This is a genomic window from Pseudooctadecabacter sp. (genome assembly GCF_020627745.1).
In the GTDB taxonomy this organism is placed as follows: domain Bacteria; phylum Pseudomonadota; class Alphaproteobacteria; order Rhodobacterales; family Rhodobacteraceae; genus Octadecabacter.
Genome location: NZ_JAHDGE010000004.1, coordinates 1 through 40,927 on the forward strand (window position 1 = coordinate 1; position 40,927 = coordinate 40,927).

Sequence of the window (40,927 nt, forward strand, 5' to 3'; positions counted from 1 at the left end):
TCGCCTCGACCTGATCGTGGGTCACGTAGATCATGGTGCTGTCGGGCATGGATTCCTTAAGTTGGGCAATCTCGATCCGGGTGGCGACGCGCAGGGCGGCATCCAGGTTGGACAGCGGTTCGTCAAACAAATAAACCTTTGGGTCCCGCACGATGGACCGGCCGATGGCGACCCGCTGGCGTTGACCGCCTGACAGCGCCTTGGGCAGACGATCCAGATATTCCTCAAGCTGCAGGATCTTGGCCGCTTTCTCGATCGCGGCGTCAATCTCGGCCTTTGGTTTCTTGGCGAGCTTCATGGCAAACGACATGTTATCGCGCACGGTCATATGCGGATAAAGCGCGTAGGACTGGAACACCATGGCAATGCCGCGTTGTGCGGGTGGGACGTTGTTGACCACCTGCCCGTCGATCTGCAGCTCACCGCCGGTGATGCTTTCCAGACCGGCAATCATCCGCAGCAACGTGGATTTGCCACAGCCCGAGGGGCCAACAAAAACGATCAATTCGCCCTGTTTGATGTCCAGATTGATGTCTTTGAGCACTTCAACCGTGCCACCATATGTCTTTGCGACATCTGTAAGTTTTAGATCAGCCATCGTTCGCTCCCTGTATTCTTTGTCCTAGACCGCCGCCGCAAAAAACGGCTGCCATGGTCCAAGGTGCAGTTTTCCGTCGCCCGAAACGTCGGCCGATCCCAGTTCTTGCCCGATCACGCGCCAGTCGCCTTTGGGCGCGTCAAAGGTTGAGGGTGTCTCACTCATGTTGAAGGCGCAAAAGATCGTCTCGCCGTCGTGCATGCGCGTGAAATAGACAACATCGCCGTCGTGCTTCACCCCGTCATGATCACCCTTGGCCAAGGCTTTGTGGGCCTGACGGAAGGCAATCGCGCGGCGGTAGTGGTGGATCAGCGCGCCGGGGTCGTCTTCCTGTTCGGCCACGGCCATGTGCACATGTTCGTGGCTGACCGGCAGCCAGGTGCGCGGGGCCTCAGAAAAGCCGCCGTTCAGGTTGTCACGTTCCCAGACCATCGGCGTGCGGCACCCATCGCGGCCTTTGAACTTGGGCCAGAACTGAATGCCATACGGGTCCTGCAGGTCCTCAAAGGCGACGTCAGCTTCGGGCAGGCCCAGTTCTTCGCCCTGATAAATACAGGCCGATCCGCGCAGGCACATCATCAAGGATACAAAGGCGCGCAGGGCCGCTGGCGTCAGATCCCAACGGGTCGCATGGCGCACCACGTCGTGATTGGAATAGGCCCAGCAGGCCCAGCCATCGGCGGCGTTGTCGTCCACCCGTTTCATGACATCTGCGATAGATTTCGCCGTCGGCTGCGCGCCGGACAGAAATTCAAACGCATAACACATCTGCATCAGATCATCGCCGGCGGTGTATTCGCCCATGATCTCAAGCCCGCGTTGCGCGTCCCCCACCTCCCCCACGGCGGCGGCGTTGAAGGGCTCCATCACCGCGCGCAGCTTGCGCAGGAACTCCAGGTTTTCCGGCTGGTTCTTGGAATAAAGGTGTTCTTGGTGGTTATAGGGGTTCACCGACGGCGCGATGGTGCTGTTGCGCTTTTCCGGCGGCAGGGCCGGATTGTCGCGCAATTCGCGGTCGTGCATGTAGAAATTGATCGTATCCAGACGGAAACCGTCAACGCCCCGGTGCAACCAGAACCGCGCCACGTCCAGCAACGCTTCTTGCACCGCAGGTTCCCAGAAGTTCAGATCGGGCTGGGAGATCAGGAAGTTGTGCAGGTAGTATTGTTCGCGTTCGCCGTGCCACTGCCATGCCGATCCACCAAAGATCGACAGCCAGTTGTTGGGCGGCGTGCCGTCGGGCTTTGCGTCCGCCCAGACATACCAATCGGCCTTGTCGTTGGTTTTGTCGGCCTTGCTGGCCTGAAACCACGGGTGCTGATCAGATGTGTGCGACAACACCAGATCAATCATCACCTTCACACCCAAGGCATGTGCGGTTGAGATCACGGCGTCGAAATCCGACAGGGTGCCGAACATCGGGTCCACGTCGCAGTAGTCGCTGACGTCGTATCCGAAATCCTTCATCGGTGACGTGAAGAATGGCGAAATCCAGATCGCATCCACGCCAAGCGATGCGATATAGGGCAGCCGCTGGACGATGCCGCCCAGATCGCCGATCCCGTCGCCGTTGCTGTCTTGGTAGCTGCGCGGATAGATCTGATAGATCACCGCCCCGCGCCACCAATCCTTGTCCTTTTCGAAGGCCTCGGATGTGGCCATTGTCTCCATCTTGGTCATATCCAAGAGACCTTTCTACTTCACAGAGCCGGCCAACAGGCCGCGCACCAGATATCGTTGCATCATAAAGAAAACGGCCAGCGGCACCGCGATCGACACAAAGGCCGAAGTCGCGAGGATTTCCCAGTCGCCGCCCCGTGTGCCCAGCAGTTCAACAATCTGCTTGGTCATCACGGTGGTGTTGCCCGAACTGTCAATCAGGAACACCAGCGCCACCAGAAGGTCATTCCATGTCCACAAGAACTGGAAAATCGCAAAGGACGCCAGCGCCGGAAAGGACAGCGGCAGGATGATCTTGGTGAAAATCTGGAATTCCGTCGCGCCATCGACGCGGGCGTTTTCAATGATGTCGCGCGGCAATCCGACCATGTAATTTCGCAAAAGGTATATGGCCAACGGCAATCCAAAGCCGGTATGCGCCAGCCACACCCCCAGGTAGCCCTTGCCGATACCCACAGCATTGTGCAGTGACAACAGCGGGATCAGCGCAAGTTGCAAAGGCACAACCAAAAGGCCCACGACCGTCGCAATCAGCAAGGCGCGCCCCGGAAAATCCATCCATGCCAAGGCGTAGGCCGCAAAGGCCGCGATCAGAATCGGGATGACAGTCGCGGGGATGACCACCGTCAGCGTGTTGAAGAACGCCTTGGCCATGCCTTCGGAATTGTCTTCGTCAAACAGCACGAAACCGTAGTTATTCGTGGTAAACTCCGGCGGCACGGTGGCTGTCAGGAATATCCGTTGCCCGCGACCGGACATCTGGTCTTCGTCACCCTGCCAGACATAGGCGCCGCCTTCGGACAAAGTCAGCGTTTCACCGTCACCCAGATCGGCCGTTTCGCCCACCTGATAGGCATCCAGCGCGCGGGACGATGTGCCCCAGCTGTCAATGCCAAGGACATCACCGCCCTCAAACACGTTGCCTTCGACCACGAACACCCCGGCGGAGGTTTCAATCCGGTTGTCATCAGGGTCGGCGGCGCGGAATTGCAACGTTTGCTCTGCGGGGAACATGGACGACCACCAGCCCGATGCGGTGATCTGATCACCCGTGCGGAAGGACGACACAAACAGCCCCAACGTGGGGAAAATCCACAGCAGAACCAGCAGAACGACTGAGATGTTCAGCGCCCAAACGACGAGAGGCTTTTGACCGGGCGTTTCCATTATTTCATCTCCTGACGGGCGTTGTAGACGTTCCAGACAAGGATCGGCGTCACGAGCAACATGATGATCATGGCCGCAGCCGACCCCATGCCCCAGTCATTGGCGCGGAACAATTTGTCGTACATGTAATTGGCCAGCACCTGCGTTTCCCATTGGCCGTTGGTCATGGCAAAGACGATGTCGAAGACCTTCAGCGTGGCGATGGTGATTGTCGTCCAGACCACCACGATCGTGCCCATGATCTGCGGGATTTTGATCTTGAAGAAAATCTGGAACGGGTTGGCCCCGTCCACGATCGCGGCCTCAATGGTTTCTTCGGGAATGCCACGCAGGGCCGCCGACAGGATCACCATGGCGAAACCGGTTTGAATCCAGATCAGCACGATCATCAGGAAAAAGTTGTTCCAGAACGGAATGGTCAGCCATTGCTGAGGCTCATCCCCGCCAAACAGCAAGAACAGATGGTTCAGAATGCCGATCTGCGCCACGTCTTCGGGACGGGCTTCATAGACCAGTTTGAAGATCACGGCGGCCCCGACGAATGAAATTGCCATGGGCATGAAGATGATCGACTTGGCAATGCTGCCCCATTTCAAACGGTCCGTCAGCTGGGCCACCAGCAGGCCAAGCGCTGTTGATGCCGCAGGCACCACGACCAGCCACAACACGTTGTTGCGCATGGCCTCACCGAATTTGGGTTCTGCGAACATTTTGGTGTAGTTTTCAAACCCGACAAACGTGCGCACTCCGCCCGCGCCGCGTTCCTGAAACGACAGGATAAGGGTCGCGACCACCGGATAGGCCAGATAGAGACCAAGCGCCAACAGCGCGGGCATCAGGAACAGCCATGGACGGATGATATTGGCGCGGTTGATGTTGCGGCCTGCGTTCGGGCCTTTGGCCGGGAACAGAACCTTGTCGAGAAACAGGTTCGATCCGTAAAAGTAGCCGACGCAGCCGCCGACACCCACGATAATGGTAATGACCCCTAACAGTGCAGGATGCATTGGTCCCCTCCCCCTATGCGGCCCCTCCTCCCAGAGACGCCATGGCTGATGCGGTCAATTCCGCCGGTCGTCTGTCGTAAAATCTGACTAAAAGTCTGTCCGGGCGTCCCGTCCCGGTGAAGATGTGGATGGCGCAACCTGCGCTGCGCCATCCGTTAGGTCTTGGGCGAAAATTGCCTTACTTGATCGCGTCCCAGCTGTCCTGGATTGCGTTGGCAGTGTCTTCGGCAGACGCGCCGCCGACGTAATCGACCATGCCGGTCCAGAACGTGCCTGCACCGATGGCGCCTGGCATCAGGTCGGACCCGTCAAAGCGGAAGGTCGTTGCATTCTGCAGGATTTCGCCCTGACCGCGCAGCGTTGCGTCCTTGTAGGCGTCCAGGTTCACGCCGGTGTGCGGTGTGAGGAAGCCGGACTGCGCCATCATCATCTCATGGGAAATCGGCTGCTGCAGATATTCCATGAATGCGAATGTCGCGTCCGAGGCATCGGTGACGGCCATCAATGTACCACCGCCCAGAACAGGATTGCCGAGGTCTTTTTCAGCGAAGGACGGGAAGTAGAAGAAGTCTGCATCTTCACCGATCACCACATCCTCGGGCATGAAGGCCGGGATGAAGGATGCCTGCTTGTGCATGAAGCACTGTGCGGGCGACGTGAACAGACCTGCTGGGCTGTCACGGAAGTCGGTCGAGCCAACGGCACCTGCACCGCCTGCAACCATGTCATCGTTCTTGGCGAACATGCCGAAGGTTTCGATGGCTTCGATCACTTTGGGATCGTTGAAGGGCAGTTCGTTGGACACCCAAGCATCGTAGTCGGCTGCGGTCTGTGTGCGCAGCATGATGTCCTCGACCCAGTCGGTCGCAGGCCAGCCTGTCGCAGGACCGGACCCCAGACCAATACACCAAGGTGTGTCACCGTTCGCGATCATCTCTTCGGACAATGCGATCAGGTCTTCCATGGTTTCCGGCACTTCGTAACCGGCATCCTCGAAGTTTTCCGGCACATACCAGACGAGGGATTTGACGTTCACGTTATAAAAGAAGCCGTAGAACTGGTCTGCGCCATCGGCATCCGCATATGTGCCCAGATCAACCCAGGACGAACCGGCGGCATAGTTGGCGTCGACCCAGGATGCGGCCTCGTCACCCAGCGGTGTCAGCAGGCCTTGCGATGCCAACGTCGCGGCCAGACCGGGCTGTGGGAACACGGCGATGTTCGGGGGCGAGCCTGCTTCGGCGTCAATCACGATCTGCTGCTCGAAGCCGTCAGACCCGGTGTAGGTCACATCCGCGCCGGTGGCGTCTTCGAAATAGGCGATCATGTTGCCAAGGTATTCGTCCTCGGGGCTCAGCCATGGGCCGAAGATTGTGACGGTCTCACCGCTCAGATCAGGCGCGCTTTCGGCCCAGGCGTTGTATTCGTCCCAGCTGAACGGGCCTTCGCCAGCCGGAAACATCAGATGTCCGTCGGCCTGCGCCATGCCAGCCGTCAGGGCAATCGCCGCCACGCCTGCATACAAAGATTTAGTCATAAGTTCCTCCCAGTCGGGGCATAGCACCCCATCAATCTGTCGTTTATTTTCCCCGCGCCACTTTTCCAAAGCGCTTTGGGTAACGCAACAGTGATGCAAAGTCCGACCCGTGTCAATCGCATACTCTCGACAGGGAAAATGCTGCAGCTGCACAATAAAATAACGTTATTTGGTTGCAATTTGTCGCACCCGAGGACAGTAATCATACGACCATTGGATTTTCAAAGCGGTTTGAAGACGGGAAATGAACCTTAAGGAACTCTCCAAGATTCTGGGCTTGTCCCAGACCACCGTCAGCCGCGCGCTGAACGGCTATCCGGAGGTTAAGGAAGCCACCCGCAAGACCGTTCTGGCCGCCGCCGCGGCCCACAACTACAGCCCCAACACACGTGCCAAAAGCCTGGCCACAGGTCGTTCAAACGCCATCGGACACGTGATTCCCATGGCCAACAGCCATGAAATGGTGAACCCGATCTTTGGCGATTTCATCGCCGGCGCGGGGGAAGTGTATTCGCGTAACAACTACGAAATGGTGCTGTCTATTGTTGAGGACGGGCGCGAGGAAGACATCTACCGTGCGCTCAAGACGCGCGGCACCGTGGACGGTGTCATCCTGCACGGACCCAAGATGAACGATGCGCGAATCGCTCTGCTGCATGAAATTGGCCTGCCGTTTGTTGTTCATGGTCGCGCCTCCGGTATCGACATGCCCTACAGCTGGCTTGATGTGAACAACCGCAGCGCCTTTCGCCGCGCCACCGATTTCCTGATGGACCTCGGTCATCGCCGCATTGCGCTTTTGAACGGGCTCGAGACGATGGATTTCGCACACCGGCGCAGGCGCGGTTACGAAGATGCGCTTGGCGCGCGCGGTCTGTCCGCCGATCCCGAAATCATGCGGTCCGAAGAAATGACCGAGACCTTCGGCTATAGCGCCACCTGCGACATGCTCGCCCTGCCCTGTCCGCCCACGGCCTTTCTGGTGTCGTCCATCATTTCCGCATTGGGCGTGCGACGTGCGATTGAGGATCAGGGGCTGCGCATGGGCCGCGACGTGTCGATTGTGACCCATGACGACAGCCTGTCCTACCTCACCAATGGTGCGGACGTCCCTATTTTCACAGCCACCCGGTCGTCCGTGCGCGATGCCGGTCGCGCCCTGTCCAGAATGCTGATCGACCAGATCAGCGATCCTGCCCTCGCGCCGCAACACCAGCTGCTTGAGGTGGAACTGACCGTGGGGCGGTCCACCGGACCGGCCCCGACCACAAACCCAGTCGCGGCACAGACCGCCTGACCAAAGGACCATCATGGATTTCAATCGCTCCGATTTTCCCGAAGGATTTACCTTCGGCGCTGCAACCTCCGCCTATCAGATCGAAGGCCACGGGACGGGCGGCGCAGGCTCGACCCACTGGGATACCTTCGCGGCCACGCCCGGCAATGTCGTCCGGCAGGAACATGGCCAACTGGCTTGCGACCACTACAACCGCTACGAAGAAGACTTCGATTTGATGCAGGCGGCAGGCTTTGACGCCTACCGGTTTTCCACGTCGTGGGCGCGGGTGATGCCGGACGGGCGCACGCCCAATCCCGAGGGTCTGGATTTCTATGACCGTCTGGTGGACGCCATGCTGGAACGGGGGCTGGCGCCCTATGCCACACTGTACCACTGGGAATTGCCGTCCCCCTTGGCCGATGAGGGCGGCTGGCGCAGCCCGGACATGCACAACTGGTTCGGCGATTACACCGCCTGCATCATGGGCCGCATCGGGGACAGGATGGCCGCTGTCGCCCCGATAAACGAGCCTTGGTGCGTGGGCTGGCTGTCGCATTTTCTGGGCCACCACGCGCCCGGCCTGCGCGACATTCGTGCCACCGCGCGCGCCATGCACCATGTCCTCAAGGCCCATGGCACCGCGATCCAGACCATGCGCGGTCTGGGGCTGAAAAACCTCGGTGGTGTGTTCAATTTTGAATGGGCCGAACCGGTTGACGACAGCGACGCCGCGCGTCGTGCCGCGGATCTTTATGACGGCTATTACAATCGTTTCTTTTTGGATGGCATCTACAAGGGACGTTACCCCGATGCGGTGATGGAAGGCTTCGCGCCACATCTGCCGGACGGCTGGCAGGACGACTTTGCCATCATCCAGCAACCCCTCGACTGGGTCGGCCTGAATTACTACACCCGCAAGATCATCGCGCCGAACGCGGACGCCTGGCCCGGCCACGAAGAGGCCCCCGGCCCCCTGCCCAAAACCCAGATGGGCTGGGAAATCTATCCAGACGGTCTGTATAAATTTCTCACCCGCACGGCACAGGAATATACCGGCGACACGCCGCTGTTCATCACCGAAAACGGCATGGCCAATGCGGATGTCATCCGCAATGGCATCGTCGATGATCCCGAACGCGCGGCCTACGTGGGCGCGCATCTGGCAGCGGTTCAACGGGCAATTGGCGATGGCGCGCCGGTGGCGGGTTATTTCTTGTGGTCGCTTCTGGACAATTACGAATGGGCCTTGGGCTATGAAAAACGGTTCGGCCTGATCCATGTGGATTTCGACACCTTGAAACGCACACCCAAAGCCTCTTATCACGCGTTGACCGCTGCCCTCGCACGCTAAAACCGGAGCCTTCATGACCCATCCCGCAAATACCCTCACCCTTGTGGCAGATATCGGCGGCACCAACACGCGCTGCGCTTTGGCAAACGGGCGGGAGGTTCTGCCGGAAACCGTGCGACGCTATTCCAATGCCGACTACTCCGGCCTGGAAATTGTCTTGCGCCAGTATCTGTCGGACGAAGGCGACGTCGATCCGATCGCCGCCTGTGTGGCCGTGGCAGGCCCCGTGCGTGACGGGGCCGCGACGATGACCAATCTGGACTGGCAGATCGACCGCGAAACGCTGGCGCGCGCAACCAGGGCCGAAACGGTGGCGATCCTGAATGACCTGCAAGCGCAGGGGCACGCCATCGGCGATCTGAAGGACGGGTCGATCCGTCAGATTATCGCGGGCCCTGAAACGCCACCCAGCCCGCAGGCCGTGCGTCTGGTGGTTGGCGTGGGGACTGGCTTTAACGCAGCCCCCGTCTTCGAAACCGATGGCGGGCGATTTGTGCCGCCGTCGGAAAGCGGACATGCCAACCTGCCCATTCGCAACGATCAGGAATTGCGGCTGTGTCAGTTTGTGTCCACCGCCCACGGGTTTCCTGCGGTCGAGGATGTCTTGTCCGGGCGCGGTCTGGAACGGGTTTATGCGTTTCTGGGGCAGGAAGCGGGCGATCCGAAATCCATGCCCAGCAAGTCCATTATGGACGCCTGTACCCAAGGCAGTGACGCCCGCGCGGTCGAGGCCGCATCGTTGTTTGCCCGCATTCTGGGCACGGTCTGCGGCAACCTGTCTTTGATCCAGCTGCCCTTTGGCGGTGTCTATCTGGTGGGCGGGGTCAGTCAGGCGTTTGGCCCCCACCTGTTAAGTTTCGGCTTCGCCGAAGCCTTCCGCGACAAGGGCCGTTTTGCAGGGTTCATGTCCAACTTCGCGGTGTCGGTCATCGAGGATGATTATGCGGCCCTGATCGGATCGGCCGCCCATATCGACACATTGATGAAACGGTAACCCGCCCGCGTCCCTAATGCAGCTGGCTGTGGACGGTTGACGTCAGTTCGTTGAGGGAGAACGGTTTGGGCAAAAAGACCGAATTCGGGATGCTCTTTTGCTCCTCTCCGAAGGCTTCTTCGGCGTAGCCCGACACAAAGACAACTTTGGTTTCGGGACGTTGAACCAATGCTTCGCGCACCCAAGTGGGGCCGTCCTTGCCCGGCATGATGACGTCCGTCAAAAAAAGATCAACGTCGAGATCAGGGTCGTTGAGCATATCCAACGCAGCCTCGGCGCAATCCGCCTCCAGCACGGTGAACCCGCGCAGGCGTAATGCCCGCGATGCAAAGGCGCGCACCGGCGCTTCGTCCTCGACCAGAAGGACAACGCCGTCCCCCTTGGTCGGGACAACCGGATCGGCCACGACAGCAGGTTCTTCGATGGTGAGCGGTGCATCATGCGCCGGGATCAGAATGGTAAAGGACGTCCCCACACCGATGGTCGAGTCCACAAAAATATACCCGCCGGTCTGCTTGATGATGCCATATGCCGTGGACAGGCCCAGACCGGTTCCGTCACCTGTCTTCTTGGTGGTCCAGAACGGTTCGAACACCTTGGACCGTTTGTCTTCGGGAATACCGGTGCCGGTGTCATGGACCCGCAGCGCAACATAGGCGCCGGGTGGCACGGTGACACGGTCGCGGGACAATCCGTCGGACAATGTCACATTTTCGGTTTCGATACGGATATTGCCGCCCTCGGTCATCGCGTCGCGCGCGTTGACCACCAGATTCATCAGCACCTGTTCCAATTGCCGTTTGTCAGCTCGGATCGGGCTCAGGCCGGGATCATGGTCCAGTGTCAGCGTGATCCTTTCGCCCACCAGACGGTTCAGCAAATGGGTGCTGTCGGACAAGGTGTTGCGCAGATCCAGAACTTCGGGCTGCAGGTTCTGTTTGCGTGAATAGGCCAGCAACTGCCCGACCAGAGCAGCGGCACGGTTCGCGTTCTGGTGGATCTGCACCAGATCGGCGTAGTCCCCGTCACCCTGATCGTGGCGCAACAGCAAAAGATCGCAGTGGCCCGAAATCGCCGTTAGAAGATTGTTGAAATCATGGGCCACACCGCCCGCAAGCTGGCCAATCGCCTGCATTTTCTGGCTTTGTACAAACTGCATTTGCAGGTTCTTGAATTCGGTCACATCGTTCAGCACGGCGATGATATGCGGGTTTTCCGCCTCGCCGGCCGGGTTCAGGGACACCTGCACGTGGATTTCACGGGTGTCATGGACCGCTTCCAGAAACTGCGACGTCGTGGCCCCCTTGCCTTCCACCGCTTCCCCCAGCCAGTCCACCAGCGGACGACCCAGCCCTGTCAGCACATCAGACAGCCGGCTGCCCGGTTTCAACCGGTTGTCGAGAAGCGCGCGCGCCTCGTGGTTGGAGGCAATAACCTCCCCCTCGGGGGCGATTTTCAACAGCGGCACCGGCAGTTCTTCAATGGTGTCCCAATCGGTGCTGCTGATCGTCCCCTCGGTCATGCTGTCGCCGGGAAGCAAATAAATCTCGCGACGTCCGCCATGGCTGGGCACCTCGGCCACCAGACTGTCTATCGGCCCGGTCTCAGTCAGGACCTGATGAACCTGACCGGATACGATCGGCAGTTGTGAAAACACGCCCGACAGATTTTTAGCACGTCCGCCCAACAGCCGCCGGAACGCCTCGTTCATATAAAGGACAGTGCCGGTCGGCCCCGCAGTCAGCATCGGCAGGCTGAGCGCATCAGCCGCCCGTGCGCCGCCGCCGCGGTCCGACAGATCCTCAAGTCGCCACAAGAACGTCTCTTCATCCACCGCGTTCACCGACAGACGCACGTGGCCCTTGCGGGTGACGATATCCTCACGGGCGCTGCCGAGCGCCTGCGCCTTGCTTTGCAGCCGGTACAGAACGGCCCCCGGATTGGCGAACAGATCGGTAAAGGCCTGTCCTAGCGTGGCCGTTGTCTTTTCGCGAAACTTGTCGGAGGCTGCATCATTCTTGAATGTAATGTCCCCGTCAAAATTTGTGAGAAAACAAGGGGATGCATCGTTATCGACCATTGAAATTAACGCGTCGGTCGCCACCCCGCGCCGCCGCAGCTTTGCCAACCGCACAAGGGTCGCCACGGTCGCGAAGATCACCGCGACCGAGCCAAATCCCAACAGCGCCAAAGACACTTCGGCCATGGGCACCACGAACGATCCTGCCAACGCTGCCGCCCCGATCACCCCGACCCCAAAGGGCAGCACATGGGCACCTGCGCGCGATGATGCAGGCCGGGGTGTCACCCGATCCGGCCGTAATTGCGATTGGTCCATCTGTTCCGTCACGCGCTTAATCCCCAATGATTCCTAAGCGTCAAAGAACCCCAAAAAGGTTTATCACCGCTTAAGCATGGTCAGATACTAGGACTTATCCGAAAAAATTCAACCATTGGTTGTTGTTAGCGCTTGCGCAGATGTGCCCAGAAGAACCCGTCGCCGTCAGAATGCGGCGCAATCTGACACATATCGGTCTGATCGAAACCGCCCTGTTCGGTCAAAAAAGCCGCGACCCGGTCCTCGTTCTCGGCGCGAAAAACAGAACAGGTGGCATAGATCATCATGCCCCCCGGTTTCACCTGCGCCGCACCGGCGCGCAAAACCTCGTCCTGCGTCCGGGTCAGGGTTTCCAGACGATCCGGCGTCAAGGCCCACTTGGCCTCGGGCGTGCGGCGCCAGGTGCCGCTTCCCGAACAGGGCGCATCACAAAAAACACCGTCGAAGGGTGCCGCGCCCCTCAATGCCACCCCATCTGTCTGGGCAATCGTGACCCCTGCGCGGGCAGCCCTGCTGGGCAAATCGCGCATCCTGAGCGGGTCAATATCGTGTGCCGTGACATCTGCCCCATGATCCGCCAGCGCCAGCGCCTTGCCACCGCCGCCAGCACAATAATCCAGCCAGCGCGAACCCGCGCCGATGTCTGCCGCAGCAATCGCTGCTTGTGACGAGGCGTCCTGAACCTCGACCCATCCTTGAGCAAGGGCCCCGCTTTGCGCCACACGCCTTTCATTGTTCAAAACCCGAAGGGCCGTCGCAACCCCGTCCACCGCCGTCGCATCAATATCATCATGGGCCAGAGAGGCGAGGGCCTCCGGCACGGAGCAGCGGCGGGTGTTCACCCGCAAGAACACCCCCGCACGCGATTGTAATGTGGTCAGGACGTCATCAGCCTGTGTTCCGAAACGATCCTCAAACAACGGCAGCATCCAGTCGGGGCAATCGAGCCGTGTGGCCCTGTCTGCCTGCGCCAGCGGGCGCATGGCCTCGTCGTCGGTCACGGGTGGCGGGGCGTGTCCCTCACCGGTGAAAACCGCATTTGCCAGACCGGCTGAACGCATGGCCCCCAGCATGATGCCGCGCCCTGTGTCCGCCCCGCCCAACCACGCATAGGACGCCCGACATCGCAGCGCCTGAAACACATGATCGCGGATCGCCGCGCGGTCCTTGGACCCCGCAAAACGGTGTGCACGCCCCCAACCGGTCAGCGCCTTTTCGGCGGTCTGGCCAGAAAGGATATCGTCCAACACCTCGATCGCGGCGGCGACGCGCGCGGCGGGGGTCATCACATAATCCGGTAGTTGGGGCTTTCGCGCGTGATCTGCACGTCATGGACGTGGCTTTCCTTCAGCCCCGCGCCGGTGATCTTGACGAATTTGCAGTTGGACCGCATTTCGGCCACCGTGGCGTTGCCGGTGTATCCCATGGCCGCGCGCAGACCGCCCACCAACTGGTGCACAACCGCGCCGGCAGACCCTTTGTAGGGCACCTGCCCCTCAATCCCTTCGGGCACCAGTTTGTCCGACGCCGCATCTTTCTGGAAATACCGGTCCGCAGACCCGCGTGCCATGGCGCCAAGGCTGCCCATCCCACGGTAGGATTTGAACGACCGGCCCTGATAGAGGATCACCTCACCGGGGCTTTCGTCCGTCCCCGCGATCATTGAACCCACCATGGCACAGGACGCCCCTGCCGCGATCGCCTTGGCGAAATCGCCGGAAAACTTGATGCCGCCGTCCGCGATCACTGGCACGTCGCCTGCGGCCGCCGCGCAATCGGAAATCGCGGTCAGCTGGGGCACGCCCACGCCTGCCACCATACGTGTGGTGCAGATGGACCCCGGCCCGATGCCGACCTTTACGGCATCAGCGCCTGCATCAATCAAGGCGCGTGTGGCCTCACCGGTGGCCACGTTGCCTGCGATGATCTGCACCTCGTTGGACAGGTTTTTGGCGCGGCGCACGGCCTCCATCACGCCCTCGGAATGACCGTGAGCGGTGTCGATCACGACGATATCCACGCCCGCGTCCACCAGTGCCTCGGTTCTTTCAAACCCTGCATCGCCCACGGATGTGGCCGCAGCAACCCGCAACCGGCCAAGTCCGTCTTTGCAGGCCGTAGGGTTCAACACGGCCTGTTCGGTGTCCTTCAACGTCAGCAAACCGGTCAGTTTGCCGTCCGCGTCCGTCACCAGCAGCTTTTCGATCCGGCGCGATTTCATCAGCGAAATCGCCTCCTGACGGTCGGCAGGTTCGCGCAGGATGGCCAGATCGTTGCTGGTCATCATGGTGCTGACCGGCTGGTCATCCGATGTCGCAAACCGCATGTCGCGGTTGGTGACAATGCCCACCACGCGGCCCGACCCGTCGACCACGGGGAAACCGGTAAAGTTGTAGCGCTCAATCAGCGCCTTGGCATCGGCCAGCGTCTGGTCGGCGGTCAGGGTGACAGGGTTATAGACGATCCCGCTTTCGAACCGTTTGACGCGGCGCACTTCGCGGGCCTGCTCATCGACGCTCAGGTTCTTGTGAATGACCCCCATGCCACCGGCCTGCGCCATGGCAATGGCCATCCGCCCTTCGGTGACAGTGTCCATGGCCGACGACAACAACGGGATATTCAGATCAATGGCGCGCGTGACTTTCGTGCGCGTGTCCGCCGTGCTTGGCAGGACGCTCGATGCTCCCGGAACCAGCAATACGTCATCAAATGTGAGGGCCTCGCGAATCTCCATCGGTCTCTCCTGAGCATGGCGTCGTTAGGCATGGTCCTTTCGCACGGATGCCGCTTTGGGGAAAGGGCTTTCTGGCCCTGCGGCCTGCCTGTCCGCCTCCCAAACGCGCCTCATGACGTTCCTGAACAAAAAGACGGCGCAAGGTGGCTGCCTTCGGCGGGCACAAGGGCTAACCTGATGGCACGCGCAGAAGGAAATTCCATGTCCAACGATCCCCTTGTCGTCTTTACGCCCTCCGGCAAACGGGGGCATTTTCCGGTGGGCACGCCGGTGCTGACCGCCGCGCGGCAGTTGGGGGTGGATCTGGATTCCGTTTGTGGCGGGCGCGGCATTTGTTCCAAATGCCAGATCACGCCCAGCTATGGTGAATTCCCGAAACACGGGGTCACGGCCCGCGACGGCGCGCTGTCCGACTGGAACAGTGTCGAACAACGCTACGACGACAAACGCGGTCTTGCCAAAGGCCGGCGTCTGGGCTGTCAGGCAACGGTGCAGGGCGACATCGTCATCGACGTGCCCCCCGAAAGCCAGGTGCACCGTCAGGTGGTGCGCAAGGCCGCCAGCACCCGGCCCATGGTCATGGACCCCGCTGTGCGCCCTTATTATGTCGAGGTGGCGGAACCGGACATGCACACGCCGACCGGCGATCTGGAACGTCTGGCCGAGGCGCTTCGCGATCAATGGGGGATTGAAAAGATAACGGCCGGCATATCGGTTTTGCGCCGGTTGCAGCACATGCTGCGCAAGGGCAAATGGACCTGCACCGTGGTGCTGCACCGCAACCACGACGAAGACACGCACCGCATTCTTGGTATCGCACCGGGCTATTACGAGCGTCCGATCTACGGCGTGGCGATCGACCTTGGGTCCACCACCATCGCCGCCCACCTGACCGATCTGCGCACCGGCGAAGTGGCGGCGTCGTCCGGCATCATGAACCCCCAGATCCGGTTCGGTGAGGATCTGATGTCGCGCGTCAGCTATTCCATGATGAACCCCGGCGGCGCGGTCGAGATGACAGACGCCGTCCGCACAGCCATCAACGCGCTGATCGGCACCCTGACCGCCGAAGCCGGCATTGTCCCGCAGCAGATCATGGAAGCCGTGTTTGTCTGCAATCCGGTGATGCACCATTTGTTGCTGGGAATTGATCCGGTGGAATTGGGTCAGGCGCCCTTTGCACTGGCCACCTCGAAATCAATCTCGTTGCACGTGGCCGACCTCGACATCAATTCCATGAATGACGCAGGCCGCGTGTTCATCCTGCCATGCATTGCAGGTCATGTGGGCGCGGATGCCGCCGCCGTCGCCCTGTCCGAGGCTCCGGGCGAACAGGAGGAGCTGACATTGGTCGTCGACGTGGGCACCAATGCGGAAATCCTTCTGGGCAACCGCGAAAAGGTGCTGGCCTGTTCCTCACCCACCGGTCCTGCGTTTGAGGGCGCGCAAATCTCAAGCGGGCAGCGCGCCGCACCCGGTGCGATCGAACGCATCACCATTGACCCTGTCACCAAAGAGCCGCGTTTTCAGGTCATCGGCTGCGGGCTGTGGTCCGATGAAGACGGGTTCGAGGCCGCGATTGCCACCACCGGCGTCACCGGCATCTGCGGGTCGGGCATCATCGAAGCTGTGGCCGAAATGCGCATGGCGGGCCTGCTGGACCCCAAGGGCCTGATCGGGTCGCCCGCACAGACCGGCACGGCGCGCTGCATCCTTGAGGGGCGCACGCATTCCTATGTCATTTATGATGGCACCGCCGACGGCGGCCCGTTGGTCACTGTCACCCAAGGCGACATCCGCGCGATCCAGCTTGCGAAATCGGCCCTTTATGCAGGTGCAAGGTTGCTGATGGACGAAATGGGCACGGACACCGTGGACCGCGTGGTGCTGGCCGGGGCTTTCGGCGCGCATATCTCGCCTAAACACGCGATGGTGCTGGGGATGATCCCCGATGTGCCTCTGGACAAGGTGACCTCGGCGGGGAATGCCGCGGGCACCGGTGCGCGCATGGCATTGTGTTCCAATGCGGCACGCACCTCGATTGAAAAAACCGTTCGCGAAATCACGAAGGTCGAAACCGCGATCGAGCCAAAGTTTCAGGACCACTTCGTCAACGCCAATGCGATCCCGCACGCGACGGACCCGTTTACCACCCTGCGCAGCAACACCCCCCTGCCCGACGTCAGCTTTAACACACAAGGCAGCGGCGAAGATGGCGGACGTCGCAGACGGCGGCGCGCGGGGTAAGCGCCGAAACCTCAGGCTGCGATGTGACCTGCCTGCGGGGACCGTGCCCGCGATCTGCGGGCCAACACCGGTGCCGCAGTTGCAGACAGCGGTGGCACACGGGCACGGCGAGCGGCATGTGCGGCCTCCAGCGCGGCTTCATCTGCCGCGTGCAGACCCGTGATGCGCGCGGTCAACACTGCACTGTACAGCGCCATCAGATACACCGGATAGGCCAGCAGCAGCACATCTGCCGCCCCCACCGAATAGACCCCGCACACCGCCGAGGCCAGCAGCAGACCCCAGGCGCTGCCCGTCTCGGTTCGGGGGGCCACATAGGCCTTATATACTGTGCGCGCGCCACCCAAGGCCGACACACCGATGGACAGCGCCAGCGAAAAGGCCGCCGTGTCCGTGACCAGCCAACTGCCGATGCCCAGACCTGCGGCAATCAGCACCCATATATTGGACCGGCTTACCATCCGGCCTGATCCGTACCGCACCGCCAGCGCGCAGACCAACACCGTTCCCGCAACTTGCGCGCCCACAAACATCATCGACGTCCCTGCCCCCTCCATGACGTTGCTGACCCCTGAAAGACTGGCCAGGACGGCCCAGATCAACCAGCACGCACGATCGGGCTTGGTGTGCCCTGCCAGAATGTCACGGACATAGGGCGCGAACGCCGCGATGCTCAGACTGGCGGCCAGTCCTCCGGCCATAAGGTAGCGGTCGGCCCAAAGGCCGTTCAAAAATAAATCGGTCATCAAATCACTGCCTGAAATTGCGTGACGGGGTATGTATGACGGGGAAAATATGACCCCCGTTCCCCCTATCTATCGCGGCCAGCCACACCGGCACAGTCAGGGTTCCCTGACCCTAGGTCACCCTGAAATCCCTTCGCATCTGCAGAAAAAATCTCGGAATTCTTGGAACATCCGCAGGGGGGGCGTGTTGTTACTGCAAGCGGCACACGAGCCGCACTGAAAGGACTACACTATGAAAACGACTATCAAAGCAGCACTTCTGAGCGCATCCGTACTGGGCTTTGCCGCAACGGCCTCCGCCGAAACGGACGGCATCATCAACGGTGACCAGCTTGACGTGAACGAGACCATTGTCGAGAACGCGTTGAAAGTATCCAACTTCTCCACACTGGTTGCCGCTGTCGAAGCCGCCGGTCTGTCGGACGCGCTGATGGGCGAAGGCCCGTTCACGATTTTCGCCCCAACGGATGCGGCCTTTGCGGCCCTGCCCGCAGGCACAGTCGAAAATCTGCTGCTGCCCGAAAACCGTGACCAGCTGTCCGTGCTGCTGCAAAGCCACGTGATCCCCGGTGAATACACCCGTGGCGATTTCGAACTGGCGCTGCTGCAGGACGAAGTCTTCTCCGAAGACTATGTGCTGATGAAAGACGAAGGCCTGCTGGACTTCGACACACTGGTCCAGACGGACCTGTTGATTGGTAAGGAAGGTTCGAACTTCTACATCAACTCCGCACGTGGCACCGACAACAACATCGAGATCATCAATGGCGACATTATGACCTCAAACGGTGTGATCCACGTGATCGACAAAGTGATCCTGCCCGCAAGCTAAACGCTTTCGCGATAAGATCTACAGGCCGCCCGACTATGTGTCGGGCGGCCGTTTTTTTTGGCGTGCCCCCCGCCCCGCCTTTTTGTCTGCCCCCTTCGCAATCCCGATTGACTGTACCGCCGCCCCCCCTTAGGTCTGATGTCGTTGCGGGTATGGTGAAAAGGTATCACGAAAGCTTCCCAAGCTTCAGTTACGGGTTCGATTCCCGTTACCCGCTCCATCCCTCGTTTCTGCAACGGAGCATCCCATGTCCGACATCACCCGCATCGACACCAACGCCCGCATGTCACAGGCTGTGGTTCACAATGGCATCGCCTATCTGGCCGGTCAGGTCGGGGCTGAGGGCGCCAGTGTCACCGAACAGACACAGGCCGTTTTGGCAAAGGTGGATGAGATGCTGGAAAAGGCGGGCACCGACAAGACCAAGCTGCTGACCGCGCAAATCTGGGTCGCGGACATTGCGACGCAATTTGCCGACATGAATGCTGTCTGGGACGCTTGGGTGCCCGAAGGCTGCGCCCCTGCCCGCTGGACCGGTGAGGCCAAACTCGCCACCCCCGGCTTCAAAGTTGAAATCATCGTGACCGCTGCGGTCTAGATCCCCTGACTTGAAAATTCACACGGTTTGCGCATCCTGAGGTCATTTAAGCCAGCCTCAGGAGGGTCCCATGGCGAAATTTCGGCGCCTTATCGTCTGCATGGACGGCACCAGCAACGAAGTGGGCGACAGGCAGACCCATGTCGTTCGCATCTATCGCGGTCTGAAAACATCCAAAACGCAAATTCCCTATTACGTGCAGGGCGTCGGCACCCTCGACACCCAAACCTTGCGCCGTGACACCCGCGCGAAGCGCGATTCCATCTGGGGGCTGGCCTTTGGCAAGGGTCTTGAGGATGATGTGCTTGAGGCATACCGGTTTTTGTCCACCACCTACGATTGGGACACCCACGATCAATATCTGATCGACAACGGGCGGGACCCTAAAACGCCCGACACGCGCGATGAAATCCATTTTGTGGGCTTTTCACGCGGGGCCTATGCCGCGCGCGTTCTGGCAGGGTTTCTTTATGATTTCGGCCTGTTGCGCCCGAACGCGCTGCATATGGCGGCGCAGGCGTTCCGGCATTATCGCAGCCTGTCGGACGCGGACGAGAACATGTCCGACGGGGCAAAATACGCCATGTTGCGCCGCTATGACGCCGTGTTCATGCCGCAGGCCCCGCGTATGGGGGGCATGGTGATCTTCGACACCGTCGCCTCTATGATCCGGTTCCGGCGGGTCTGGCACAACCTCAAGACCACCTTCAGCCCGATTGAGCTGTCGACCCATAGGTCCACCACCATCAACCCCGCGCTGCGCTATGTCATACACGCCATGGCGATCGACGACAAACGCACGTTCTTTCGGCCATTGTTATGGCAGGGCACCAAACACAAGACCCACCGCAGGCAACGCAAGGCCAAGGACCAGATTGTCCGTCAGGTCTGGTTTGCCGGCTATCATGGCGACATTGGAGGCTCTGCGCGCGAAGACAGATCAGGGGTCGGTAAGATCACCCTTGCCTGGGCCATGGACCAGATGGATATGATCGGTGAAAAATGGGAATGGCGACGCGCCTTCAAACCGCGTGAGGTTCTGGGCAAGGGCACGGGCAAACACCGCTATTCCGTGGACGGGCGCATCAAACCAGGGCCCGACTATGGCGCGCATCTGCACAATTCCATGACGGCCTTTTGGCGGATCTTCGAACTCATCCCCAAAACGATCAAACGGCGCAGCGCCCGCGCCCGTGGCTTTCCGTGGTATCTGCCCTTGTCGGAACCCCGTCAGGTGCCAGATGACATGCCCATCCACCGGTCCGTTTTTGACAGACGCGAGGATGGCCGCCGCTGCTATCGTCCGGTAAACATCGCCCACCGGACACGGAAGGACCATGACCCGAATGACCCTGCCCTTTTTAACCCCTCTTACAGCCCCCGATCTGCGCGCGGCGGGGATACCTGACCCCTGGACCTATGGCATAAAGGACCGCGTGCGGTTCGGGGAATTGGACGCGCTGAACCACGTCAACAACGTGGTCTACCTGCGCTGGTACGAAACGCTGCGTGTGCAGTACATGGAAGACTACGGCGTTTATGAACTGGCCGGACCGGATCCGAAATTCGTGGTCAAATCCGTCAGCGTGGATTACCGGGCCGAAGTCCACCGTGGGGCGGAATATGTCAACGTGGGCCGCACCGTGTCCATGCGCAACACCAGCTTCGCCATGGACTACGCCACCTTCGTGGATGGCCAGATCACAACGACAGGCACCTGCATCGCGGTGATCCTGAACGCGGACAATTCAAAACGTCCCCTGACAGAGGCGTTGCGCCAGCGCTTTATCCAGCGTGACGGCACCCAGCAGATGTAGTGTTACAGCCCGTGGCTGTGCAGGAAGCTGACCAAACCGGCGGTTGACCCGTCCTTGCCCGCCGCATCCGCGCCCTCGACAATAGGTTGCAGCGCCGTGGCCAGTTCCTTGCCCAGCTCAACCCCCCATTGGTCGTAGGAGTTAATACCGAGCACCACGCCTTCGACAAACACGCGGTGTTCATAAAGGGCGATGATCTGGCCCAAGGTGAACGGGTCCAGTGTTGGATAGGCCAGTGTCGTGGACGGGCGGTTGCCTTTGAAGACACGGTGATGTGCTTGGCGTTCCAACTCATCCCCTTCGAACTTATCGGCGACTTTCGACCGCGCCTCATCCAGATCGCGGCCTTTCATCAAAGCCTCCGACTGGGCCAGACAGTTGGCCACCAGCAGTTGGTGCTGGTGATGCAGGTCGTCTTCGTGCCCGCGTGCGGCCACCAGAAATTCGCAGGGGATCACCCGCGTGCCTTGGTGGATCAGCTGATAAAAGGCGTGCTGGCCGTTGGTGCCAGGCTCCCCCCAAACGACGGGGCCGGAGTTCACCGACAGTTCAGCGCCGTCCATGCTGACGCCCTTGCCGTTGCTCTCCATCTCAAGCTGTTGAAGATAGGCAGGCAACCGGCTGAGGTTGTTGTCATAGGGCAGCACAGCGCGGGTGGCATAGCCGCAAATCTGGTTGTGCCAGATGCCCACCAGCGCCAGCATGGCAGGCATGTTGTCGGCCCAGTCTGCCGCCTGAAAATGCCGGTCCATGTCCTGCCCGCCGCGCAAAAACGCGCGGAAGCCGTCAGCCCCGATGGCGATCATCATCGACAGGCCAATCGGCCCCCACATGGAATAACGGCCACCGACCCAGTCCTCGAACCCGAACACACGGGTCGCAGGAATGCCAAAATCCGAGGTTTTGTCTTCCGCCGTGCTGAGCGCTGCAAACTGCGCCGCAGGATCGGCCACGGCCTCCCCCATCCATGCCTTTGCGGTGCGCGCGTTGGTCATGGTTTCGATGGTGGTGAAGGTCTTGGAGGCCACGATCACCAGCGTCGTCGCCGGATCACAGGCCCGCAGGGTGTCCGCGATATCTGCAGGGTCGACGTTGCTGACAAAATGACAGCGCGGCCCGTCGTGATAGGGCCGCAGCGCCAGCACGCCCATGGCTGGCCCCAGATCGGACCCGCCGATCCCGATGTTGATGACATCGGTGATCTTGCCGCCCTGCCCCGTAAACACGCCTGCGCGGACATCCTCGGCAAAGGCCTCCATCCGGTTGAGCGTATCCAGAACCCCCGGCATCACGTCCTGCCCGTCAACCATGACCGGCCCACCATCCAGATTGCGCAACGCCGTGTGCAGCACGGCCCGGCCTTCGGTCTCGTTGATCGCCGCGCCGCCGAACATGGCGTCGCGTTTGGCGGCCACACCGGACTGGTCCAGCAGGTCGATCAACAGCGCGCGGCCGTCCGCGTCGATGTTGGTTTTGGAATAATCCAGCCGCATGTCACCCGTCTGGGCGGCAAAGCCCTGCGCGCGGTCTGCATCGACCAAGGTTTCGAACCGGCGGCTTTTGACGGCCTCATGATGCGTCTTCAGCTTATCCCACATGACTTATCCTTCCGCCCAATGCACTGTTGATCCGGCCAGAACGGCCGCGATGGGGGCCTCTTCGGGGGACAGCCCGCTTGCGCGTTCCAGCGCCTCACGTTTGGCGGCACCGGTGATCACGATATGACGTGCCATCGCCCCTTTAAGGACCCCGCCTGACAATGTCACACGCGGTTCCAACCCGTCGGGCGGCTGTACAAAGGCCAGCGCCTGATCGGTGCCAAGGGCGTGGGTCACGTCGGCGGAATTGGGGAAAATGCTGGCCGTGTGCATATCCGCGCCCATTCCCAGCAACATGACCGAAATCGGCAAATGCGCAGCAAGGCTTTCGGATTTGGCGGCCAGTGCGGCGTCATCCTCGGGAATGATGTTGACGAAATTGGCCGCCGCCGCCGCATCCTGCAACAGCCGCTGCCGGATCAGCCGTGTGTTGGACCTCTCATGATCCTCAGGCACGCGGCGTTCGTCGGTCAGCATCACGTCCACACGCGCCCAGTCGATGTGTTTGGCTGCACACAGTGCGTCAAAAATCGGCCCCGGCGTGGTCCCACCGGGCACCGCAAAGGACGCGCGGTCCTGTGTCAGAAGGACGTTTTCCAAATCACCGGCCAGAACACTGGCCAGATCCATCATCATCATCTCGGCGTCGGGGTATTCTACAAAGTCCATGACGGCTCCTTAGTTCGTGCGCCCTGCTCAGGCCTTGATCTGGCTCCAACGGCGGCCTTCGCGGTGCATCAATAGCAACGCATCATCAGGCCCCGCAGATCCCTGATCGTAGAGTTTCGGCACATCGCCGCGCTTTTCCCACCCTTCGATGATCGGGTCGGTCCATGCCCATGCGGCTTCAACCTCATCGCCGCGCATGAACAGCGTCTGGTTGCCCCGGATCACATCCATGATCAGGCGTTCATAGGCATCGGGGCTGTCTTCGGCATCAGGGCCAAGCGCATCGGCAAAGGTCATGTCCAGCGGCACGTCTACCAGACGCATCCCCCCCGGTCCGGGCTCCTTGATCGTCACGCGCAACTGCATGCCTTCGTTGGGCTGCAACTGGATGGACAGAATGTTGCGGTGGCGTTCCTGATCGCCGGGAAAGATCGAATGGCCAAGGTCCTTGAACACCACCACGATCTCGGAGGCGCGCGCTTTCAGCTTTTTGCCAGTGCGCAAATAAAACGGCACACCCGCCCACCGCCAGTTGGCGATTTCGGTGCGCATGGCGATGAAGCTTTCGGTGAAGGACCTCTCGTTCTCCGCATCCTCGCGGTAGCTGGGGTCGTCCCCGTCGCGGTCATACTGCCCGCGCACAATATGGTGTGGTTCAACGGGCTGCAACGCACGGATCACTTTCAACTTTTCGTCGCGCACCGCATCGGCATCAAAGACCGACGGGGCCTCCATCGCGATGAGGCACAAAAGCTGCATCAGGTGGTTTTGCACCATGTCCCGCATGGCACCGGATTTGTCGTAATAGGCCCCGCGCCCGCCGACGCCCACGGTTTCGGCCACGGTGATTTCGATATGATCGACGTAATGGTTGTTCCATAGTGGTTCGAACAGGATATTGCCAAACCGCACGGCCATCAGGTTTTGCACCGTTTCTTTGCCCAGATAATGGTCGATCCGGTAAATCTGCTTTTCGTCGAAATGTTCGGCCAGCGTTGCGTTGAGCGCCTGCGCGGTTTCAAGGTCACGACCAAAGGGCTTTTCAACAACCACGCGGCTGTTGTCATCGGCGATCTTGTAGGTGTGCAACCGTTCGGCCAGATCGCCAAACAGGCTGGGCGCGACGGAGAAGTAAAAGGCGTTCACGACCTCAAAGCGGATCATCTCATGCAGGTCATCCCAGCCGCCATCGCCTTTGGCGTCGACGGCGATGTAATCCAGCTGCGCCAGAAACGCCTCAAGACCTTTGGTGTTTTTGGCCTCCTGCCCGCCAAATTCGGCAATCGCGTCGCGGATCATTTCACGGTAGCCGGCGGTGTCCAGATCGGACCGTGCGGCCCCGATGATACGGGAGGTTTTGGGCATTTGACCGGACAGGAACCGCCGGAACAGGCCAGGCAGGATCTTGCGGCGGGCCAGATCGCCGGTACCTCCGAAAATCACAAGGTCAAAGTCTTCTACGGGAATGACGCGGGATACCATTCGGGGCCTCCTATTCGGGTCGCGGTTAGCGCTAACGCCGCCTCTTTAGCCCTATGCCTCTGTAAGGTCTAGCGCTCATCGCGATTGGGCCCACCATTTCGATGGCTTCAGGCGCGCGGGCCTGCGCCGCGCCGCCCACCACCGCGCAATCAGTCGCCAACGGGAGGTGGCCAATCGGTACCACAGCGTGCCGCGAGCATGATGGTTGAACGGACACACCCGCATACAGATGGCGCAATCGGTCTTTATTTTCGCCCAATAGCCAAAACACGCTTCACAGTTCGCCGACCATTTCCTGACACCGGTCTGGGTTGACGGGCTGCCGCCTGCGACCTCCGCCCCAAAGTCAGGCGCCCCTTTAGGCAGGGCCTTTGGCGGGCAGGCATCCGCACAAATTGTACAATCCCGACAATACCTTGCGATCCCAAGCTCACGCACTGCATCAACCGCCAGAGGCATATCGGTGAAGATTTTCGAGAACCGCACCCGCGGCCCGAAGTCCGGCGTGATGACCATCTGATTGCGCCCGTATTCGCCCAAACCCGCCTTGATCGCATAAGGTATGACCAAGGCTGTGTCATTCATTGATGCCACAGCCTCAAACCCCAGATTGCGAATATAGGCGGCCAGTTGCATGACAATCGCGGCCTCATGGCTGTATTCGCGCCCCGTGGCCGCCCCTGCCAGTGCGCTGGGATAGGTGTCGACAAGCGCTTTATCCATCTCGTGGCCCATCACAATCACATGGGTCAGCCCGTCAGGCAGTGTGTTGGGCACAGGCTCCATCGTCTTGGTGTCGGGGCGGTGGGTGTAGTGCCAGCGCGGATCAATATGGGTGATCCCGCACAGGTCCGCCCCGAAAAACCGCGCCAGACGCTTGATCTCGGCGGCCTCGGCCTCGGGCGGGGCAAGATCGACCCTTTGCGCGGCCACCGGCGTGTCATTGCGGATCGCGCCCTGAAACCCCTCCCGCAGGCCGTCCTCCGCCGCCCGGTTCGAGATGATGTCGCTCACAAGCCAGGCCGCATTCCGAAGGGCAAAATCACGCGGGCCGAACCCTTCGCCCCGCCTTGGGGCGGCCTCCATCCGGTAGCTGGCAAAGAACGCATCGGTGTCGGCACTGCGCACGCGGTCGTCCCACATGGCGCGGGTGAAGATGTCGTTCATCTGGTTGAAGGGCGCGAAATCATCCGCCACCTCGAACCCGGCGGCGGCATCACTGGCGCGCAGGTGATCGGGCGTGCGGACAGGTCCGGTCACGCCTCCAGCTCGGCGTCCCAATAGAGGAAATCAAGCCAGCTGTCGTGCAGCCAGTTTGGCGGAAATTTCCGGCCCATATTGCGCAGCTGTTCGGCTGCGGGCTGGCGCGGCGGCTTGCGCAGGGACAACCCCGACCGTTTGAGGGATTTGGACCCTTTCGACAGGTTGCACTTTGAACAGGCCGCAACCACGTTTTCCCACGACGTCACCCCGCCCGCCGCACGTGGCACCACGTGATCAAACGTCAGATCCCCCGTGGCGCCGCAATACTGACAGGCAAATTCATCGCGCAAAAACAGATTGAACCGGGTAAAGGCGACCTTGCGTTGGGGTTTGACAAAATCCTTCAGCACCACAACGGACGGGATGCGAATTTCCATCGACGGAGACCGCGCAACCTCGTCATATTCGGCAATGATATCAACACGGTCCAGCCATGCGGCCTTGACCGCATCCTGCCATGGCCACAACGATAAGGGATAGTAGGACAAGGGGCGGTAATCGGCGTTCAGGACCAGCGCTGGATGGTGTTTCAACCCGGCCGGCTGGCGCACAAAATCAGCCCTGAAATCACTGTTCATCTGGTCGTGAATTTGCAAAATCTGTCCCACCCTGTCTGCCGCTGCTGGCACCAGAGCGGGAGCCCCGCTCCTGCCTTGAAGACGACTATATATGGCATCAAACAACTGGCAAGCCCAATATCTGGGCTTGGACCCCTTGCCGCAGGGCACACCCGCCCGCAACGGTATCTTAAGGATTTTCCCGTAGCAGGACGGAGATTGTCCGGTGGGAAGGAAAGAAGATGCGAAAGATGATGCGACGGAAGGCTTTCAGGCCCTGCAGGCGATCAGACACGTTGGGGAGGCGCGGGGGCGCAATGATCTGGTTTGCGCTTTGTGTGCTGGCTGCGGGATGTGCGCCGGTCGTGCCCGTTGCTTCCCCGCCGACCCTGCCAGCAGATACGATTTTTGTGCGCTCGACCTCCCCCACGCCGGACCGGATCGTTCAGGCCGAGGCGGAACGGATTTGCGCCACGCGCGCGCAGTTTGCAGACTTCGTCACGACAGTTCCGCCCTTAGGGACACGGTTCCTCTATCGCCACCACTACCTGTGCAAAAACGCGACACCCGTCGTTGCCACGCCGGGGGTGGCGGTTGTTCCGGCGACCACAATTGTTGCCACCCCCGTCACAACAGGACCCGTCGTGGCCGTGCCGGTCGCGACCGCGGTGACAAGCCCGACGTTGATTGTGCAGTAAAGCGGGGCTGCGGCGCTTTACTGATAGCCGAGCCGTTCGCGCATAAACGCCAAGGCGACGGACAATCCGTCGGGCGCGATCCCGTGACCGGTGCCTTTCTGGATATGGGCATATACCTCTTTCCAGCCTGCCTGCTGCAGAGCCTCGGCGGCCGCGGGCAGCGACTGGACGGGCACGACCTCATCCTCGTCACCATGGATCAAAAGGACCGGCGGACGGCTCACCACCTCGTCTTTCAGGAGCTCAGGCTCCAGCAAACGGCCCGAAAATGCGCACAGCCCGGCAACGGCATCCTCACGGCGCGGCAAAACATGCAGCGACATCATCGTCCCCTGCGAAAAGCCCAATACCATCACCTGTTCTGGCAAAAGGTCTTCATCGACCATGATCCCGTCAAGATAGGCATCAAGATCGGACGCGGCCCGTTCCAGCCCGCTGCGCGATTCCTCTTCGGATGATCCGTCGATCCACGGGATTGGAAACCACTGGAACCCCATCGGGCTGCCCGCGCAGTCTTCCGGCGCATCGGGGGCGAAGAACGCGGTGTCGGGCAAATGCTCTGCCAAAGGATCCGCCAGCCCCATAAGATCGGCGGCATTGGCCCCGTACCCATGCAGAAAAATCACCGCCGACCGCATTTCCCCCGAAGCGGCCTCACGCCTTTGCGAATTCAAAACCCGTGTCATCTGATCCCATCCCTTTGCTGTGCCACGCGGTAGTACGCCCACAACAGCCGCGCCGCAACCGACCGCCACGGGGCCCATTCTTCGGCCATCTTGCGAAATGCCGCGTCCTTGGGACGATCCGGCAAATCGTAAAGGACCCGCGCGGCCTCCTGCAGGGCCAGATCACCGGGCGCGAAAACATCCGCGCGCCCCAGTGAAAACATCGCGTAGATTTCTGCGGTCCACGGGCCGATCCCCGGCACCGCGACCAGCGTTTTGACCACATCGCCGGTTGGCATCCGGCGCAGGGCATCAAAATCAATCTCAGCGCGGGCCAGTTCATGAGTGTATCGGATCTTCTGACGGCTGAGGCCAACTTTGCGCAAATCGTCCTCGCGCGCGGCGGCACAGGCCTCAGGCGTGGTAAAGCCCGCATCCCGCATCCGGCCCCAAATTGCTGCGGCGCTGGCGATACTGACCTGCTGGCCCACGATGGCCGACAGCAATTCCGCAAAACCGTCGGGCTTGCGACGCAGGGGCAATTCACCCGTCTGCGCGTAGGCGGCTTTCATGCGCGGACACCGGTCCGCCAGCCATGCCATGCCTTCGGCCACGTCCTCGTCCGTTTCAATGATCCGGCCAACGGTCATTGCTGTTTCACCCATGCCAAGGCCTCCTCCACCGATGGGACGATCACGCCCGTTGTCGGCGCAGGCCGTGCGATCATCAGCACCGGCAGCCCCAACCTACGCGCGGCATCAAGTTTGGCACGGCCCCCGTTGCCACCGGCGTTCTTGGTGACCAGATGGGTGACGCCCAGCCCCTCAAACAGCGCCACTTCTGAGGCGACAGAAAACGGCGGTCGCCCGATCACGAATTCACCCCCCTCAAAGGGCAAGGGGGCCGAAGGCGGATCAATGACGCGGACCAGAATGCGCCGCCCCTCCAGCGCGCGAAACCGCGCCACAGTCTGGCGGCCCGTTGCCAGAAACACCGTCGCGCCCATGGGCACATGGGGGGCTGCGTCCTCAGGCGTGGTGATTTGGGTCCAATCGTCCCCGTCCTGTGGCGTCCACGCTGGACGGACCAGCTGGGCGTATGGCAGTCCCAGCTGCGCGCAAATCCGCGCCGTCCGGTCCGAAATCCTGTCGGCAAAAGGATGGGTCGCGTCCAGCACCGCGCGAATGTTTTCGGCGGCCAGAACCTCACGAAAGCCGTCTTCGCCCCCGAACCCGCCAATGCGCGTGGGCACAGGCAAAGGCTCTGGCGACCGCGTGGCCCCGGCCAAAGACGCCAGGACCCGCAGCCCGCTGTCCGCCAGCCCCCAAGCGATCCGTTTGGCCTCCCCCGTGCCTGCCAACAACAAAAGGGTCATGCGCGGCCAATCACCGTGCCTGCACGGTCGATCACGACCGTAGAACAGGCCACGCCCGACCCGTCGAGCAATCGTTCCGCCGCAGCCTTGGCGTCCCGTGCGACATCTTCGGCAAAGCCCGCGCCCAGCATGTCATAAACCTGCAAGGCCGTGTTGGCCCCCGCCACGTCCGGCCGGTCGTATTGCGCGGCCAGCCTGTCAAAATCCACCTGAGAGCGCCCCGAATGCAGATCAATGGCCCCCTGCGCCAGCTTGGTCATTTTGCCGATCCCGCCGCCGATGGTCAGATGGGCAATGCTCTGCCCGTCCGGCGCTTTCGCGAGGTATTTCAACAGCCCACCGGCAAAATCCCCCATGTCCAGCATCGCATGATCTGGCAGGGCGAACATCTCCTGCACCACCTTTTCGGATGTGTTGCCCGTGCAGCCTGCCACATGGGTCAGCCCATCTGCGCGGGCCACGTCTATCCCGCGATGGATCGACGCGATCCATGCAGCACAGGAAAACGGGCGCACGATGCCGGTGGTCCCAAGGATCGACAGTCCGCCCGCAATCCCCAGCCGCGGGTTCCACGTCTTCAGAGCAATCTGCGCCCCGCCGGGCACCGATACGGTGATCTGCACATCGGGTGCAGCACCATAGGCCACGGCTGCCGCCGCCACCTCCTGATCCATCATCGAACGGGGCACGGGATTGATCGCAGGCTCCCCAATCCCAATCGGCAGGCCGGGCTTGGTGACGGTGCCGACTCCCTCACCGGCTGCAAACACAACGCCCCCGGATGACGCCTCAACGCGCACCCGCACGGTGACGCCGTGGGTGACATCCGGGTCATCGCCTGCGTCTTTGACTATGCCCGCCTCGGCCCACCCTGCACCCACGCGCGCATCCACGACCTCGAATTCGGGCACCTCGCCTTTGGGCAGCACAATGGACACGCGCGCGGGGATCCCGTCCCCCCACAGCCCTGCCAGCGCCGCCTTGGTGGCGGCGGTGGCACAAGCGCCCGTGGTCCAGCCCCGGCGCAGCTCTCCCTCGGGCTTTCGCGTCATGGGGCGACCTTACCCAGCCTGCGACGTGACGCCAATGCACAAACAGACGTCGCCTTGCACCTTTCCAGCCCGTTCAAAGTGGCCCATAAACGGGTCATGACAACGATGCCCCTTCCCGCCTCAGAGTGGCCAACGCTGGAACCCGGCTGGGTCTGGCTGTGTGGCGCAGGCCCCGGCGATCCGGGCCTGCTGACATTGCATGCGCTCAACGCGCTGCGTCAGGCGGATGTGGTGATCTACGACGCGCTGGTGCAAGAGGCGATCTTGGACTGGGCCCCGCAGGCAGAGCATATCTATGCGGGCAAACGTGGCGGCAAACCCAGTGCCAAGCAGCGCGATATCTCCTTGCGGCTGGTCGATCTGGCGCGGAGCGGCAAACGGGTGCTGCGCCTTAAGGGCGGTGATCCCTTCGTCTTTGGCCGTGGCGGAGAAGAGGCCCAGACGCTGGTGCAACACGGCGTCCCCATCCGCATCATCCCCGGCATTTCCGCAGGCATCGGCGGGCTGGCCTATGCCGGCATCCCCGTGACCCACCGCGATGTGAACCAATCGGTAACCTTCGTGACCGGCCACGACCAGTCCGGCAACACGCCGTCCTCACTGGACTGGCACGGCATCGCACGCGGCTCTCAGGTCATCGTCATCTATATGGGCATGAAACACGCGGCCCAAATCTCCGCCCAGCTGATCGCGGCCGGGCGCAGCGCAGGCGAACCTGTCGCCGTCGTGACCACCGCAACCACCGCCGACCAGCAGGTGATGGAAACAACCCTCGGACAGCTGGACGCGGACATAAAAGCCTCGAACCTTGAACCGCCCGCGATCATCTGCATCGGTCAGGCCGTGCGCATGCGCGACGTGCTGGACTGGCAGGCGCAGGCGGCAGGCATCCCGCCCGTGAACCTTGATCCGCTGGACCGTGGCCGCCCCGCCGAATCCGCCTGAGGGCACGCACAGCGGTCCCCCTTCATCTGGCCCGAAAAACTCAACTCCAAGGTCGCAACCTGATGTCCAAAGGCCTGATCATCGCAGCCCCTGCCTCAGGCGCTGGCAAAACCACGGTGACACTGGGCCTGCTGCGTGCGTTGAACCGCATGGGCCATGTGACGCGGTCGTTCAAATCCGGCCCCGACTATATCGATCCCGCCTTTCACGCCGCAGCCACCGGCCAGCCCTGCTTGAATTTGGACGCTTGGGCAATGTCGCCCGACCGCCTTTCCAATCTGATCACAGGAGAGGCCGACTTTATCATCGAAGGGGTCATGGGCCTTTTCGACGGCGCGCCGCCCATAGGCAAAGGCGCCACCGCTGATCTGGCCCGTCAGTTTGGCCTTCCCGTGGTGCTGGTCGTCAACGCAGCGTCCATGTCGCATTCGGTCGCCGCAGTGGTCCGGGGCTTTGCGACCCATGACCGTGACGTGCATATCGCGGGCGTGATCCTGAACAACGTAGGCTCTGACCGTCACGCAGCGATGCTGCGAACAGCCCTCGCCCCATTGAACATTCCCGTTCTGGGCACGCTGCCCCGCAGCGCCGATCTGGCGCGCCCGTCGCGCCATCTTGGCCTTGTTCAGGCGGGGGAAACGCAAGACCTTGGCCGCTTTCTCGCCACAGCCGCCGACCACATCGCGACCCACATTGACCTCTTAGCCCTGCGCGCTCTCATGGCGCCCCCGCGCGCGCCGGGTCCGCGGGGACCGCAGGATCGGGGCGCGGCTCCGAAAACCATTGCACTCGCACAAGACGCAGCGTTTTCCTTCGCCTATCCCCACCAGATCGCGGACTGGCAGGCCGCTGGCACCAAAATCCTGCCGTTTTCGCCCCTCGCCGATGACGCAGTGCCTGAGGCCGAGGCGGTCTTTCTGCCCGGCGGCTATCCGGAACTTCACGCCGCCCGTCTGGCGGCCAACCGAACCTTCATGCAAAGCCTCAAGGACGCCACACAAACGTCTGGTATTTATGGAGAATGCGGCGGATACATGGTCCTTGGGGAAACCCTGATCGACGCGGATGGAACGCCCCATAAAATGGCCGGCCTGCTGGGCCTTACCACCAGCTTTGCCGCCCGCAAACTGCACCTCGGCTACCGCCACCTCACCGGACGCAGCCCGCATAAATCCGGACGCTACACGGCCCACGAATTCCACTACGCCACCACGCTCGATGCCCAAGGCACCCCGCTGTTTGACGCCACGGACGCCGAAGGCACGCCACTGCCGCCCATGGGCCTGACCGAAGGTCGCGTCGCAGGCTCCTTCGCACATATCATTGATCGCGCCTAAACGGGCCTTGCCAGCCCGCGCCCTCAGGCGTAGCGATGTGCCATGACCGATATAGCCCCCCCGATCGACGACACCCGCGCCAAACGCAACGTGGCCGTTCTTGTCGCCGCCCAAGCCATTCTGGGCGCACAAATGCCGATGATATTTGTGGTGGGCGGTCTGGCTGGCAAGCAACTTGCCACCAACATCTGCTGGGCCACGCTGCCCATTTCGCTGATCATCTTCGGGTCCATGACCACCGCGCCGTGGCTGTCGCCCTTTATGCAGGCTTTTGGGCGGCGCGCGGGGTTCTACATTGGCGCTCTGGCCGGTGCGTTGGGGGCGGCCATCGCGGCCTATGGTCTTTATGTGGCCTCCTTCCCGATCCTGCTGATCGGGTCCTATTTCACGGGCATCTATATGTCCGCCCAAGGGTTCTACCGCTTTGCCGCCACAGATACGGCGTCCGACACCTTCAAACCCAAAGCGATTTCCTATGTCATGGCCGGTGGGCTTTTGTCCGCCATCCTTGGCCCCCAGTTGAACAAACTGGTCGAGGGCCAGTTCGCCGTGCCCTTCCTTGGCGTTTATCTGGCAGTCGTGGCCTTGAACCTGATCGGGATGCTGCTGTTTCTGGCGCTTGATCTGCCCAAGGGCAGCCGCAACACGCCCAAAGTGGCCAGCGCCACACCGCCACGCACACGGGGGGAGCTGTTGCGCGACCCCAATATCATCGTCGCCATGATCGTGGCCCTTGTGGCCTATTCGCTGATGAATCTGGTGATGACGTCAACGCCGCTCGCCGTGGTCGGCTGTGGCTATAGCCTTGATAATGCGAACGATATCGTCTCAGCCCACGTCTTGGCCATGTTCGCACCAAGCTTTTTCACAGGCCACCTGATTGTGCGCTTCGGCGTCAAGACCATCATGGCCACGGGACTTGTGATCCTTGCCGCCGCAGGCCTTGCCGCCCTTGGGGGTGTCAGCCTTGCAGATGCGAACCAACCGTCGCTTGTCAGCTTTTATGCAGCGCTGATCCTGCTGGGCCTTGGCTGGAACTTCGGGTTCATCGGGGCCACGACACTGCTGACATCGTCTCACGGCGCGCATGAGCGCGGCGTCGTTCAGGGCCTCAACGACATGGTCGTGTTCGGGTCCGTGACCATGGCGTCGCTGGCCTCGGGCGGGTTGATGAACTGTTCGGGCGGGGTGCCCATCGAAGGCTGGTCCGCCGTCAATATCGCCATGGCCCCGTTTCTGGCCCTGGCCGGTGGCGCGCTGATCTGGCTGACGGTGAAAGCGCGCACCTTAGGCGATGGAGCCCGTGGATAGCGACCCTTCGGGGAGAGTTGTACCGGCCAAGATGAAACAAGGACGCCCGAGTTCCTGCGATATCACGACCAGAGCAGCAAACGCACCTTCGACCGAAACGGGCTAAGCCCGACGGCCCCCTCCGCCACGCGGCGCGGGTCCTTCGCGATTTGACGTAGCACAGGCGCGGCCTGCCAGCCCTCGAGGGTTGCAGGCTCCGCCTGTTTGCCAAGCTGCGGTCGTCGCGCATCCGCCAAGGCCTGCCGCGCCAGCGTCGCGACACCCTCCGTGCGGCCATCCAAAAGGGGCACTCGCCCCGCCGCCTCCAACGCAGGCACCGCCGCCAGAAACCGCGCCGTCGCTGTGGCGCGCCCAAAGCGCAACACGTCCGCGCGCATCGCATCCTTTGCCCCCATGGCACGGGCGGCCTGCCACATCAACTCTCCGCCCGTGGCGTCAAGATATTCGGACATATGCGCCGCATCCTCAAAGGCGTCTTTGTAGACATCCCATCGTCTGGCGGCGACCAATCGGTCCAGCGCCTGTGCGCCCTGCGGATCAAGCACCTCTGCCAAGGCATCAACCACCTCATGACGGCGCACAGACCCGCCGGTGGCGATCTCCTCCAAGGCATCGCGCCACCATTGCAGGCGCATCTCCGCGATCATCGGCTCCTCCGTCACCCATGGGGCGCGGCTGACTTCGACGTTGAAGGCATAGAGCGGAAACAACACGCGCCGCGCCGCCACAGGGGCCGCCATGGTCGCCAGGAACCGGTCAGGATCGGCGCGTTCGACGATGGCCGCGCAGGCCTCGAAGCTCATACTGTTGCCCCGTCCCGCACCAGTTTCCAACGGATCGCATCACTCAACGCCTCAAATGACGCATCCACGATGTTGGCCGACACACCCACGGTCGACCACGTGCGCCCCTGCGCGTCCTCACTGTCGATAATGACCCGCGTCACGGCCTCTGTGCCGCCATTGGTGATCCGCACTTTAAAATCCGTCAGCCGGATGTCATCCACATGATCCGCATAGCGCCCCAGATCCTTCATCAATGCGCGGCTGAGCGCGTTGACAGGACCCCGGTCGGACCCATCGGGGCCAAGGCTTTCGGACACGCTGAGCTTCTTTTCCCCGTCGACCTTCACGACCACAACGGCCTCGGACAGCGACACCACTTCGTTGCGCTTGTTGCGGCGCCTCTCGATCGTGACGCGGTAGCGTTTGACCTCAAAAAACGTGGGCATCAGGCCCAGTTCCTCCCGCGCCAGAACCTCGAACGAGGCCTGCGCCGTGTCGTAGGAATAGCCCGCAGCCTCACGGTCTTTCACGCGGTCCAGAATGCGTTGCAAGGCAGGATCGCCCTTGGCGACCTGCAGGCCCATCCCCTCCAGCCTCTCGCGCAGGTTGCTTTGCCCCGCTTGGTTGGACATGGGGATGATCCGCGCATTGCCGACCAGTGCGGGATCAATGTGTTCATAGGTCGTGGGGTCCTTGGCGATGGCCGATGCGTGCAGTCCTGCCTTATGGGCAAAGGCCGATGCCCCCACGAAGGCCGCTTGTTTGTGTGGCACACGGTTGAGGATTTCATCCAGCCGCCGCGACGCCGCCCGCAGCCCTTTCAAGGCATCGCGCGTCACGCCCGTTTCAAACTGGCTGGCGTAGGGCTCTTTCAATAGCAAGGTGGGGATCAGCGTGGTCAGGTTCGCATTCCCGCACCGTTCTCCCAATCCGTTGAGTGTGCCTTGGATGTGCCGCGCCCCCGCCGCGACCGCCACCAGTGAATTGGCCACCGCATTTTCGGTGTCATTGTGGGTGTGGATGCCGATGTGATCCCCGGGCACCCCGGCGTCAATCAGAGCCTTGACGCCGGCGCGCACATCATGGGGCAGCGCGCCCCCGTTTGTGTCACACAGAACAACCCAGCGCGCGCCGGCGTCATAGGCGGCCTTCGCGGCCTCAAGCGTATAGGCGCGGTTCGACTTCAGCCCGTCAAAGTAATGTTCCGCATCAAAAAGTGCCTCACGCCCCTGCGCCACGATATGCGCCACCGACGCGCGGATGTTCTCCACATTTTCGTCCAGCGAAATGCCCAGCGCCGTTTTCACATGAAAATCGTGGGTTTTGCCCACCAGACAGACCGCAGGCGTGCCCGCATTCATGACAGCGGCCAAAACGTCGTCATTCTCCGCCGACCGTCCGGCCCGCTTGGTCATGCCAAAGGCGGTCATCGTGGCACGGGTTTTGGGGGCGGCCTCAAAAAACTCACTGTCCGTGGGGTTGGCCCCGGGCCAGCCGCCTTCGATGTAGTCGACGCCCAGCTCATCCAGCAATGCAGCCACCGCCTGCTTTTCACCGGTCGAAAATTGCACACCCTGCGTTTGCTGCCCGTCGCGCAAGGTCGTGTCGTATATATAAAGCCGCTCTTTACCCACGCGCCTCGCCCCGTTTCTCTGGTTCCGAAATACCTCCGCCGGAGGCCCGCAAAATTCGCAGAATTTTGCCCCCCGCCCGCCGCAGGCGCTGATCGCAGATCATACAATGCCCTCCAATTTGGAAGGGTCGAAATCTGCTGTAAGGTCATATTCGTAGCTATCTTTTGCCTCTCGAACAGCGACTCCAGCCGCCTTGAGGCTCTCTCGAATTTCATCAGCTTGTTCGAACTGTTTCGCAGCCCTTAACGCCCACCGTGCAGCCATCGCTGCCTCTATTAAGATATCGACGCGGTCGTGCCTCTGATTGGACTGACCTTCAAGGTTTGTGTCGTCAGACAGAAGACCAAGAAAGACTAAGCTGGCCTTCAAAGCAGCCATATCTCGCTGTTCCCAATCGAGACCTTGGGCAAGGTAATGAAGTTCGGTTATCGCCTTTGAAGTATTTAAATCATCGCTCAAAGCGGCAACCACCCGCCGATCTACTTCTCCAGCTGTTACGCCTTTCGTCATCTCGCGCCACTTGCGCAACGTCTTCTCCGCCTCCACCCGCTTCTTCTCCGTCCAGTCCATCGGCTTGCGGTAATGCGTCGACAACATCACGAACCGGATCACCTCGCCCGGCACGCCCTGATCCAGCAGGTCGCGGACGGTAAAGAAGTTGCCCAAGGATTTGGACATCTTCTTGCCCTCCACCTGCAGCATCTCGTTGTGCATCCAGACATTGGCCATCCGGTCGGTGTCATTGGCACAGCAGCTTTGCGCGATCTCGTTCTCGTGATGCGGGAACATCAGATCGTTGCCGCCCCCGTGAATGTCGAAAGTCTCGCCCAACAGCGCCTTGGACATGGCGGAACACTCGATATGCCAGCCGGGCCGCCCCCGTCCCCAAGGACTGTCCCACCCCGGCGTCCCTTCATCAGACGGCTTCCACAACACAAAATCCATCGGGTTACGCTTATAGGGGGCGACTTCAACCCGTGCCCCCGCGATCATGTCATCCACCGTGCGCCCCGACAGCGCGCCATATCCCTCTTTCCAACTGTCCACCGCAAACAGCACATGCCCTTCGGCGACATAGGCATGCCCCTTGGCGATCAACCCTTCGATCATCTCGACCATCTGCGGAATATAGGCCGTGGCGCGCGGCATGTGGTCGGGCTCTAGCGCACCCACAGCCGCCATATCCTCCAGATACCACTGGGTCGTCTCTGCCGTGATCTCGCCAATCGACCGCCCGCTCTCGGCTGCGCGCGCATTAATCTTGTCATCCACGTCAGTGAAATTGCGCACATAGGTCACCGCATCCGCGCCATAGACATGCCGCAGCAGACGGTTCAACACATCAAACACAATCACAGGCCGCGCATTGCCCAGATGCGCGCGGTCATAGACCGTCGGCCCGCAGACATACATCCGCACGTCATCGGCCTTAATCGGCTGAAATTCCACCTTCTCGCGGACACGGGTGTTGTACAATTTGATCGTCATATCAGCCTCTCGACGCAGGTGTCCCGCGCGGGCTTAGCAAGTCAACAGATCAGATGAAACGTCAAAGAGCGGCCCGCGAGTTCTCTCAGCAGGAAATAATAATGCAGCACGGAATGCAGATGCTCTTCATGCGCCCCTGATACCCTGCCCTGTTGCACAAATCAACGCCCGGCGCGGCTGCCGATCTCACGGCACGTTCGCTCTCAGCGCCCGCAGCGTTGCGCGAACGATCGAGGCCCGCCTGGACACGGCGCCGCAACCGGCCCGCGCGGCGGCATCCTTGCCATGGGCCGCCCTCTCTGCAACGCTGACGGTATGACCCGTCAAACCATCTCATCCCTGTGCGCCGCCCTGCCGGGGGCCACGCTGGAACACAGCTTCGGCCCGGATCACGACGTCTGGAAAGTCGGCGGCAAGGTCTTTGCCACCATCGGCGCCAAAGGCGACGGCCTCGCCGTCAAATGCGCCAGCATCGACGAGGCGTTGCACCTGCAAGACCTCTTCGGCTGGCCCAAAGCGCCCTATTTTCACCGATCCTGGGTCCATATCCCGCTGGACGCCGATCCCGACGAACTGGCCCACCGCATCTCGCGGTCCTACAACATCATTCGCCAAAGTCTGACGAAGAAAGCGCAAGCCGCCCTTCCGCCCGCACCTTAGGTTTCGTTTTGCCCGAAATACTCTCGGGGTGAATGGCCGCAGGCCAGAGGGGCCGACAGCCCCTCTCCACACTCGCCTCACTTAACGCGTCTCATGACAGGTCAGGCGCGCGGGGTCGCCAGACCTCGCGCGCGCCCCGCCGTCCGCAGGACCGATAGCCTCGGCAAGGCGGGACAGCATCAAGCGTAGTCCACCACCTCGATCTCCACCCCCTCACGGGACATAAAATAAAACCGCCGCCCCGGTTCATAATCCGCGTGATGATGTGACGTCAGGCCATAGCCCTCAACCCGCGCCAACACAGCGTCCAGATCCTTCACGACCACACCCAGATGATTGAACACCCCGCCTGAGGTCACGGGCTCCCCCGTCTCATACACCGCGACGTAACTGCCAGCCTCGCCCACATGGCGCGAATAGCCTTGCCCGTCGGTCGATGGCCCCTCCCAGCGGATGTGCCAGCCGAAAACCGCCTCCAGCATGGCCGCAAAACCGGCCCCGTCGGCCACGCTGATGTTCACATGTTCCAATCGCGCCATCACGCGTCCTCCGTTTTCATGACGAAGCATCCTGCATCCAGGTCATGACCCCAGCCAAGCCCTTGTTGCTCTAGGTGCCGGATCACCTCGGCTGGCAGGCAGTCTTTTCGAAATTTGATAAAGCGCGTCATGGTCTGTCTCCTTTTCTGACTTGACGCCCACGGGTGTAATTTCTCAAGTTCACTTTAGATCAAGACCTTTTTTCGAAAGCTCAGACATATGTCCGGCCTCACCATCGGCGATCTCGCTGCCCGCACCGGCCTCGCGGTCTCCGCCATCCGGTTCTACGAAACCCACGGCATCGTCCATCCGCTGCGCAACGCGGGCGGACACCGCCGCTACGGCGCGCATGATCTGCGGCGGCTGTCCTTTGCGATGATCGCCCAGCGACTGGGCCTGCCGCTGGCCGATATCGCCGCACATATGGCCGATCTGCCCGTTCACAAAGCCCCCTCCAAATCCGACTGGGCCCGCATTTCCACCGCTATGCGGGCAGACCTCAACACCCGCATTGCCCAATTGGAACGCCTGCGCGACAGTCTTGACGGCTGCATCGGCTGCGGCTGTCTGTCCCTTGAGGCCTGCGCCCTCTATAATCCGGGCGATGCCCGCGCCGCCGAAGGCCCCGGCCCGCGCACTCTGATCACCCGTTGACACCGCCGCGTGCGCAAGGTCACGTGGCGCCATGAAACTTTCGCATCGCATCACACATCTGACCCCCTCCGGCTCCGACGGGTGGGAGGTCTTCTACAAGGCCCGCCGCATGAAAGCCGCAGGTCACGACATCACCGAACTCACAATCGGCGAACACGACATCCGGACGGCCAAGCCGATACTGGACGCCATGCATGGAGCCGCCCTCAAAGGCCACACAGGCTATGCCATGGTGCCCGGCACCGATGATCTGCGCGCCGCCGTGGCCCACCGCATCGCCACCCGCACCGGCGTTCCGACCACGCCCGCCAACATCCTGATCACACCGGGCGGGCAATCGGCCCTTTTCGCCGCACACCATGCGGTTTTGGATGACGGCGACACCGCGCTCTTCATCGACCCCTATTACGCGACCTACCCCGGCACGATCCGCGGCGTCGGCGGTGTGCCCCGCGCCGTTCCCGCCCGCCCGGAGGCAGGCTTTCAACCCCAGGCCGCCGACATCGCGGCCCAGGCAGACGGCGCCAAAAGCCTGCTGATCAACACGCCAAACAACCCCACCGGGGCAGTTTATTCCCGCGCCACGCTGGATGGCATCGCCGCCACTTGTCAGACCCATGATCTTACCCTCATCTCGGATGAGGTCTACGACACACAGGTCTGGGATGGCACACACATCAGCCCCCGCGCCCTGCCGGATATGGCCGACCGCACGCTGGTCGTGGGTTCCATGTCCAAAAGCCATGCCATGACCGGCTCCCGTGTGGGCTGGGTCTGCGGCCCTGAGGATGCGATCACCCACATGATCAATCTGGCGACCCACACCACCTACGGCGTGCCGGGCTACATACAGGACGCCGCCCTCTTCGCGCTCTCCCAAGGCACCGAGCTTGAAGATCAGGTCGCAGCCCCCTTCCAACGCCGCCGCCAGATCACCGAAACCCTGCTGGCCGCCCAAAACACCGTCAGGGCCAGCCCCACTCAAGGCGCGATGTACGCCATGCTCGATATCCGCGGCACGGGCCTGTCAGGGCAGGACTTTGCCAATGCACTGCTGGACCAACACCATATCGCCACCATGCCCGGCGAAAGCTTCGGCACCGCAGGCGCAGGCCACATCCGTGTGGCCATGACCATCGACGACGACCGTTATCGGACCGCCCTCCAAACTCTTCTAACCTTCGCCGCGACCCAAACCGCCTAGGCTCGCACGCCCGCCCGTATTCTTCTGATCCGAAAACTCCGGGGGAGGCCGAAGGCCGGGGGCAGCGCCCCCCCCCGTCGGATTTG

At 61.5% G+C, this 40,927-nt stretch carries 38 protein-coding genes and 1 tRNA gene; 16 read left to right on the top strand and 23 right to left on the bottom strand.

Annotation, left to right across the window (positions count from 1 at the left end; all coding sequences use genetic code 11):
• From QZ653_RS02710 to QZ653_RS02730, 5 genes are all read right to left on the bottom strand, one after another.
• Nucleotides 1-598: ABC transporter ATP-binding protein (locus tag QZ653_RS02710; protein ID WP_296417440.1), on the bottom strand; the 598-nt coding region annotated here is incomplete at its 3' end.
• 24 nt (nucleotides 599-622) lie between these two features.
• A complete protein-coding gene (locus tag QZ653_RS02715) occupies nucleotides 623-2,278 on the bottom strand; it encodes an alpha-amylase family glycosyl hydrolase (RefSeq protein ID WP_412765985.1) in 1,656 nt (551 codons plus the stop codon).
• A gap of 15 nt (nucleotides 2,279-2,293) precedes the next feature.
• The gene (locus QZ653_RS02720; RefSeq protein WP_296417441.1) at nucleotides 2,294-3,445 is read right to left on the bottom strand and encodes a carbohydrate ABC transporter permease; all 1,152 of its coding nucleotides are present in this window, start codon (nucleotides 3,443-3,445) and stop codon (nucleotides 2,294-2,296) included.
• On the bottom strand, nucleotides 3,445-4,452 hold the full coding sequence (locus tag QZ653_RS02725; protein ID WP_296417442.1) for a carbohydrate ABC transporter permease: 1,008 nt from the start codon (nucleotides 4,450-4,452) through the stop codon (nucleotides 3,445-3,447). The genes QZ653_RS02720 and QZ653_RS02725 overlap by 1 nt, the downstream gene beginning before the upstream one ends.
• A gap of 178 nt (nucleotides 4,453-4,630) precedes the next feature.
• The gene (locus QZ653_RS02730; RefSeq protein WP_296417443.1) at nucleotides 4,631-5,989 is read right to left on the bottom strand and encodes an ABC transporter substrate-binding protein; all 1,359 of its coding nucleotides are present in this window, start codon (nucleotides 5,987-5,989) and stop codon (nucleotides 4,631-4,633) included.
• Nucleotides 5,990-6,233: 244 nt separating this feature from the next.
• Between QZ653_RS02730 and QZ653_RS02735 the strand changes: the two genes are divergently transcribed.
• Genes QZ653_RS02735 through QZ653_RS02745 form a run of 3 tightly spaced genes read left to right on the top strand, consistent with a single transcriptional unit; the run spans nucleotide 6,234 to nucleotide 9,613 of the window.
• Nucleotides 6,234-7,286 (top strand): LacI family DNA-binding transcriptional regulator, encoded by a 1,053-nt coding sequence (locus QZ653_RS02735; RefSeq protein WP_296417445.1) that lies wholly within the window; start codon nucleotides 6,234-6,236, stop codon nucleotides 7,284-7,286.
• A gap of 13 nt (nucleotides 7,287-7,299) precedes the next feature.
• Complete coding sequence (locus tag QZ653_RS02740; RefSeq protein WP_296417446.1) at nucleotides 7,300-8,619, top strand: GH1 family beta-glucosidase; 1,320 nt, start codon at nucleotides 7,300-7,302, stop codon at nucleotides 8,617-8,619.
• A gap of 13 nt (nucleotides 8,620-8,632) precedes the next feature.
• On the top strand, nucleotides 8,633-9,613 hold the full coding sequence (locus tag QZ653_RS02745; protein WP_296417447.1) for a glucokinase: 981 nt from the start codon (nucleotides 8,633-8,635) through the stop codon (nucleotides 9,611-9,613).
• A gap of 13 nt (nucleotides 9,614-9,626) precedes the next feature.
• On the opposite strand, the gene QZ653_RS02750 is transcribed toward QZ653_RS02745, so the two are convergent.
• From QZ653_RS02750 to guaB, 3 genes are all read right to left on the bottom strand, one after another.
• Nucleotides 9,627-11,819, bottom strand: coding sequence for an ATP-binding protein (locus QZ653_RS02750; RefSeq protein WP_296417600.1), 2,193 nt, complete (start codon nucleotides 11,817-11,819; stop codon nucleotides 9,627-9,629).
• 257 nt (nucleotides 11,820-12,076) lie between these two features.
• Nucleotides 12,077-13,237, bottom strand: a complete 1,161-nt coding sequence (locus QZ653_RS02755; protein WP_296417448.1) for an RsmB/NOP family class I SAM-dependent RNA methyltransferase — start codon at nucleotides 13,235-13,237, stop codon at nucleotides 12,077-12,079.
• Nucleotides 13,237-14,685: an IMP dehydrogenase gene (gene guaB, locus QZ653_RS02760; RefSeq protein ID WP_296417449.1), complete on the bottom strand. Its 1,449-nt coding sequence runs from the start codon at nucleotides 14,683-14,685 to the stop codon at nucleotides 13,237-13,239. The genes QZ653_RS02755 and guaB overlap by 1 nt, the downstream gene beginning before the upstream one ends.
• Nucleotides 14,686-14,886: 201 nt before the next feature.
• Between guaB and QZ653_RS02765 the strand changes: the two genes are divergently transcribed.
• A complete protein-coding gene (locus QZ653_RS02765) occupies nucleotides 14,887-16,932 on the top strand; it encodes an ASKHA domain-containing protein (protein WP_296417450.1) in 2,046 nt (681 codons plus the stop codon).
• Between the two features lie 11 nt (nucleotides 16,933-16,943).
• Here QZ653_RS02765 and QZ653_RS02770 read toward each other — a convergent pair whose 3' ends face one another.
• Nucleotides 16,944-17,678 carry a hypothetical protein gene (locus QZ653_RS02770; protein ID WP_296417451.1) on the bottom strand — a complete coding sequence of 245 codons (735 nt, stop codon included), beginning with the start codon at nucleotides 17,676-17,678 and terminating at the stop codon, nucleotides 16,944-16,946.
• A gap of 232 nt (nucleotides 17,679-17,910) precedes the next feature.
• Here QZ653_RS02770 and QZ653_RS02775 point away from each other — a divergent pair, with 232 nt between their 5' ends.
• The 5 genes from QZ653_RS02775 (at nucleotide 17,911) to QZ653_RS02795 (ending at nucleotide 20,925) form a co-directional block, all read left to right on the top strand.
• Entirely contained in the window at nucleotides 17,911-18,510 is a 600-nt protein-coding gene (locus tag QZ653_RS02775) for a fasciclin domain-containing protein (RefSeq protein WP_296417452.1), read from the top strand.
• 146 nt (nucleotides 18,511-18,656) lie between these two features.
• Nucleotides 18,657-18,730: transfer RNA gene (locus QZ653_RS02780), tRNA-Gly, on the top strand.
• A 27-nt stretch (nucleotides 18,731-18,757) separates the two neighbouring features.
• Nucleotides 18,758-19,108: a RidA family protein gene (locus tag QZ653_RS02785; RefSeq protein ID WP_296417453.1), complete on the top strand. Its 351-nt coding sequence runs from the start codon at nucleotides 18,758-18,760 to the stop codon at nucleotides 19,106-19,108.
• Between the two features lie 70 nt (nucleotides 19,109-19,178).
• Nucleotides 19,179-20,516, top strand: a complete 1,338-nt coding sequence (locus QZ653_RS02790; RefSeq protein WP_296417454.1) for a T6SS phospholipase effector Tle1-like catalytic domain-containing protein — start codon at nucleotides 19,179-19,181, stop codon at nucleotides 20,514-20,516.
• The gene (locus QZ653_RS02795; protein ID WP_296417456.1) at nucleotides 20,455-20,925 is read left to right on the top strand and encodes an acyl-CoA thioesterase; all 471 of its coding nucleotides are present in this window, start codon (nucleotides 20,455-20,457) and stop codon (nucleotides 20,923-20,925) included. The genes QZ653_RS02790 and QZ653_RS02795 overlap by 62 nt, the downstream gene beginning before the upstream one ends.
• A gap of 2 nt (nucleotides 20,926-20,927) precedes the next feature.
• Here the strand turns inward: QZ653_RS02795 and pgi are convergent, their stop codons facing one another.
• From pgi to QZ653_RS02820, 5 genes are all read right to left on the bottom strand, one after another.
• The gene (gene pgi / locus QZ653_RS02800; protein ID WP_296417457.1) at nucleotides 20,928-22,523 is read right to left on the bottom strand and encodes a glucose-6-phosphate isomerase; all 1,596 of its coding nucleotides are present in this window, start codon (nucleotides 22,521-22,523) and stop codon (nucleotides 20,928-20,930) included.
• A gap of 3 nt (nucleotides 22,524-22,526) precedes the next feature.
• Nucleotides 22,527-23,192, bottom strand: a complete 666-nt coding sequence (pgl, locus tag QZ653_RS02805; protein ID WP_296417458.1) for a 6-phosphogluconolactonase — start codon at nucleotides 23,190-23,192, stop codon at nucleotides 22,527-22,529.
• A 27-nt stretch (nucleotides 23,193-23,219) separates the two neighbouring features.
• Nucleotides 23,220-24,674 carry a glucose-6-phosphate dehydrogenase gene (zwf, locus tag QZ653_RS02810; protein WP_296417459.1) on the bottom strand — a complete coding sequence of 485 codons (1,455 nt, stop codon included), beginning with the start codon at nucleotides 24,672-24,674 and terminating at the stop codon, nucleotides 23,220-23,222.
• Nucleotides 24,675-24,749: 75 nt separating this feature from the next.
• On the bottom strand, nucleotides 24,750-25,934 hold the full coding sequence (locus QZ653_RS02815; RefSeq protein ID WP_296417460.1) for a reductive dehalogenase domain-containing protein: 1,185 nt from the start codon (nucleotides 25,932-25,934) through the stop codon (nucleotides 24,750-24,752).
• A complete protein-coding gene (locus tag QZ653_RS02820; protein ID WP_296417462.1) occupies nucleotides 25,931-26,515 on the bottom strand; it encodes an HNH endonuclease in 585 nt (194 codons plus the stop codon). The genes QZ653_RS02815 and QZ653_RS02820 overlap by 4 nt, the downstream gene beginning before the upstream one ends.
• Nucleotides 26,516-26,811: 296 nt before the next feature.
• On the opposite strand from QZ653_RS02820, the gene QZ653_RS02825 reads away from it, so the two are divergent.
• A complete protein-coding gene (locus tag QZ653_RS02825; RefSeq protein ID WP_296417463.1) occupies nucleotides 26,812-27,192 on the top strand; it encodes a hypothetical protein in 381 nt (126 codons plus the stop codon).
• A 17-nt stretch (nucleotides 27,193-27,209) separates the two neighbouring features.
• Here the strand turns inward: QZ653_RS02825 and QZ653_RS02830 are convergent, their stop codons facing one another.
• The 4 genes from QZ653_RS02830 to QZ653_RS02845 are packed head-to-tail and all read right to left on the bottom strand — an operon-like array spanning nucleotide 27,210 to nucleotide 30,284.
• Nucleotides 27,210-27,878 carry an alpha/beta hydrolase gene (locus tag QZ653_RS02830; protein WP_296417464.1) on the bottom strand — a complete coding sequence of 223 codons (669 nt, stop codon included), beginning with the start codon at nucleotides 27,876-27,878 and terminating at the stop codon, nucleotides 27,210-27,212.
• On the bottom strand, nucleotides 27,875-28,507 hold the full coding sequence (locus tag QZ653_RS02835; protein ID WP_296417602.1) for a DNA-3-methyladenine glycosylase family protein: 633 nt from the start codon (nucleotides 28,505-28,507) through the stop codon (nucleotides 27,875-27,877). The genes QZ653_RS02830 and QZ653_RS02835 overlap by 4 nt, the downstream gene beginning before the upstream one ends.
• The gene (locus QZ653_RS02840; protein WP_296417465.1) at nucleotides 28,504-29,232 is read right to left on the bottom strand and encodes a cobalt-precorrin-6A reductase; all 729 of its coding nucleotides are present in this window, start codon (nucleotides 29,230-29,232) and stop codon (nucleotides 28,504-28,506) included. The genes QZ653_RS02835 and QZ653_RS02840 overlap by 4 nt, the downstream gene beginning before the upstream one ends.
• Nucleotides 29,229-30,284 carry a cobalt-precorrin-5B (C(1))-methyltransferase gene (locus QZ653_RS02845; protein ID WP_296417466.1) on the bottom strand — a complete coding sequence of 352 codons (1,056 nt, stop codon included), beginning with the start codon at nucleotides 30,282-30,284 and terminating at the stop codon, nucleotides 29,229-29,231. The genes QZ653_RS02840 and QZ653_RS02845 overlap by 4 nt, the downstream gene beginning before the upstream one ends.
• Before the next feature lie 96 nt (nucleotides 30,285-30,380).
• Between QZ653_RS02845 and cobA the strand changes: the two genes are divergently transcribed.
• The 3 genes from cobA to QZ653_RS02860 all read left to right on the top strand — a co-directional run bounded on the left by cobA (nucleotide 30,381) and on the right by QZ653_RS02860 (nucleotide 33,877).
• Complete coding sequence (cobA, locus tag QZ653_RS02850; protein ID WP_296417467.1) at nucleotides 30,381-31,229, top strand: uroporphyrinogen-III C-methyltransferase; 849 nt, start codon at nucleotides 30,381-30,383, stop codon at nucleotides 31,227-31,229.
• Between the two features lie 62 nt (nucleotides 31,230-31,291).
• Complete coding sequence (locus QZ653_RS02855; RefSeq protein WP_296417468.1) at nucleotides 31,292-32,566, top strand: cobyrinate a,c-diamide synthase; 1,275 nt, start codon at nucleotides 31,292-31,294, stop codon at nucleotides 32,564-32,566.
• 42 nt (nucleotides 32,567-32,608) lie between these two features.
• Nucleotides 32,609-33,877, top strand: coding sequence for an MFS transporter (locus QZ653_RS02860; RefSeq protein WP_296417469.1), 1,269 nt, complete (start codon nucleotides 32,609-32,611; stop codon nucleotides 33,875-33,877).
• A 62-nt stretch (nucleotides 33,878-33,939) separates the two neighbouring features.
• On the opposite strand, the gene QZ653_RS02865 is transcribed toward QZ653_RS02860, so the two are convergent.
• The 3 genes from QZ653_RS02865 to cysS form a co-directional block, all read right to left on the bottom strand.
• Complete coding sequence (locus tag QZ653_RS02865; protein ID WP_296417470.1) at nucleotides 33,940-34,680, bottom strand: squalene/phytoene synthase family protein; 741 nt, start codon at nucleotides 34,678-34,680, stop codon at nucleotides 33,940-33,942.
• Nucleotides 34,677-36,296 carry a citramalate synthase gene (gene cimA, locus QZ653_RS02870; protein ID WP_296417471.1) on the bottom strand — a complete coding sequence of 540 codons (1,620 nt, stop codon included), beginning with the start codon at nucleotides 36,294-36,296 and terminating at the stop codon, nucleotides 34,677-34,679. Before cimA ends, QZ653_RS02865 begins: the two co-directional genes overlap by 4 nt.
• A gap of 99 nt (nucleotides 36,297-36,395) precedes the next feature.
• Nucleotides 36,396-37,784 carry a cysteine--tRNA ligase gene (gene cysS, locus QZ653_RS02875; RefSeq protein WP_296417472.1) on the bottom strand — a complete coding sequence of 463 codons (1,389 nt, stop codon included), beginning with the start codon at nucleotides 37,782-37,784 and terminating at the stop codon, nucleotides 36,396-36,398.
• A 315-nt stretch (nucleotides 37,785-38,099) separates the two neighbouring features.
• On the opposite strand from cysS, the gene QZ653_RS02880 reads away from it, so the two are divergent.
• A complete protein-coding gene (locus tag QZ653_RS02880) occupies nucleotides 38,100-38,444 on the top strand; it encodes an MmcQ/YjbR family DNA-binding protein (RefSeq protein ID WP_296417473.1) in 345 nt (114 codons plus the stop codon).
• 179 nt (nucleotides 38,445-38,623) lie between these two features.
• On the opposite strand, the gene QZ653_RS02885 is transcribed toward QZ653_RS02880, so the two are convergent.
• The gene (locus QZ653_RS02885) at nucleotides 38,624-38,983 is read right to left on the bottom strand and encodes a VOC family protein (protein ID WP_412765986.1); all 360 of its coding nucleotides are present in this window, start codon (nucleotides 38,981-38,983) and stop codon (nucleotides 38,624-38,626) included.
• The gene (locus tag QZ653_RS02890; protein ID WP_296417475.1) at nucleotides 38,983-39,114 is read right to left on the bottom strand and encodes a hypothetical protein; all 132 of its coding nucleotides are present in this window, start codon (nucleotides 39,112-39,114) and stop codon (nucleotides 38,983-38,985) included. Before QZ653_RS02890 ends, QZ653_RS02885 begins: the two co-directional genes overlap by 1 nt.
• 88 nt (nucleotides 39,115-39,202) lie before the next feature.
• Between QZ653_RS02890 and soxR the strand changes: the two genes are divergently transcribed.
• Nucleotides 39,203-39,637, top strand: coding sequence for a redox-sensitive transcriptional activator SoxR (soxR, locus tag QZ653_RS02895; protein ID WP_296417476.1), 435 nt, complete (start codon nucleotides 39,203-39,205; stop codon nucleotides 39,635-39,637).
• Between the two features lie 31 nt (nucleotides 39,638-39,668).
• On the top strand, nucleotides 39,669-40,841 hold the full coding sequence (locus QZ653_RS02900; RefSeq protein ID WP_296417477.1) for a pyridoxal phosphate-dependent aminotransferase: 1,173 nt from the start codon (nucleotides 39,669-39,671) through the stop codon (nucleotides 40,839-40,841).
• Nucleotides 40,842-40,927: the final 86 nt, after the last annotated feature.

What these genes read in the sequence shown, in the direction of transcription:
- QZ653_RS02855 (WP_296417468.1), top strand. Translation starts at nt 31,292, where the DNA reads ATGTCCAAAGGCCTGATCATCGCAGCCCCTGCCTCAGGCGCTGGCAAA.
- cysS (WP_296417472.1), bottom strand. Translation starts at nt 37,784, where the DNA reads ATGACGATCAAATTGTACAACACCCGTGTCCGCGAGAAGGTGGAATTT.
- QZ653_RS02860 (WP_296417469.1), top strand. Translation starts at nt 32,609, where the DNA reads ATGACCGATATAGCCCCCCCGATCGACGACACCCGCGCCAAACGCAAC.
- QZ653_RS02785 (WP_296417453.1), top strand. Translation starts at nt 18,758, where the DNA reads ATGTCCGACATCACCCGCATCGACACCAACGCCCGCATGTCACAGGCT.
- QZ653_RS02880 (WP_296417473.1), top strand. Translation starts at nt 38,100, where the DNA reads ATGACCCGTCAAACCATCTCATCCCTGTGCGCCGCCCTGCCGGGGGCC.
- QZ653_RS02750 (WP_296417600.1), bottom strand. Translation starts at nt 11,819, where the DNA reads ATGGCCGAAGTGTCTTTGGCGCTGTTGGGATTTGGCTCGGTCGCGGTG.
- QZ653_RS02775 (WP_296417452.1), top strand. Translation starts at nt 17,911, where the DNA reads ATGAAAACGACTATCAAAGCAGCACTTCTGAGCGCATCCGTACTGGGC.
- QZ653_RS02715 (WP_412765985.1), bottom strand. Translation starts at nt 2,278, where the DNA reads ATGACCAAGATGGAGACAATGGCCACATCCGAGGCCTTCGAAAAGGAC.
- QZ653_RS02790 (WP_296417454.1), top strand. Translation starts at nt 19,179, where the DNA reads ATGGCGAAATTTCGGCGCCTTATCGTCTGCATGGACGGCACCAGCAAC.
- QZ653_RS02820 (WP_296417462.1), bottom strand. Translation starts at nt 26,515, where the DNA reads ATGAACAGTGATTTCAGGGCTGATTTTGTGCGCCAGCCGGCCGGGTTG.
- zwf (WP_296417459.1), bottom strand. Translation starts at nt 24,674, where the DNA reads ATGGTATCCCGCGTCATTCCCGTAGAAGACTTTGACCTTGTGATTTTC.
- QZ653_RS02830 (WP_296417464.1), bottom strand. Translation starts at nt 27,878, where the DNA reads ATGACACGGGTTTTGAATTCGCAAAGGCGTGAGGCCGCTTCGGGGGAA.
- QZ653_RS02835 (WP_296417602.1), bottom strand. Translation starts at nt 28,507, where the DNA reads ATGACCGTTGGCCGGATCATTGAAACGGACGAGGACGTGGCCGAAGGC.
- QZ653_RS02840 (WP_296417465.1), bottom strand. Translation starts at nt 29,232, where the DNA reads ATGACCCTTTTGTTGTTGGCAGGCACGGGGGAGGCCAAACGGATCGCT.
- QZ653_RS02795 (WP_296417456.1), top strand. Translation starts at nt 20,455, where the DNA reads ATGACCCTGCCCTTTTTAACCCCTCTTACAGCCCCCGATCTGCGCGCG.
- QZ653_RS02890 (WP_296417475.1), bottom strand. Translation starts at nt 39,114, where the DNA reads ATGACGCGCTTTATCAAATTTCGAAAAGACTGCCTGCCAGCCGAGGTG.
- QZ653_RS02765 (WP_296417450.1), top strand. Translation starts at nt 14,887, where the DNA reads ATGTCCAACGATCCCCTTGTCGTCTTTACGCCCTCCGGCAAACGGGGG.
- QZ653_RS02845 (WP_296417466.1), bottom strand. Translation starts at nt 30,284, where the DNA reads ATGACGCGAAAGCCCGAGGGAGAGCTGCGCCGGGGCTGGACCACGGGC.
- guaB (WP_296417449.1), bottom strand. Translation starts at nt 14,685, where the DNA reads ATGGAGATTCGCGAGGCCCTCACATTTGATGACGTATTGCTGGTTCCG.
- QZ653_RS02730 (WP_296417443.1), bottom strand. Translation starts at nt 5,989, where the DNA reads ATGACTAAATCTTTGTATGCAGGCGTGGCGGCGATTGCCCTGACGGCT.
- QZ653_RS02725 (WP_296417442.1), bottom strand. Translation starts at nt 4,452, where the DNA reads ATGCATCCTGCACTGTTAGGGGTCATTACCATTATCGTGGGTGTCGGC.
- soxR (WP_296417476.1), top strand. Translation starts at nt 39,203, where the DNA reads ATGTCCGGCCTCACCATCGGCGATCTCGCTGCCCGCACCGGCCTCGCG.
- cobA (WP_296417467.1), top strand. Translation starts at nt 30,381, where the DNA reads ATGACAACGATGCCCCTTCCCGCCTCAGAGTGGCCAACGCTGGAACCC.
- QZ653_RS02900 (WP_296417477.1), top strand. Translation starts at nt 39,669, where the DNA reads ATGAAACTTTCGCATCGCATCACACATCTGACCCCCTCCGGCTCCGAC.
- QZ653_RS02770 (WP_296417451.1), bottom strand. Translation starts at nt 17,678, where the DNA reads ATGACCGATTTATTTTTGAACGGCCTTTGGGCCGACCGCTACCTTATG.
- QZ653_RS02740 (WP_296417446.1), top strand. Translation starts at nt 7,300, where the DNA reads ATGGATTTCAATCGCTCCGATTTTCCCGAAGGATTTACCTTCGGCGCT.
- QZ653_RS02885 (WP_412765986.1), bottom strand. Translation starts at nt 38,983, where the DNA reads ATGGCGCGATTGGAACATGTGAACATCAGCGTGGCCGACGGGGCCGGT.
- QZ653_RS02865 (WP_296417470.1), bottom strand. Translation starts at nt 34,680, where the DNA reads ATGAGCTTCGAGGCCTGCGCGGCCATCGTCGAACGCGCCGATCCTGAC.
- QZ653_RS02735 (WP_296417445.1), top strand. Translation starts at nt 6,234, where the DNA reads ATGAACCTTAAGGAACTCTCCAAGATTCTGGGCTTGTCCCAGACCACC.
- QZ653_RS02755 (WP_296417448.1), bottom strand. Translation starts at nt 13,237, where the DNA reads ATGACCCCCGCCGCGCGCGTCGCCGCCGCGATCGAGGTGTTGGACGAT.
- QZ653_RS02745 (WP_296417447.1), top strand. Translation starts at nt 8,633, where the DNA reads ATGACCCATCCCGCAAATACCCTCACCCTTGTGGCAGATATCGGCGGC.
- QZ653_RS02825 (WP_296417463.1), top strand. Translation starts at nt 26,812, where the DNA reads ATGATCTGGTTTGCGCTTTGTGTGCTGGCTGCGGGATGTGCGCCGGTC.
- pgi (WP_296417457.1), bottom strand. Translation starts at nt 22,523, where the DNA reads ATGTGGGATAAGCTGAAGACGCATCATGAGGCCGTCAAAAGCCGCCGG.
- pgl (WP_296417458.1), bottom strand. Translation starts at nt 23,192, where the DNA reads ATGGACTTTGTAGAATACCCCGACGCCGAGATGATGATGATGGATCTG.
- QZ653_RS02720 (WP_296417441.1), bottom strand. Translation starts at nt 3,445, where the DNA reads ATGGAAACGCCCGGTCAAAAGCCTCTCGTCGTTTGGGCGCTGAACATC.